The organism is Coprobacillus sp. (assembly GCF_984815275.1).
Genome location: NZ_CFJNYH010000017.1, coordinates 1 through 57,671, shown reverse-complemented (window position 1 = coordinate 57,671; position 57,671 = coordinate 1). Strand labels below are relative to the sequence as shown.

52 protein-coding genes and 2 other annotated features (1 of these 54 running past the window's edge) are annotated in these 57,671 nt (G+C 30.9%); of the genes, 39 read left to right on the top strand and 13 right to left on the bottom strand.

Features of this window, described 5'->3' with window-relative positions:
* The 4 genes in view from AC5M21_RS07705 to AC5M21_RS07690 are tightly spaced (at most 1 nt apart) and all read right to left on the bottom strand, a layout consistent with a single transcriptional unit that may run on beyond the window.
* Positions 1 to 248, bottom strand: the 5' portion of a protein-coding gene (locus tag AC5M21_RS07705) for an ABC transporter permease (protein WP_302280677.1). It extends 514 nt beyond the left edge of the window; 248 of the gene's 762 nt are visible here — the first part of the coding sequence; the start codon lies at positions 246 to 248; its stop codon lies beyond the left edge, outside the window.
* Positions 245 to 1,156: an ABC transporter ATP-binding protein gene (locus AC5M21_RS07700; RefSeq protein ID WP_054325458.1), complete on the bottom strand. Its 912-nt coding sequence runs from the start codon at positions 1,154 to 1,156 to the stop codon at positions 245 to 247. The genes AC5M21_RS07705 and AC5M21_RS07700 overlap by 4 nt, the downstream gene beginning before the upstream one ends.
* A complete protein-coding gene (locus AC5M21_RS07695; protein WP_008789134.1) occupies positions 1,156 to 1,356 on the bottom strand; it encodes a PLDc N-terminal domain-containing protein in 201 nt (66 codons plus the stop codon). Before AC5M21_RS07695 ends, AC5M21_RS07700 begins: the two co-directional genes overlap by 1 nt.
* A gap of 1 nt (position 1,357) precedes the next feature.
* Entirely contained in the window at positions 1,358 to 2,458 is a 1,101-nt protein-coding gene (locus AC5M21_RS07690; protein WP_008789135.1) for a helix-turn-helix domain-containing protein, read from the bottom strand.
* 301 nt (positions 2,459 to 2,759) lie between these two features.
* Between AC5M21_RS07690 and AC5M21_RS07685 the strand changes: the two genes are divergently transcribed.
* On the top strand, positions 2,760 to 2,960 hold the full coding sequence (locus AC5M21_RS07685) for a cold-shock protein (RefSeq protein ID WP_008789137.1): 201 nt from the start codon (positions 2,760 to 2,762) through the stop codon (positions 2,958 to 2,960).
* Between the two features lie 498 nt (positions 2,961 to 3,458).
* On the opposite strand, the gene AC5M21_RS07680 is transcribed toward AC5M21_RS07685, so the two are convergent.
* Positions 3,459 to 4,340: a MurR/RpiR family transcriptional regulator gene (locus AC5M21_RS07680; RefSeq protein ID WP_054689402.1), complete on the bottom strand. Its 882-nt coding sequence runs from the start codon at positions 4,338 to 4,340 to the stop codon at positions 3,459 to 3,461.
* Between the two features lie 155 nt (positions 4,341 to 4,495).
* Here AC5M21_RS07680 and AC5M21_RS07675 point away from each other — a divergent pair, with 155 nt between their 5' ends.
* The 17 genes from AC5M21_RS07675 to trpA all read left to right on the top strand — a co-directional run bounded on the left by AC5M21_RS07675 (position 4,496) and on the right by trpA (position 22,980).
* Positions 4,496 to 5,680, top strand: coding sequence for an MFS transporter (locus AC5M21_RS07675; protein ID WP_117598879.1), 1,185 nt, complete (start codon positions 4,496 to 4,498; stop codon positions 5,678 to 5,680).
* 160 nt (positions 5,681 to 5,840) lie between these two features.
* Complete coding sequence (locus AC5M21_RS07670) at positions 5,841 to 7,796, top strand: BglG family transcription antiterminator (protein ID WP_008789140.1); 1,956 nt, start codon at positions 5,841 to 5,843, stop codon at positions 7,794 to 7,796.
* 82 nt (positions 7,797 to 7,878) lie between these two features.
* A complete protein-coding gene (locus AC5M21_RS07665; RefSeq protein ID WP_008789141.1) occupies positions 7,879 to 9,465 on the top strand; it encodes a PTS transporter subunit EIIC in 1,587 nt (528 codons plus the stop codon).
* Positions 9,466 to 9,484: 19 nt separating this feature from the next.
* The gene (locus AC5M21_RS07660; RefSeq protein WP_008789142.1) at positions 9,485 to 10,915 is read left to right on the top strand and encodes a glycoside hydrolase family 1 protein; all 1,431 of its coding nucleotides are present in this window, start codon (positions 9,485 to 9,487) and stop codon (positions 10,913 to 10,915) included.
* Positions 10,916 to 11,068: 153 nt separating this feature from the next.
* Positions 11,069 to 11,377, top strand: a complete 309-nt coding sequence (locus AC5M21_RS07655; protein WP_008789143.1) for a thioredoxin family protein — start codon at positions 11,069 to 11,071, stop codon at positions 11,375 to 11,377.
* Positions 11,378 to 11,393: 16 nt separating this feature from the next.
* Positions 11,394 to 12,311: a thioredoxin-disulfide reductase gene (gene trxB / locus AC5M21_RS07650; RefSeq protein ID WP_008789144.1), complete on the top strand. Its 918-nt coding sequence runs from the start codon at positions 11,394 to 11,396 to the stop codon at positions 12,309 to 12,311.
* An 11-nt stretch (positions 12,312 to 12,322) separates the two neighbouring features.
* Entirely contained in the window at positions 12,323 to 13,075 is a 753-nt protein-coding gene (locus AC5M21_RS07645; protein ID WP_044927317.1) for an SDR family NAD(P)-dependent oxidoreductase, read from the top strand.
* A gap of 38 nt (positions 13,076 to 13,113) precedes the next feature.
* Positions 13,114 to 14,667 (top strand): ABC transporter permease/substrate-binding protein, encoded by a 1,554-nt coding sequence (locus tag AC5M21_RS07640; protein ID WP_117769096.1) that lies wholly within the window; start codon positions 13,114 to 13,116, stop codon positions 14,665 to 14,667.
* Positions 14,660 to 15,382, top strand: a complete 723-nt coding sequence (locus AC5M21_RS07635; RefSeq protein WP_017144036.1) for an ATP-binding cassette domain-containing protein — start codon at positions 14,660 to 14,662, stop codon at positions 15,380 to 15,382. The genes AC5M21_RS07640 and AC5M21_RS07635 overlap by 8 nt, the downstream gene beginning before the upstream one ends.
* A 299-nt stretch (positions 15,383 to 15,681) precedes the next feature.
* The gene (locus AC5M21_RS07630) at positions 15,682 to 16,257 is read left to right on the top strand and encodes a lipoprotein 17-related variable surface protein (protein ID WP_008789148.1); all 576 of its coding nucleotides are present in this window, start codon (positions 15,682 to 15,684) and stop codon (positions 16,255 to 16,257) included.
* A 108-nt stretch (positions 16,258 to 16,365) separates the two neighbouring features.
* Positions 16,366 to 16,611 (top strand) — a binding site (T-box leader).
* Positions 16,612 to 16,659: 48 nt separating this feature from the next.
* On the top strand, positions 16,660 to 18,123 hold the full coding sequence (gene trpE / locus AC5M21_RS07625; RefSeq protein WP_008789149.1) for an anthranilate synthase component I: 1,464 nt from the start codon (positions 16,660 to 16,662) through the stop codon (positions 18,121 to 18,123).
* On the top strand, positions 18,120 to 18,686 hold the full coding sequence (locus tag AC5M21_RS07620; protein WP_008789150.1) for an anthranilate synthase component II: 567 nt from the start codon (positions 18,120 to 18,122) through the stop codon (positions 18,684 to 18,686). The genes trpE and AC5M21_RS07620 overlap by 4 nt, the downstream gene beginning before the upstream one ends.
* Positions 18,683 to 19,696 carry an anthranilate phosphoribosyltransferase gene (gene trpD / locus AC5M21_RS07615; protein WP_008789151.1) on the top strand — a complete coding sequence of 338 codons (1,014 nt, stop codon included), beginning with the start codon at positions 18,683 to 18,685 and terminating at the stop codon, positions 19,694 to 19,696. The genes AC5M21_RS07620 and trpD overlap by 4 nt, the downstream gene beginning before the upstream one ends.
* Entirely contained in the window at positions 19,693 to 20,481 is a 789-nt protein-coding gene (gene trpC / locus AC5M21_RS07610) for an indole-3-glycerol phosphate synthase TrpC (RefSeq protein ID WP_008789152.1), read from the top strand. Before trpD ends, trpC begins: the two co-directional genes overlap by 4 nt.
* A complete protein-coding gene (locus AC5M21_RS07605) occupies positions 20,471 to 21,055 on the top strand; it encodes a phosphoribosylanthranilate isomerase (protein WP_008789153.1) in 585 nt (194 codons plus the stop codon). The genes trpC and AC5M21_RS07605 overlap by 11 nt, the downstream gene beginning before the upstream one ends.
* Entirely contained in the window at positions 21,042 to 22,226 is a 1,185-nt protein-coding gene (gene trpB, locus AC5M21_RS07600) for a tryptophan synthase subunit beta (RefSeq protein WP_054325455.1), read from the top strand. Before AC5M21_RS07605 ends, trpB begins: the two co-directional genes overlap by 14 nt.
* Positions 22,219 to 22,980, top strand: coding sequence for a tryptophan synthase subunit alpha (gene trpA, locus AC5M21_RS07595; protein ID WP_302280676.1), 762 nt, complete (start codon positions 22,219 to 22,221; stop codon positions 22,978 to 22,980). The genes trpB and trpA overlap by 8 nt, the downstream gene beginning before the upstream one ends.
* A gap of 79 nt (positions 22,981 to 23,059) precedes the next feature.
* On the opposite strand, the gene AC5M21_RS07590 is transcribed toward trpA, so the two are convergent.
* The 4 genes from AC5M21_RS07590 to AC5M21_RS07575 all read right to left on the bottom strand — a co-directional run bounded on the left by AC5M21_RS07590 (position 23,060) and on the right by AC5M21_RS07575 (position 27,098).
* Complete coding sequence (locus AC5M21_RS07590) at positions 23,060 to 23,578, bottom strand: RDD family protein (protein WP_302280675.1); 519 nt, start codon at positions 23,576 to 23,578, stop codon at positions 23,060 to 23,062.
* Positions 23,568 to 24,848 carry a PTS sugar transporter subunit IIC gene (locus AC5M21_RS07585; RefSeq protein ID WP_008789157.1) on the bottom strand — a complete coding sequence of 427 codons (1,281 nt, stop codon included), beginning with the start codon at positions 24,846 to 24,848 and terminating at the stop codon, positions 23,568 to 23,570. The genes AC5M21_RS07590 and AC5M21_RS07585 overlap by 11 nt, the downstream gene beginning before the upstream one ends.
* 11 nt (positions 24,849 to 24,859) lie before the next feature.
* Entirely contained in the window at positions 24,860 to 26,257 is a 1,398-nt protein-coding gene (locus AC5M21_RS07580; RefSeq protein ID WP_302280674.1) for a family 4 glycosyl hydrolase, read from the bottom strand.
* A gap of 124 nt (positions 26,258 to 26,381) precedes the next feature.
* On the bottom strand, positions 26,382 to 27,098 hold the full coding sequence (locus AC5M21_RS07575; RefSeq protein ID WP_302280673.1) for a MurR/RpiR family transcriptional regulator: 717 nt from the start codon (positions 27,096 to 27,098) through the stop codon (positions 26,382 to 26,384).
* Positions 27,099 to 27,435: 337 nt separating this feature from the next.
* Between AC5M21_RS07575 and kdpA the strand changes: the two genes are divergently transcribed.
* The 5 genes from kdpA to AC5M21_RS07550 all read left to right on the top strand — a co-directional run bounded on the left by kdpA (position 27,436) and on the right by AC5M21_RS07550 (position 35,414).
* Positions 27,436 to 29,250, top strand: coding sequence for a potassium-transporting ATPase subunit KdpA (gene kdpA, locus AC5M21_RS07570; protein ID WP_008789160.1), 1,815 nt, complete (start codon positions 27,436 to 27,438; stop codon positions 29,248 to 29,250).
* A gap of 16 nt (positions 29,251 to 29,266) precedes the next feature.
* Positions 29,267 to 31,333, top strand: coding sequence for a potassium-transporting ATPase subunit KdpB (kdpB, locus tag AC5M21_RS07565; protein WP_008789161.1), 2,067 nt, complete (start codon positions 29,267 to 29,269; stop codon positions 31,331 to 31,333).
* A 12-nt stretch (positions 31,334 to 31,345) separates the two neighbouring features.
* The gene (gene kdpC, locus AC5M21_RS07560; RefSeq protein WP_117598883.1) at positions 31,346 to 31,951 is read left to right on the top strand and encodes a potassium-transporting ATPase subunit KdpC; all 606 of its coding nucleotides are present in this window, start codon (positions 31,346 to 31,348) and stop codon (positions 31,949 to 31,951) included.
* Positions 31,952 to 32,032: 81 nt separating this feature from the next.
* Positions 32,033 to 34,720 (top strand): ATP-binding protein, encoded by a 2,688-nt coding sequence (locus AC5M21_RS07555; RefSeq protein ID WP_029158229.1) that lies wholly within the window; start codon positions 32,033 to 32,035, stop codon positions 34,718 to 34,720.
* Positions 34,713 to 35,414: a response regulator gene (locus tag AC5M21_RS07550; protein WP_302280672.1), complete on the top strand. Its 702-nt coding sequence runs from the start codon at positions 34,713 to 34,715 to the stop codon at positions 35,412 to 35,414. The genes AC5M21_RS07555 and AC5M21_RS07550 overlap by 8 nt, the downstream gene beginning before the upstream one ends.
* A gap of 70 nt (positions 35,415 to 35,484) precedes the next feature.
* Here the strand turns inward: AC5M21_RS07550 and AC5M21_RS07545 are convergent, their stop codons facing one another.
* Positions 35,485 to 35,937, bottom strand: a complete 453-nt coding sequence (locus tag AC5M21_RS07545) for a pyridoxamine 5'-phosphate oxidase family protein (protein ID WP_302280671.1) — start codon at positions 35,935 to 35,937, stop codon at positions 35,485 to 35,487.
* Between the two features lie 10 nt (positions 35,938 to 35,947).
* A complete protein-coding gene (locus AC5M21_RS07540) occupies positions 35,948 to 36,610 on the bottom strand; it encodes a DUF5680 domain-containing protein (protein WP_008789166.1) in 663 nt (220 codons plus the stop codon).
* A gap of 294 nt (positions 36,611 to 36,904) precedes the next feature.
* Between AC5M21_RS07540 and AC5M21_RS07535 the strand changes: the two genes are divergently transcribed.
* From AC5M21_RS07535 to argF, 7 genes are all read left to right on the top strand, one after another.
* Complete coding sequence (locus AC5M21_RS07535; protein WP_282767815.1) at positions 36,905 to 37,276, top strand: hypothetical protein; 372 nt, start codon at positions 36,905 to 36,907, stop codon at positions 37,274 to 37,276.
* 175 nt (positions 37,277 to 37,451) lie between these two features.
* Positions 37,452 to 37,660: a binding site (T-box leader), on the top strand.
* A 107-nt stretch (positions 37,661 to 37,767) separates the two neighbouring features.
* Positions 37,768 to 38,988: an argininosuccinate synthase gene (locus AC5M21_RS07530; protein ID WP_008789168.1), complete on the top strand. Its 1,221-nt coding sequence runs from the start codon at positions 37,768 to 37,770 to the stop codon at positions 38,986 to 38,988.
* Between the two features lie 10 nt (positions 38,989 to 38,998).
* Entirely contained in the window at positions 38,999 to 40,381 is a 1,383-nt protein-coding gene (argH, locus tag AC5M21_RS07525) for an argininosuccinate lyase (RefSeq protein WP_008789169.1), read from the top strand.
* Positions 40,372 to 41,412: an N-acetyl-gamma-glutamyl-phosphate reductase gene (gene argC, locus AC5M21_RS07520; RefSeq protein ID WP_199805904.1), complete on the top strand. Its 1,041-nt coding sequence runs from the start codon at positions 40,372 to 40,374 to the stop codon at positions 41,410 to 41,412. The genes argH and argC overlap by 10 nt, the downstream gene beginning before the upstream one ends.
* 13 nt (positions 41,413 to 41,425) lie before the next feature.
* Positions 41,426 to 42,640, top strand: coding sequence for a bifunctional glutamate N-acetyltransferase/amino-acid acetyltransferase ArgJ (argJ, locus tag AC5M21_RS07515; RefSeq protein WP_008789171.1), 1,215 nt, complete (start codon positions 41,426 to 41,428; stop codon positions 42,638 to 42,640).
* Between the two features lie 12 nt (positions 42,641 to 42,652).
* A complete protein-coding gene (gene argB, locus AC5M21_RS07510; protein WP_008789172.1) occupies positions 42,653 to 43,513 on the top strand; it encodes an acetylglutamate kinase in 861 nt (286 codons plus the stop codon).
* 14 nt (positions 43,514 to 43,527) lie between these two features.
* Positions 43,528 to 44,529: an ornithine carbamoyltransferase gene (argF, locus tag AC5M21_RS07505; protein WP_008789173.1), complete on the top strand. Its 1,002-nt coding sequence runs from the start codon at positions 43,528 to 43,530 to the stop codon at positions 44,527 to 44,529.
* Positions 44,530 to 44,579: 50 nt separating this feature from the next.
* Here the strand turns inward: argF and AC5M21_RS07500 are convergent, their stop codons facing one another.
* Complete coding sequence (locus tag AC5M21_RS07500) at positions 44,580 to 46,475, bottom strand: BglG family transcription antiterminator (protein ID WP_117598884.1); 1,896 nt, start codon at positions 46,473 to 46,475, stop codon at positions 44,580 to 44,582.
* Between the two features lie 185 nt (positions 46,476 to 46,660).
* On the opposite strand from AC5M21_RS07500, the gene AC5M21_RS07495 reads away from it, so the two are divergent.
* Genes AC5M21_RS07495 through AC5M21_RS07480 form a run of 4 tightly spaced genes read left to right on the top strand, consistent with a single transcriptional unit; the run spans position 46,661 to position 50,103 of the window.
* Positions 46,661 to 46,981 carry a PTS sugar transporter subunit IIB gene (locus tag AC5M21_RS07495; protein ID WP_008789175.1) on the top strand — a complete coding sequence of 107 codons (321 nt, stop codon included), beginning with the start codon at positions 46,661 to 46,663 and terminating at the stop codon, positions 46,979 to 46,981.
* Between the two features lie 31 nt (positions 46,982 to 47,012).
* On the top strand, positions 47,013 to 48,257 hold the full coding sequence (locus AC5M21_RS07490) for a PTS sugar transporter subunit IIC (RefSeq protein WP_008789176.1): 1,245 nt from the start codon (positions 47,013 to 47,015) through the stop codon (positions 48,255 to 48,257).
* Positions 48,258 to 48,278: 21 nt separating this feature from the next.
* Entirely contained in the window at positions 48,279 to 48,659 is a 381-nt protein-coding gene (locus AC5M21_RS07485) for a PTS lactose/cellobiose transporter subunit IIA (RefSeq protein WP_008789177.1), read from the top strand.
* Complete coding sequence (locus AC5M21_RS07480; RefSeq protein WP_008789178.1) at positions 48,652 to 50,103, top strand: glycoside hydrolase family 1 protein; 1,452 nt, start codon at positions 48,652 to 48,654, stop codon at positions 50,101 to 50,103. Before AC5M21_RS07485 ends, AC5M21_RS07480 begins: the two co-directional genes overlap by 8 nt.
* Positions 50,104 to 50,192: 89 nt before the next feature.
* Here AC5M21_RS07480 and AC5M21_RS07475 read toward each other — a convergent pair whose 3' ends face one another.
* Entirely contained in the window at positions 50,193 to 51,020 is an 828-nt protein-coding gene (locus AC5M21_RS07475; RefSeq protein WP_008789179.1) for a class I SAM-dependent methyltransferase, read from the bottom strand.
* Positions 51,021 to 51,456: 436 nt separating this feature from the next.
* On the opposite strand from AC5M21_RS07475, the gene AC5M21_RS07470 reads away from it, so the two are divergent.
* The 5 genes from AC5M21_RS07470 to AC5M21_RS07450 all read left to right on the top strand — a co-directional run bounded on the left by AC5M21_RS07470 (position 51,457) and on the right by AC5M21_RS07450 (position 57,378).
* Positions 51,457 to 51,621, top strand: a complete 165-nt coding sequence (locus tag AC5M21_RS07470; RefSeq protein WP_008789180.1) for a hypothetical protein — start codon at positions 51,457 to 51,459, stop codon at positions 51,619 to 51,621.
* 11 nt (positions 51,622 to 51,632) lie between these two features.
* Positions 51,633 to 52,856, top strand: a complete 1,224-nt coding sequence (locus AC5M21_RS07465; protein ID WP_008789181.1) for a helix-turn-helix domain-containing protein — start codon at positions 51,633 to 51,635, stop codon at positions 52,854 to 52,856.
* Between the two features lie 121 nt (positions 52,857 to 52,977).
* A complete protein-coding gene (locus AC5M21_RS07460) occupies positions 52,978 to 53,406 on the top strand; it encodes a hypothetical protein (RefSeq protein ID WP_008789182.1) in 429 nt (142 codons plus the stop codon).
* A 173-nt stretch (positions 53,407 to 53,579) separates the two neighbouring features.
* Positions 53,580 to 55,568 (top strand): ATP-binding cassette domain-containing protein, encoded by a 1,989-nt coding sequence (locus AC5M21_RS07455; protein ID WP_017144039.1) that lies wholly within the window; start codon positions 53,580 to 53,582, stop codon positions 55,566 to 55,568.
* On the top strand, positions 55,540 to 57,378 hold the full coding sequence (locus tag AC5M21_RS07450; RefSeq protein WP_008789184.1) for an ATP-binding cassette domain-containing protein: 1,839 nt from the start codon (positions 55,540 to 55,542) through the stop codon (positions 57,376 to 57,378). Before AC5M21_RS07455 ends, AC5M21_RS07450 begins: the two co-directional genes overlap by 29 nt.
* The last annotated feature ends 293 nt before the right edge of the window (positions 57,379 to 57,671 follow it).

The following is a 57,671-nucleotide window of genomic DNA, read 5'->3' as shown; positions in this document are numbered from 1 at the left end:
ATTAAGAAAATAATTAATCCCATTTGCGGAACATTCTTGAAGAATTGAGTCCATGAATCAAGTACTGTAGGTGTAGGTATATTCATTACTCCTTCTGGCATTACTAATGATACGATTTCTGGCAGATATTTTGCAGAAATAGGATTTAAAAAGCCTAATATAAGAAAAATCATAATGCTGATAAAGAGTTTATAAGTTCTTAAATATTCAATAAATTCTTTTTTAGAAAATGCTATAAAAGATTTCATTTGACAACCTCCATAAAAAGATTTTCAAGAGTTGGTTCCTCAACAATTACTTTTTCTGCTTTGATATGATTTTGATATAAATAATGGAAAACTCTCATTTCTGTAGTATATATATCCTTTGAATGTATTGTAAGGCGATGATGTTCTTCTGGAATGATTTGAAGATCAGAAAAAGTATTCATAAAATCATCAATATGAAGATGGTCATAGAACTGAATAGATAAAGCATTTACTGAATGCTTAGCTTTTACATCTTCTAAAGATCCTTGAAAAACAATTTGACCTTCATTCAATATAGCAATCTCATCACAAACTCTTTCTACATCTGAAAGAATATGAGTTGAAAATATAATCGTTGTTTTATCTTTAACTTTTTGAAGAATATCCAATATATCTTTTCTACCAATTGGATCTAATGCTGAAGTTGGTTCATCACAAATAAGCAATTTAGGATTATTTAATAAAGCTTGAGCAATTCCTAATCTCTGTTTCATTCCTCTTGAGAAACCAGAAATTCGTTTTTTAGCATGTGCAGATAATCCTACTAATTCAATTAATTCTTGACTCTTAGTTAGAATATCATGTTTTGCCATATGAGTGACTTGTCCACATAGTTCTAGATATTCTAAAGGTGTCATAAAGCTATAGAACTCTGGAACATCTGGTAGATAACCAATATATTGATTGGTTTGATTGTTTCCATAGTTTATCTGTTCATTGCAGACAGTAATATTACCACCATCTATCTTCAATAAACCAAGAATGGCTTTCATTGTTGTTGTTTTTCCTGCACCATTTTGTCCAATAAAACCAAAAATAGTATGTTCTTTTACAGAAAAATGAACATCTTTTAAAACAGTTTGTTGTCCAAAACTTTTCTTTAAATGATTAATCTCAAGAATAGCCATTAGTCTTCACCTCTACCAAATATGAAATAAATAACTGGTCCAATAAATTGAATAAATAAAACAACTAAACTCCAAATGATTTTATTTCCAAATTTATAATGAGGATGACGCAATACATGTATAAATGAGAAAATAGCTAATGTTAACTCTATTACAATAACAGGTAATAGTACTGGTAAATATTTTATAATTGTATCCATATTAGTTCTCCTTTAATTTTTTTAATTGATGAAGACAAACTTGAAAACGTTTTTCATCTTTTAATGCTGTAAACATTGGTGAATTTAAAACATCAACAACAGACTCTTTAATTAATTGTGCTCCTCTGGGTGCATTTATTCCTAACATAAGATCATTTAACCAGGGAGTTATATCTGTAAAGAATTCATCACCATGTAAACTTAAAAAGTCGAGATCTGTTTTTAAAAGTAATGATGTATATTTTTCAATCATAAGTAAAGCTTGCTCATTGTTTTGACAGGTTGTATAAAAATGTGCGGCATTCAAATATACAATAGCTGTAATATTAAAGTGCAATTCTTCAATATGAAAAATATCAATGAGTTGAAAAATTCTATCTAATATTTTTTCACAATAGTCTTGTCGAGAAATATTTACATTTAATAATGATATAGAATTTTGAATAGTCATTAAAAGATGTTGATAGACATTTGATTGATAGATTTCATTTGCTTTCTCCAAATTCCCTAGCATTTGAAAAGCAGCTCCAATCATCTCACAATCTTGAGAGATAGGTCTTGCAGTTTCACCAAGAATATCTAATATTTCGTGTGGTTTTTGAATAACAGTGTATATTGTCAATTCTAATGAAACGGCATCTTTTACAAGTGTTGGCAAGTTACATTCAGTTTCAATACGTTTACAAAGTTGTAAACATTCCTCTATAATCTCATCTTTATTCTTAAAAAGAATATAATGATTAAGATAAAGAACGGCCATATAGTATAAGAGTTCAAAACATGAATAGTATTGCTTAATCAATTGTTGACACCGCTGGTATGTTTTGATTGGGTCTTTGGCCATATCTAGAGCAAGTTCGTTATAAAGTGACTTTATTCGCTCTTTTGAGAGTTGGGGAGAATATCCCATGAGTTCATCAACAGATATATTAAATAAAGCTGCCAATTGTGGCAATAGAATAATATCTGGAAATGTAAAATTATTCTCCCATTTAGAGACAGATGATTTTGAAACACCTATATATTCAGCTAATTGATCTTGTGTTAACCCGTTTTTTCTTCTGTAATAGACAATATTTTTACCTAAATTTAATTCATTCATTTTATCACTTCACTTTCTATACTCACATTATATGTTTTTAAAAATAAAATACAATGGATTTACTAGCAACACATTGAAGAAAAGTTTCCATTTAAGAAACTTTTTCAAATATAAAAAATTAAATTAAAGTGTAAATAAGTTTGACTTATAGAATGAGGCATGTTATGATGAGCAAGTAATAAAAGGCTACAAATTATAATTCACAATGGGGATTGTTATTGAGCACTTGATGTACAAATTCCTTCTGTGAATTTTTTATATCAATGCTTCCTTTTGTTAACACAAAAAAGGAGGTATTCAAATGAATACAGGTAAAGTAAAATGGTTTAATTCTGAAAAAGGTTTTGGTTTCATTACAGTTGATGGTGGTAAGGACATTTTTGTTCATTACACTTCAATTGCTGGACATGGATATAAATCTTTAGAAGAAGGACAAAATGTTAGTTTTGATGTCACTCAAGGTGATAGAGGAGATCAAGCATCTAACGTAACAGTATTATAATTCCAAAAACCCCAAGATATGTTCTTGGGGTTTTTTTGAAAACAATATCACGTCTTGTTTTATCGACATGGTTTTTAGTATGAGTGTAACGAGTTAAAATCACTTTATTAGATATAGTTTCCAAATGTGCAACCATATTGTGCCACATTTAAGGCATCATTTGAATATATGAAAAGTCATTAAGTTTCAAAGTGAGTACACTTGAAAGAAGATATCTGTAATTTTCTTATGCTATTATATTCTTATTATAATAAAAAGACTGTTGTTTAAATACTATGTCAACAGTCAGAGCCATACTTATAAAAAGCATGGCTTTTTATAAGTTATAATTTTTGTTGTATTCCCAAAGGAATATCTTTTTTAGGAAGTTCTCTTTTGATTTGTTCACTTTTATCAATCATTGACTCTTCCTTTTTCTTTTCTTTACTATCTTTCATTTTATCACCATCCTTACTTTATCTTAACCAAAATAAGGATATATTAAACAATATAGAGTCATCATTCATTTTCATTCAATGTATATGAAGTGGAATGCCTTGATATTTCTAATTGTTTTGTTATAGATATTTTAGTATCTAGGTTTTTTTGATAATTATGTAAAAATACGCAAGAATAAAGAGTATTGAGAATAAGTTCAATAGAATACTCAGTTGTAAAATTAGCAATTTTAGAATGTAATTTCTCACGCGTTGAAATAGTTAATACACATTGTGCATATTTTTTAAGGGAGTTATCACCTAAACTCGTTATAACGATGATTGGAATATGTCTTTCCTTTAACTGTTTAGCAATTCTTAAAAGGCTATTTGTTTCACCTGAATAAGATATAATAATAGCACAATCATGAGGAGATGATGAAAAAATAGTATACATTTGATTACCAAAAGTATTTTCTAGACTGACTTTCTTTTGTATACGTAACATTTTAAATTTAAAATTTTGAGCTATACAAAGATTATTTTCAATTGCAAACATATGAATATATTCAGCTTTTATTATAAGTTGTGTTGCTTTTTGTAAGGAGTCATGATGAATAAGATTGAGTGTGTCTTTTGAAGATTCATTCATTAAAGCACTCATAATTCCAGCAACCTCCATAATATTATTGTTCTCTGTAAAAGGAATATTAGAATCTATATCTATAAAATGAGCTTGGATATACTCTAATTCCTTAATATAATCTTCTTTTAATTCGTTGAATCCTTGATAACCGAGTTTCTTGGAAAAACGTACAATTGTTGCACTGGATGTAAATGTTTCTTTAGCGATATTACGTGTAGAAAGATCTCTAAGTTCATATTTATGAGCAATAATATAATCTCCGATATCCTTTTCACTAGAGGTGAGTTGAGCCTCATTTAATCTTTGTTCAAATAACATATATGTCCCTCCTTATATTTATTATATATGAAACACTGCTTCATATAAATGGGTAATTTATGAACCAATTATAAAGCGTTGTAACAACTTTGTGATAAAAGAATGCGATATATTGGGATTTGTAATATATTGTTGTTATTGAAAGGAGGTTATTTATGAAAAATAAATATATGTTAAAAATTTCATTATTATCTGTTTCGTTATTAATGGGAACAGCAGCAGCTATTAATGGTAATATACCTGCATTAGCAGATGCATTTATTAATATTCCATTATCATTAGTAGAGATGATTTCTACTTTGCCATCTCTTTTCTTAATGATTTCTGTGTTGATAAGTACAACAATTGCTAAAAAGATTGGATATAAAAGAACAATAGCTATAGGGATAGCCCTTGTTGCTGTAGCAGGATTTATTCCTGTTGTTGTTAATAACTTTTACATTATATTAGTATCTAGAGCAATTTTTGGTTTTGGTATCGGACTTTTTAATTCTTTAGTGGTTGCATTAGTAAACTATTTTTATGATAATGAACAAAGATCTAAGATGTTTGGTTTCCAAAGTGCTTTTGAAGGTATGGGAGGACTAGCTGTCACATTTATTTCTGGGCAATTACTAAATATAAGTTGGAATGCTTCGTTTCTTGCCTATATGATTGCTTTTCCAATCTTAGTCTTATTTATAACTTTTGTTCCAAAAGTATCAACAGATAAAATCACTGAAAAAAATAAATCTCAGATATTTCAAGAAAGACAAAATACAAAGGAAGATTTTCCTTTAATGGTTTTGGGGTATGTTGGAGCTATATTCTTCATTGCTATTTTCTTTATGTTAAGTGGAATAAAAGTAGCAGGAGTTATGCAGGCAGTTGGTTATGGAGAAACAAGTTCAGGCTCGTTTGTCATTATGATGATTGGTATAGGTGGAATGATAGGTGGGTTTCTATTTTCAAAGGTTTTACGATTCTGTAAAGAATATACAATAACACTAGGGTTAAGTTTACTTACAATAGCGATGTATATCATTGCTATTGCAACAAGTATTTTACCAACTTTATTTGCTGGAATACTCATTGGTATTGCTTTTCGATTTATTTTACCTTACTTTATTGATAAAATTAATAATAGTCAACTTAGTAATCCAGGTTTAGCAACATCTTTATTATTAGTAGGATATAACCTTGGTATAGCGATATCACCATATGGAGCCATATTCTTAGAAACAATTTGTATCTTTAGAGGTCCGAGTGCAATTTTTTATATGAATGCAATTGTTTTTTTAATTATGACTTGCATAAGTTTTTTTGTTATGTTAGTTTTTCATTCTCAAAAATGTGCATGAATACAAAGAAAAATAGACAGGTGTCATGAATAGACATATTAATAAAGAATTATGATTTCCTCTTTATAAGAGGAAATTTTTTGCTTGAAAATGGAAATTTTTGTGTAAGAAAGTATTGTATAATAGATTTGGTTATATTGAGAAAGGATATATAGGTTTTATGGAAAAGAAACGAATTATTAAATTATTAAAAATTTTAAGTCAAAGTCAATGTCCTATAAGTGGACCAGAACTTTGTACGAAGTTAGATATTACTGTAAGGACACTGAGGAATGATATTAAAGAATGCAAAAATGAATTTCTACAACATGGAATACAAATTATTTCTAAACATGCAGTTGGATATACATTACAAGTTATAAATGAAGAAAGTTATTATCATTATTTAGAAGATATGATGAAAGAAGAATCAGAGAATCAGATGCTTATACCTATTTATCCAGAAGAGCGAGTGAATTATTTAATTCGTATGTTTTTAACACAAAATGATTACATTAGGATAGAAGATATATGTGATATGATTTTTGTAAGCCGTTCTACATTAAGTAATGATTTAAAAGAAGTAAGAGAAAAATTAAATTATTTTCATTTAGAATTAGAGACCAAGCCAGCCTATGGCTTGAAAATTACAGGAAGCGAATTTCATAAACGTTCTTGTATATCACAATACTTTTATCATACCAATGGTAATGATGATATGTTTTTATCACAAACGAAATCTAGTCAGCAGCAAGAAGAAATATCAAAAATATTATATGAAACAATGGTTAATCAGAAATTTAAATTGACAGATATTGGATTTCACAACCTAGTTATTCATATCATGATAGCATTATTAAGACTGAAAGAAAAAGAACAACTCACTCACTATAAATATGATGAATCTATTAAGAATACTAAAGAATATGAAATTGCTATTCAATTATGTAGAGAAATTGAACACAGTTTTCATGTAATATTTCCTGATATAGAAATTTATTATATTGCTTTACATCTTTCAGGTAAAAAAGCAGTTCAATATAGTTCTAACTCTCTTTTTATGAATCATGAATATGAAATACTTATGACACAAATTATAAAAGAAATAAAAGATAAATATAATATTGATTTTACTGCTGATATGGATTTACAAACATCTTTATCATTGCATCTCCAACCAATGATGAATAGACTAAAATATGGTATGTATATTCAAAATCCATTATTAGAACAAATTAAAACAGAAAATCCACTAGCATTTGAAATTAGTGTACTCACAGCTAATATTATTGCAAAAAATTATCAGGTAGATGTCAGTGAGAATGAAATTGGTTATATTGCTCTACATTTTGCATTAGCTATTGAAAGATATCAAAAACAAGGCCCTAAGAAAAATATTATTATTATATGTGCAAGTGGGATGGGGAGTTCACAGATTCTTTTATATAAGATTAAACAAAAATTCAAGGAAAACATAAATAGTATCTATGTAACAGAACTATATGAACTCCCTAATATAGATCAAAGTTTATATGATTTTATATTAAGTACAGTCCCTATTCCTTTTCCAACACAAATTCCTGCAATACATGTACAATATTTTTTAGATAACCAAGATATGATCTCTTTAAGTGAGTTCTTTAAAAATCAAAATGAAATGTCATTTGTTGATCAGTATTTTCATGATAATCTTTTCTTTAATGATTTGAAAGGAAAAACAAAAGAAGAATTAATTCATGAAATGTGTACATATATTAAGCAAGTTAAAGATATTCCAAATGGATTTGAAGAAGAAATTTTCAAAAGAGAAAACTATTCTGTAACTGAATTTGGGAATATGATTGCCATGCCACATCCAATGGAACCAATGACCAATGAAACATTTATAACTGTAGGTATTTTAAAAAAACCAATAAAATGGAAACATCAACAAGTGAAGTATATCTTTTTATTAAGTATTCAAAAGAATTCAAAAGATGCATTAGGGTTACTCCATGAAACACTCTCTTCTCTTGTTTATGATAAAAAAGCTATGCAGGAGTTAGAGAAAGATTCGTCATTAACAAATCTTAAAAAGATTCTTAAGAGAATTGCAGAAGAGCAAAAGGAAAATGATATAGATACATTATTTGGTTAATAATTTCCTCTTTTATAAGGGAAATGAGTTCGATTTAAGTATTTTCTAATTTAATTATAATGAAAGTAGGTAGGCGAAAGCAATGAAAAGAATTCTATTATGTTGTGCTGCTGGGATGTCATCAAGCATTCTAGTCAAAAAGATGAGGCTGGCTGCAAAAGAACATGAAATAGATGTTGTAATAGCAGCAGTCAGTGGAAATCAAGTACCACTCTATGTAAGTAAAGTAGACGTCATATTAGTAGCACCAGCATTGGTTTATGAATTTGAAAGAATTAAAAAAATTGCTGCACCCTATAAAGTTCGTGTCTTTTTAATCGGCCGTGAAGACTACGGACAAATGAATGGAGAGATTATTCTTCTAAAACTTTTAAACAAAATCGAACAAATGAAACAGGAGGAAATCAAAATGGGTTCATTTACAAGTATCATTGAATCAAAGTTAATGCCAATAGCAGTCAAACTTGGATCAAATAGATTTTTAACAATCATTCGTAACTCAATGGTTGCATCAATGGCATTATTAATTATTGGAAGTATTGCAACGTTATTGGCTAATATTCCTTATGAACCAGTTGCTCATTTCTTAGCACCAGCCAACAACTTCTTTAATACAATTTCAAGTTGTACAACAGGAGTTATGGGTTTGTTTACAGCGGCATCAATGGGGTTCTATGCATCTGATGAATTAGGTACAAAACCATTCCAAACTGCTGTGACTACAGTTTCTGCATTCTTAATTACTCAGTATGATGCTGAAACAGGATTAAATGTAGCAGGGTTTGGTTCATCTGGATTATTTACTGCACTTGTTGTAGGTTTTACAGTCGTTTATACCTTGCATTTCTTTGAGGAAAAGAATATTGCGATTAAGATGCCTGAAGGTGTTCCACCAGCGGTCTCAGACTCATTCTCTGCATTATTACCTGCAACGGCAATCTTAAGTGTATGGACATTTATTTCAGTTGTCTTAGGATTTGATGTTAATGCACAGGTTCAGACATTAATGTCACCAGTTTCATCATTAATTGCTTCTCCATGGGGATATGGAATTTATCATATGTTATGTGGATTAGTATTCTTTTGTGGTATCAATAGTGCAGTTGTGTGTAATGTTGCTTATCCATTCATTGTTGCTAATGGTGCTGCAAATGAAGCTGCCGTATTAGCTGGAAATGCCCCAATCTTTGCAACAACTTATGGTACTGATACAATGATTTGGGCAGGAGGAACTGGTGCCACTATTGGTTTGGTTTTATTAATGACATTTATTGCGAAGAGTAAGTATTTTAAAACTTTAGGAAGAATGTCTGTTGGTCCTGGTATTTTCAATATTAATGAACCAGTTATTTTTGGTGCACCAATTGCATTTAACCCAATATTCTTTATTCCATTTGTATTCCTACCAGGTTTATTAGCAACGTCTACAGTATTATTGATGGAAGCTGGAATTATTGCAATGCCTACAATTGGTATGGTTCCTTGGACTTTACCACCAGGTTTAATTGGTTTCTTTATGACAGGTGGGGCTATCTCAACAACAGTTTGGTCAATATTAATTGTTGTTATTACAATTGTCGTTTACTATCCATTCTTTAGAGTGGCTGATAAACAACAATATGAAAAGGAATTACAAGAGTCAAAAGAATTAGATAATCAAACGATTTAATATAAAGGAGATGAATATTATGAATAAGTTTCCTAAAGATTTTTTCTGGGGAGGAAGTATCGCTGCTCATCAATGTGAAGGTGCTTGGCAAGAAGGTGGAAAAGGTCCAGGAATAATGGATTACTGTACTGCTGGAAGTTATGAGGTTCCAAGAAGATTTACCAAAGAACATGAAGAAGGCACATTATACCCAACTCATGAAGCCATAGACTTTTATCATAGATATAAAGAAGATATCAAGCTGTTTGCCAAAATGGGATTCACTGCGTTACGTATATCAATTGACTGGTCACGTATTTTTCCTAATGGAGATGATAATCAACCCAATCAAGAAGGATTAGATTATTATAAAGATGTTATCCAAACATTAATTGAATACAATATTGAACCAATTGTTACATTATTCCACTTTGAAATGCCTATTCATTTAGTAAGAAAATATAATTCATGGTTGAATAGAGATTTGATTAATTTCTATTTAAAGTATGTGAAGACAGTTGTTAGAGAATATAAAGGATTAGTAAAATATTGGGTGACTTTTAATGAAATGAATCATATTGATCCCCAAAGTGAAGCATCAGATTTCTTTGTCTATATGCTTGCTGGACTGACTTATGATGAGCTTCCAGGTGATAAGAGGGAATCATTAGCGACTATTGGCTACAATATGACATTAGCAGGAGTAAAGGCTACAAAGTTAATTAGAGAAATTGATAAAAATAATATTGTAGGATGTGTCTTTGGTATTCATCCAATTTACCCCAGAGATTGCAATCCTGTTAATGTTATGAATGCATTTAAGGAAATGGATAGGGACTATTATCAAATAGATGCTATGTGTAATGGAAAATTCCCAACATATAAAATGAAGGAATATGAAGATTTTGGTATTCACTTAGAAATAAATCATGAAGATGCACAAGCATTCGCTGAAGGGAAAATAGATTTTATTGGACTTAATTATTATCAGACGGGTGTATCAAAGACAGGTGAAGGTAATGAAAATGATGAAAAACTATTTGGTGGTGTTCAAAATCCATATTTAAAACAAAGTAAATGGGGTTGGGCTATTGATCCAGTTGGAATGAGATATTTATTAAATTATACTTATCGTAAATATGGCTTACCAATCATGATTACTGAAAATGGACTTGGAGCAGTAGATGAATTTATTGATGGCAGAATCAATGATGACTATCGTATTGATTATTTAAAACAGCATCTTCGTGAAATGAAAAAAGCAATTCTTGAAGATCATATTGAATGTATTGGTTATTTAATGTGGGGTCCTATTGATTTGGTGAGTGCCACAAATGGTGAGATGAAGAAAAGATATGGTTTCATCTATGTGAATAAATATGATGATGGTAGTGGGGATTTATCAAGAATTCCAAAAGATTCATTTTATTGGTATCAAAATATTATTCAAATACAGGGAGAGGAACTGTAAAAGGTTATTTGAAAATCACTTAAAATAAATTTGACGTTATTGAACCACTCTAGGTGGTTCTTTTTTTGTTTATCATATAATAAAGCAAGTTACTTGAATAAATAAAGTTACATGTTATAATATAAGTATAAAGTCATAAAGGAGGATATATATATGAGTTTAATAACAGTAACAAATAATAATTTAGAAGAATTAAAAAACAAAGAAGTCGTCGTTGTAGAATTTTGGGCACCATGGTGTGGATATTGTAAAAGATTAGCACCTGTTTTAAAAACAGTAGCAAAAGATATAGATATTATGCAAGTCAATATTGATGATTTTGAAGAATTGAGTGAGAGTTATAGAGTTGAGACAATTCCAACATTACTTGTTTTAAGAAATGGTATAGCTAGTGAACCTTTAATAGCTCCACAAGCAAAATCATTAATTACTGATTGGTTAAAAGATAATCAAGTCTTATAGAAGAGAGGAATATATAATGAAAACATATGATGTCGTTATTATTGGTGGTGGACCTGCTGGATACAGTGCAGCTTTATATAATGCAAGAAATGCAAGATCGGTTTTGGTTATTGAACAATTATCAGCTGGCGGACAGATGGCTACAACTGGTCAAGTAGACAATTATCCTGGATTTGATAAAGGTATTGATGGGTTTGATTTGGCAGAGAAAATGCAGAATCAGGCAGAAGGTTTTGGAGCAGAAACAATGTATGAAACAGTTACAGAACTGAAATTAGAAGAAAACCCTAAACAAGTTATAACAACAGGTGGTGTTATCTTAGCCAAAAGTGTTGTTATGGCAAGTGGTGCTCATCCAAGAGAACTAGGGATAGAAAATGAATCACAACTTAGAGGAAGAGGTGTTGCTTATTGTGCAACATGTGACGGAATGATGTTTAAAGATAAAGATGTTGTCATTGTTGGTGGAGGAAATAGTGCCATTGCAGATGCATTATATCTATCAAAAATATGTCATCATGTGACTTTGATTCACCGTCGTGATAGTTTACGCGCTTCTCGTGTTTATGAAGAGCAATTAAAAAAGAGTCATATACATTTCGTGTGGAATAGTCAAGTTGTAGAAATCTTGGCAGACAAGCATGTGACAGGTGTTAAAGTACAAAATGTAGTCACAAATGAAATGACCCAAATAGATTGTGATGGACTATTTGTTGCTATTGGAAGAATTCCTGATACAGAGATTGTGAAAGGTCAATTAGAATTAGATAAAAGTGGGTATATTATAGCTGATGAATCAACATGTACAAATATCCCTGGTGTTTTTGCAATCGGTGATGTCAGAACAAAAGCTTTAAGGCAGATTGTTACAGCAGCTAGTGATGGTGCAACATGTTCATATTATATAGAGCAGTATTTATTAGATAAGGAGTGATTTTCGTGAAAATGAAAGAAAAAGTTGTTATCATTACAGGTGGTGGCAAAGGGATTGGAAGAGGTGTTGCTGAAGCTTTTGGTGAAGAAGGTGCTAACCTTGTGATTACTGGTCGCCATCAGGAATCTCTTGATCAAGCAAAACAAGAACTAGAAAATGAATTTGGAATTCAAGTTCTTGCTATTCAAGCTGATGGGGCTGTTGAGAGTGATGTAAAAAAAGTTATTGAGCAAACAGTACAAGCTTTTGGACATATTGATGTTTTGATTAATAATGCAATGGCATCACGCTCAGGTAAATTATTAATTGAACATTCAAAAGAAGATTTTGCTTTATCAGTTGATACAGGCTTATATGCAACATTCTTCTATATGCGAGAAGCTCATCCATACTTAAAAGAAAGTCAAGGAGCGATTATTAATTTTGCTTCTGGTGCTGGATTTTCAGGACGTATTGGACAATCTTCATATGCGGCTGCTAAAGAAGGTATTCGAGGATTAAGCAGAGTTGCAGCAACTGAGTGGGGAGCAGATGGTATTAATGTTAATATCATTTGTCCTTTAGTTGAGACAAAACAAATGTTACAATGGAAGAAGGAACATCCAGACCACTATGAGCAGACAATTAAAGGTATCCCATTGGGTCGTTTTGGTGATGCTAAAAAAGATGTTGGTAGAACTTGTGTATTCTTAGCAAGTGATGATGCAAGTTTTATTAGCGGTGAGACAATTGTTTTACAAGGAGGTAGTGGTCTTAGAGCATAATAAAGAAAGAACATATGATATGTTAGAGGTAGATATTTATGATTCAAGAGTTAATGAAGTTTTATAGTGAACGTTCTGATTTTCTTCTCCCTTTAATATTAGAACATTTACAAATATCAATTATTGCTATTATTATAGCAACAATGATTGGTATTGCTTTAGGTATATTTATAGCAGAAAACAAGAAAACGTCTCCGATTGTATTAGGGATTGTGAGTTTTTTATACACAATCCCTTCTATCTCTATGTTAGGTTTTTTAATACCAGTAACTGGAATTGGAAATAAGAGTGCAATTATAGCTTTGAGTCTATATGCTTTGTTACCCATTATCAGAAACACATATACAGGTATTCAAGGTGTTGATAAAGATATATTAGAAGCCGCAAAAGGAATGGGAAGTACTAGAAAACAGATTCTTTTTCAAATTAAACTCCCTTTAGCTTTTCCTGTTATATTATCTGGTTTTAAAAATATGACTGTGATGACAATTGCCTTAGCAGGTATTGCTTCTTTTATTGGAGCTGGTGGTTTAGGGGTTGCTATTTATCGTGGTATTACAACAAATAATATAACAATGACTTTAGCTGGCAGTTTAACTGTGGCTATTTTAGCGTTTTTAGCAGACTTCTTAATTGCCTTGTTTGAACGTTATATTCAAAATCGTCGTCACAGTAAGAAGAAAAAACAAAAAGTCGTCATTGTAGTATTGAGTGCTATGATTGTTTTTGCAGCAAGTTTGTTTTATGTACCCCATAAAGATAAAACAATCCATATTGCTACAAAACCTATGACTGAGGAATTTGTCATTGGTGAAATGCTGAAAATGCTGATTGAACAAAGAACAGATATTGATGTAGAACTTACAAAAGGTGTTGGAGGAGGGACAAGTAATATTCATCCTGCTATGTTAAGTGGTGAATTTGATATTTATCCTGAATATACTGGAACAGCATGGAATTTTGTGCTTAAAGAAACAGCTTTTCCGGATGAAGAAACATTGTATAAACAGTTGGTAGAAAAGTATCAAGTTCAATATCAATTAGATTGGGTTGGATTATATGGTTTTAATAATACATATGGTTTAGCAGTCACAAAAGAATTGGCTAATCGTTATAACTTAAAATCGTATTCAGATTTAGCAGCTATTTCAAGTCAATTGATATTTGGTAGTGAGTATGATTTCTATGAGCGTGATGATGGCTATAAAGCTATGAGTGAAGCTAATGACTTCCATTTTAAAAAGACAGTAGATTTAGATATTGGATTAAAATATGATGCTTTACGTAAAAATCAAGTTGATGTTATTATTGCCTTTACAACAGATGGGCAATTAAGTGATTCAGAAATTGTTTTATTAGAAGATGATCAGCATTATTTTGAAACATATTATGCTGGAAGCGTTGTGAGACAAACTGTTTTAGAAGAATATCCTGAATTAAAATCAGTTCTTATGTTAATGGATGGATTGATTAGTGAAAAAGAAATGGCAACAATGAATTATCAAGTAGAACAAGAAAAGAAAAATGATAAGGATGTTGCAAAAGCATTCCTTCAAAGCAAAGGATTATGGGAGGAGTCAAAAGATGAGTAGTATACGTTTGGAACATATTGATAAAGCATATGATGATAATCAAATTTTAAAAGATTTCTCAGTTGAGATTGACTCCCATGAAATGATTAGTGTTATTGGAGGAAGTGGTAGTGGAAAAACGACAATGTTAAAGCTCATTAATGGTTTGTTACTGCCTGATCAGGGACACGTTTATATTGATGGTATTGATATTCAAACAATCAATCAAAATGAATTAAGAAGACATATTGGTTATGTTATTCAAAATATAGGACTTTTCCCACATATGAACATTGAAGACAATATTTCTTATGTATTAAGACTTCAAAAAACAGATCCTCAAATGATTAAAGAAAGAGTTCATGAACTGATAGTTATGATGGATTTGGATCAAGATATCTTAAAAAGGTATCCTGATGAACTAAGTGGTGGACAAAAACAACGTATTGGTATTGCAAGAGCTTTAGCAGCTAATCCTCAGATTATTCTGATGGATGAAGCTTTTGGAGCTGTTGATGAAATTACCAGACATGGCTTACAAGATGAACTTTTACGTATTCATCAAAAAGTTCCATTTACACTTGTTTTTGTTACTCATAACATACAGGAAGCTCTTCGCTTAGGAGATCGTGTTATGATTATGAAAGATGGTCATATTGAGCAATTTGATACAAGCCAAAATATTTTAGATCATCCTCAAACTGACTTTGTCAAACAATTATTATCATATTTATAGAAACAAAGGTCCAATAGCCTTTGTTTTTTCTGTTATTTAACCTTATATTCTTTAATTATTATTTTTTCTACTGAATATCTTGGTTGGATATTCAATATATAGTATAATAAGTATAGATATGAATGCTTTACAATCATAAAATGAGGTAGAAAATCTCTAATGAGTAAGAGGATATTGGAAGAGGAGTATATGGCGCCATGCTGATGGCTGACTCTTTATGTGATTAGAGATTATTTCTAACCCAATATTAATCTATGCAAACTTTAAAAATATGTGAGTCATAATAAGAGGGTGAAAAAATGAAGAAACTTATTTATGGAATAGGATTTGCAATAGCTATTATCATTATAGCTATTTATATGATGATACGAATACCAAAAAACACTGAGATGAACTGGTATTCATCAGTTAAAAACTTTCAATCAAGTCTAGGAGATGACTTTTATGATTTCTATCATCCTAAGTCATATTTTGATAGTTCTGTGCTAAAGAAAACATTATCTGAGATTGATAATATAAGATTTTATGGTACATTTAAGGGTCAAGATCATTCATATTATTTTTGGTTTGATGAGAATAATGATCAATTTGGAACTCTTAAAGTGAAGTATACTGTTTCTAAGAATCATAAAGGTTATACACACCCACAAAGAAGTGATTATCAATTAATAGATAAAGAGTCAGGAATTTATTATACTACTCAAGGAGAATCAGATATAGAACTTTTACATCGTTATAATTCTAAACACTTTATAGAAGTTGCTATTGATTTTGAAAATAAGCAAAATAATGATATGAAATCCTTAAAAGATATTGCACTTGATATGATGAAAGATAGTATTCAATTAAATAAAAATAATGAACATATTGATTAAGTTTTGCATATATTTTAATAACTTCTTTTCTATAATGAGTGATAAATAATAAATTAATAAAATATTTTTTTATTGACAATTTGTTTTATCTCATTTATAGTAGTAAAAAATAAACCATTGATGTGGAGATAAAAATAGATCGTGCACTACTAGAGAGCTTGGATGGTGGAAACAAGCAGAACGCAGCCTATTAAATGGACCACTGAGGGCAAAATGAAAAGCAAATGCTGAGTATCTTTTGACGTAAAGACTTACGTTAGTAGTCAGGAATGTGATAGCATTCTATATAAAGAGTATGCTTTTTTAGCATAAAACAAGGTGGTACCGCGGGTTTATATATTGTCCGTCCTTGACAGAATTTTTCTGTCGGGACGGATTTTTTGTTTTATAAGGAGGAAGAAAATGAGTTATTCAATATTATCAGAAATTCAAAGTTATCTTGAAAAAGGTGATTATGATATCGTACCAATCTACAAAAAGTTTCCTGCAAAGGATTTAACGCCAATGAATATTCTTAAAGAACTCAAGGGAAACAATCAAGAATGTTATTTATTAGAAAGTGCTGATCATCAAAAACGTTGGAGTCGATATTCTTTCTTAGGCTATAACCCAGTTATGTCAATAGCTTGTTATGATCATCAAATCATTGTTGGTCAGGAAAAATATAGAGTTGATCACCCACATGATTATCTCCGAAATCTTTTATCCCATTATAAAACTCCATTTATCCCATCATTGCCACCTTTTACAGGGGGACTGGTTGGCTTCTTTGGGTATGAGTATTTTCATTATAATGAGCCGACATTAAAGAGGGATAAAGATGATAATGAAAAGATTCCTGATATGTATTTAATGTTATTTGATACAGTCATTTGTTTTGATCATCAGGAACATATGATTCAATTGGTCACTCATGTTCCCATTCAGAATCTAGAAGTTGAATATCAAAAAGGAATGCAAAAACTTGAAGAACTTCATTGTATGATTCAACAAAATCAAAAATCATTGATTCCAGCACTACAAATAAAAGAACCATGTCTATCCTTATTTTCAAAAGAGAAATACTGTGAAATCGTTGAACAAGCAAAAAAGCATATTTATGAAGGTGATATCTTTCAAATTGTTCTTTCTAATCGATGGGAGATTGAAGCAAAAGGAAGTCTCATTCAAATCTATGAGAACTTGAGAGAAACAAATCCATCACCCTATATGTTTTATCTTTCTACTGAGGATTTAGAGATAGTTGGTGCTTCTCCAGAAACATTAGTAAAATTAGACGATAACAAATTATATACGTATCCACTAGCAGGTACAAGACCTAGAGGTAAAACGATAGAGGAAGATAAACAAAATGAAACAGATCTATTAAATGACCAAAAAGAGTTGGCAGAACACAATATGCTTGTTGATTTAGGAAGAAATGATATAGGGAAAATCAGTCAGTTTAAGAGTGTTCGAGTTGAAGAGTATCTGAGTATTCTCAAATATTCTCATGTTATGCATATTGGTTCGACAGTGAGTGGTAAAATTTTACCAGATAAAGATGCAATAGATGCGATCGATGCATTATTACCAGCTGGAACTTTATCAGGAGCACCAAAAATCAAAGCCAGTTCTCTGATTTATGAATTAGAAGGCCATAAACGCTACCTCTATGGTGGGGCTATAGGATATATCGGCTTTTCTGGGCAAATGGATACATGTATTGCCATTAGATTTGCTTATAAAACGAAAAACAAAGTATATGTAAGCAGTGGAGCAGGCATTGTTGCTGATAGCCAGCCAGAGAAAGAATTCCAAGAGTGCTGTCAAAAAGCAGCAGCTATTATGGATGCTTTAAAGTGTTCTCAAGGAGGGAAATTATGATTTTACTGATTGATAATTATGATAGTTTTTCTTATAACCTATATCAGCTTATAGGAACTATTGAGTCAGATATTCAAGTTGTTAGAAATGATGAATTATCTCTAGAAGATATTCATAAATTGAATCCTCAAGCTATTGTGCTTTCACCAGGTCCAGGACATCCACATGAAGCAGGTATTATAGAAAGTGTTATTAAACAATTTTATCGTTCTGTACCAATATTAGGAATTTGTTTAGGTCATCAGGCAATTTGTGAAGTCTTCCAAAGTGAGATTACCTATGCAAAAGAATTAATGCATGGGAAAACATCACTCATTTATTTACAAGATGATGTTCTATTTCAGGGCTTAGAGAAATCCATTCAAGTCGCAAGATATCACTCTTTAATAGTCAAGAATATATCAAAAGATTTGAAAGTTATAGCGAAAACAAGTCAAGGTGAGATTATGGCAGTGAAGCATAATCTTTATCCTGTTTATGGATTGCAGTTTCATCCAGAATCTATTTTAACAAATGATGGATTAAGAATTATACAAAATTTTATAGGGGGAATGAAAAAATGATTAAAGAAGCGATTCAGTTATTAGCACAAGGAAATAATTTATCAAAACAACAGGCATATGAATGCATGAATGAAATTATGGCAGGTGAGGCATCACAGATACAAATGGCAAGTTATTTAACAGCACTAAGTTTAAAAGGTGAAACAATTGATGAAATCACAGGAAGTGCAGGAGGAATGCGTGAACATTGTATTAAAATATTAAACGATGAAGATGTATTAGAGATTGTTGGAACAGGTGGAGACCATTCAAATTCATTTAATATTTCTACAACGTCTTCACTTGTTATTGCAGCAAGTGGTATCAAAGTTGCAAAACATGGTAATCGGGCAGCAAGTTCAAAGTGTGGTGCAGCAGATGTATTAGAAGCATTGGGAGTAAAAATTGATATATCACCAAAACAGAGCGCAGATCTTTTGAAACAAATAGATATATGTTTTCTCTTTGCTCAAAACTATCATATTGCAATGAAATATGTTGCCCCTGTCAGAAAAGAATTGGGAATCAGAACAGTTTTTAATATTCTCGGGCCATTAACGAATCCAGCAGGAGCATCAATGCAAATCATGGGAGTCTATGATGAGACATTAGTTGAACCCCTCGCAAGAGTGCTTAATAATTTAGGAGTCAAACGTGCAATGGTTGTTTATGGAGAAGATGGCTTAGATGAGATTTCTTTATCTTCTTCAACACAAATCTGTGAGATTCATGATGGACACTATACATGTTATAAAATAACACCTGAACAATTTGGGTTTGAGCGTTGTTTAAAAGAAGAACTGGTAGGAGGGACTCCACAAGAAAATGCAAAAATCACATTAGATATATTAAAAGGACAAAAAGGTCCTAAACGAGATGCTGTTTTAATGAATGCAGGAGCAGCAATTTATATAGGCGGTAAGGCCCAGGACCTACAGGAAGGGATTGCAATAGCAAGACAAATGATTGATGAGGGGAAAGCTTTGAAGAAATTAGAGGATTTTATTCAAGCTTCACAGGTAGAAGTATGATTCTTGAGCAGATAGTCGAAAAAACGAAAATAAGATTACAAAGACAAAAGGAATTGCTTTCACTTGATATTTTAAAACAACAAGTCGAGGCTTTGGAAGTGACTCAACAATATTTATTTTATAAAGCACTACAAAGCAAAGATATGTCATTTATTCTAGAAGTGAAGAAGGCTTCGCCTTCTAAGGGATTAATCGCAAAAGAGTTTGACTATATAGAGATTGCTAAAGAGTATGAAAGAATTGGAGCAAGTGCTATTTCAGTATTAACTGAACCAACTTTCTTTCAAGGAGATAACCAATATTTAAAAGAAATTAAAGAATATGTTCATATTCCAGTTCTTCGTAAAGATTTTATTATTGATGAATATATGATTTATGAAGCAAAACAAATTGGAGCAGATGCTATTTTATTAATCTGTGCAATTCTTAATGATGAACAATTAAATTCCTATATTCAATTAGCAGAAGTCTTAGGGTTAAGTGTTCTTGTCGAGACACACAATAAACATGAGATAGAAAGAGCTATCAAAGCAAACGCCAAAATCATTGGTGTTAATAACCGCAATCTTAAAGATTTTACAGTTGATTTTCATAACAGTATAGAACTGCGAAGACATGTTCCTGAACATATCCTCTTTGTATCAGAAAGTGGTATTCATACACATGAGGATATAAAACTCTTAAAACAAAATCATGTGGATGCAGTTTTGATTGGCGAGGCTATTATGAAAGCTGAAAATAAAGAAATTGCATTTCAGCAATTAAGAGGTCAATATGAAAATTAAAATATGTGGTCTTTTTAGAAATGAAGATATTGATGCAGTCAATGAGGCTATGCCTGATTATATTGGATTTGTTTTTGCTAAAAGTCGTCGTCAAGTCACGAAAGCAGAAGCAATGAATTTAAGTCAAAGACTTCATCCTAAAATTAAAAAAGTAGGAGTTTTTGTAGATAGTGATATTCATGATATTGTAATGCTTGTACAGGAAAATATTATAGATATGGTTCAACTTCATGGACATGAGGATCAAAGTTATATCTCGAATCTTAGAAAAAATATAAATATACCTATTATAAAAGCAGTCAATGTTGATAATTTTAACTTATACACAGATATTGATTATTATCTCTTTGATTCAATAATTGCAGGAAGTGGACAATGTTTTGATTGGAGAAAGATTCCTCAAATGAAATTACCTTTCTTTTTAGCAGGTGGAATTGATTTGAATAATATTGATGATGCATTAAAGGTAGATTGTTTAGGATTGGATATAAGTAGTGGTGTAGAAACGAATGGATATAAAGATAAAGAAAAAATAAAAAGAATAGTGAGGAAAGTGAAATATGGAAACAGGTAGATATGGAATACATGGTGGACAATATATTCCAGAAACACTTATGAATGAGATTCATAAAGTAGAAGAAGCATATGAATTTTATAAAAATGATAAAGCCTTTCAAGAAGAATTAACTTTTTTGTTAAATGAATATGCAGGAAGACCTTCTTTATTATATTATGCTCAAAAAATGACAGTTGATTTAGATGGCGCAAAAGTCTATTTAAAACGTGAAGATTTAAATCATACAGGTTCACATAAAATTAATAATGTATTAGGGCAAGTATTGATGGCGAAGAAGATGGGAAAAACAAGAGTTATTGCTGAAACAGGTGCTGGACAACATGGGGTTGCGACTGCGACCGCTGCAGCGTTGCTTGGTTTGGAATGTGATATCTTTATGGGAAAAGAGGATACAGATAGGCAATCACTTAATGTCTATCGTATGGAGTTATTAGGAGCAAGGGTGCATAGTGTAACAACAGGAACAATGACATTAAAAGATGCAGTGAATGAGGCTATGCGTGAATGGACAAAGCGAGTCGATGATACACTTTATGTTTTAGGGTCTGTCATGGGACCACACCCTTTTCCAATGATAGTTCGAGACTTCCAAAGTGTTATTTCTCAGGAGGCTAAGGCTCAAATATTAGAGAAAGAAGGAAAATTACCAACTGTTGTTATGGCATGTGTTGGTGGAGGAAGCAATGCTATGGGAATGTTTGCTCATTTTATTGATGAGCCAGATGTACAATTGATTGGTTGTGAAGCGGCTGGTAAAGGCGTTGATACAGCATTAACTGCAGCAACTATAAATACTGGAACATTAGGGGTGTTTCATGGTATGAAATCATACTTTTGCCAAGATGAATATGGTCAAATTGCTCCAGTTTACTCAATATCTGCAGGATTGGATTATCCAGGTATAGGACCAGAACATGCTCATTTACATGACATCCATCGTGCTCAATATGTACCTGTAACTGATGATGAAGCCGTTGAAGCCTTTGAATATCTAGCAAAGACAGAAGGAATTATTTGTGCAATTGAGAGTGCTCATGCAGTTGCATATGCAAGGAAAATTGTCCCAACTCTTGCAAAGGATGATATAGTTATGATTTGTTTGTCAGGTAGAGGAGATAAAGATGTTGCTGCCATAGCAAAGTATAGGGGGATTGAGATCAATGAATAGAATAAAAAATGCATTTCAGGATCAAAAAGCATTTATTGCTTTTTTAACAGCTGGGGATCCAACTCAGGAAAAAACAGTGGAGTATATTTTAGAAATGGAAAAAGCTGGAGCTTCACTGATTGAAATTGGAATACCTTTTAGTGATCCCGTAGCTGAAGGTCCAGTCATTCAAGCGGCAAATATTCGTTCTTTAAAGAATAAAATGACAACGCACCAAGTATTTGATATTGTTATAAATGTCCGTCAATATTCACAAATTCCCATTTGTCTCATGACATATTTAAATCCTGTCTTTCACTATCAATATGATAAGTTCTTTCAAAAGTGTCAAGAAGTAGGAGTAGATGGTATCATTATTCCTGACTGTCCTTATGAAGAGTGCCAAGAAGTTAAAAAGGTTGCAAAAGTATATGGTATTACAGTCATTTCCATGATTGCTCCAACATCTCAAGATAGAATTAAAATGATTGCCAAAGAAGCAGAAGGATTCATTTATTTAGTTTCATCAATGGGAGTCACTGGTGTACGTCAAGATATTCATACTGATGTATCAAAGATTGTTCATGATATTAAAACTGTTACTGATATCCCTGTTGCTATTGGATTTGGCATTCACAGTCCTGATCAGGCTCAGGAAATGAGAAAATATGCTGATGGTGTCATTGTTGGAAGTGCTATAGTGAAAATCATTGCTCAGTATGGTGAACATGCTCATAATGCATTATATGAATATGTCAGAAGTATGCTTATTTAAAATAAAAAAGGATTCACTCCAGTATATAGGAATGAATCTTTTTTTGATGATAAAGTTTGTATTATAACAGTTTCTGTATTTATGTCTTCATAGTCACATTGCTGTGAGATGTATAGTCATGTATAAATTTGTTTGTGAGAAGATATATAAATACAGATATTAAAGATGTAATTACAGATATTTTATATAATATAGCAACGATGTCTGCATTAAAATGACATTCCATAAATTGAAGAATAACAAATGTAGGATAAAAGAGAAAGCCTTCTCCTAATAGCATTGTTATAAATTTAAGGGAAAAAGGAACGTATTGGTATTTTGTATCATATTTATGAAAAACTTCTAAATGACAAACTTTCTTACCAGGTGTTTGACCATTGTTATAAATTGGGATCATTGCATAATATATAAAATAGACAAATAAACATAGACTTATAATCAAAATTCCTTGATAAAAAGAGACTTGATAAAAGTCAATTCTTGTTGTTTTGGTTTGAGTTATCATTGAATAATAAAGTAAAGTTATAAAACTATATATAAGTGAAGAAATAAACCAATCTATAAGATAAGCAGTTAATCTTTTGACTTTATACTTCATTTGATTCTTCCAAAATATATTTCTTATCCAATGATTTAATAAATGGATAGTATATCAATCCTGAAACTATCAAAACAACAACTTGTAAGACACCGCCACGCCAATCATTACACATTAACCAGCCAGATATAGGGGCAGGTGTTGTCCAAGGAATTGTGACACCAGTTGGATAAGGAACGAGACCAGCATACATTGAAAGATAGGCAATAAGAACAGAGCATGTTGGGGCAAGAACAAATGGAACTAACATCATTGGATTTAAAACAATTGGCATCCCAAATATAACAGGTTCATTAACATTAAATAATCCTGGTAAAATAGATAATTTTCCAATTTGTTTTATACGTTTTGATTTACATTTGTAAGCCATAATAATTGTTAAAGGTAATGTAATACCAGAACCAGTTAAAAAGACAAAGAAATTAATAAAGTCCATTGTAACTATATAGGGTCTTGCTGCTGTTACAGCAGTTTGATAAATAGCTAGATTTTCAGCTCTTGTTGCATACCAAATCGGATCCATAAAAGAATCAACTACAGATGAACCATGAATTCCAAAGAACCATATAAATGAATTCAAGAAAGAAGCAAACAATGTTCCAACTAATGATGTTGTTATACTAGCCAGTGGCATCTGTAGAACTTGAATAATAAAGTTTGTCACTGTATCATAAGGTGTTAATGAAACAACAAGACGAATGATTAAGAAAATGGGTAAAACAACAGCAGCTGGTATTAAAGCATTAAATGATCTTGAAACAAAACTTGGAACACTTTCAGGCATTTTAATAATCCAATTTTTATGAACAGTATAACTATAAATTGAAGTTGCTATTAAAGCTGTTATCATAGCTGTAAACAAGCCTTGAGCTTCAAAATTAGAAACAGCAAAACCACCATCTTCCATCTGTGCCAATAAGATAAAGTAAGCAGAAACAGAAATACCTACAGCAGATAAAGGTTCAACTTTATTTTTAAGAGCTAAACTGTTAGCAATTCCAATAATAGATAACAATGATACCAATCCAGTTGTTGCAGGAACCATAATATCCCAACACCATTGACTCCAAATATCTCCTAGTAATGATGTCATTGTTTCTTGAAAAATAGGTAATGGAAAATCTCCTATAATAATACAAACAGACCCAACGATTAATATAGGCATAGAAAACATTAAACCATCTTGTAAAGCAGCTAAATATTTATTATTAGATAATTTGTTAGATATTGGCATTAATGTTTTATCTAACAAATGTGTTAATTTATCCATAAATTCACCTCCTATTTAAATTTAGGAAAATAGTCTTTATTCACAGAAATATAATCATCTAAAATCTTTCTTGCTAAATCTGTATCAACAACAGTTCTATTGACAACTAAAGCTTGTAAAGCTTTTTGATAAGAACCTTCTAAAGTAGCATCAACCGTTAATTTTTCATATGCATATTGCCCTTCTAGAAGACCTTTTTCAAAAGTTGGGACTTCTCCAACATGGAAAGGCTCAGCACCATGATTTCCAACTTGGCAGGCAACTTCTAACATCATACCATCATCCAAATTATTGACAATTCCATTGTTTTTTACCATTAATAAAAATGTATCTTTGCGATTATAAGCAATACTCATAGCAAGTTCAACAATATATGTCGCATGAGCATCATTATGAGCAACTGTAGCCTGTTCAATTCCATCATGAGATTCTTGAGCATATTTTTTATCTAAATCATATTGTGTTCCCCTTATTGCATGTAAGTCTATAATACTTTGACAGTATTCTTTCACTCGTTTTTCTCTACCATCTATAACTTCATTGGCTCGTGTATAATTTGGATCTATATGATTGACCATTGTATTTGGATATAGATAATATTGTAAGTATGTATTAGGCAATGAGTATGGGTAGTCTTGTACCATCTTCTCTAGGTGTTTAAATGTAAAGTTCCAATAATCATCATTTTTATCAGTATAATGTAATTCATCATCACAATGACCATTCTTTAATTTATCTAACAGAACTGGTAGAACATCTATTCCAGTTACTTTATTATATAAATGAGTAAACCAACCAAAATGATTTAATCCAAAATATCTGGGCTCAACATCAGTACGTTTTAAACCTGCTAAAGGTGCAAAGATATCCATAATAGAAATAGGCATATCACAAATATTAAGAATTCGATAATCATCTGGGAATATTCTCTTTGTAGCTTCAGCAACAATTGCAGCAGGGTTTGAATAATTCAAAATCCAAGCATCCTTTGAGTATTGTCGAATATCATGAATCAATTCAATCATTCCTAAAACACTTCTTACACCATAAGCAAACCCACCTGGACCACATGTTTCTTGACCGATAACACCATATTTTAATGGAATCTTCTCATCTAATTCTCTCAGTTCTAATCCACCCTGCCTAATCTGTACTAAAGCAAAATCAATATCAGTAAAAGCAGTTTCTTTATCACATGTAAAAATATATTCATCTAACTCTGAGTAATATTCTTGAAAAAGTATGGAACCAAATTCACCTATAGGTTTCTGTCTTTTTTCATCAATATCATATAAGACTATCTTACGTAAAGGAAATTCTTTCTTTACAAGACATAACATTTCCATCATATCAGGAGTATAAGTACTTCCCCCTCCAACAATACAAATAGAAAATCTCTTACTATTCATTTTTTTCTCCTCCATTTTCTCTCAAAAATCGGCCTCTCTTTGATAGTTTCATTGTAGCAAACAAAAAACTGGCTGACAATGCAACCAGTTGATTAAAAAATATGTTAAGTATGAAAAAAACATGTTAAGATGATTCTTTTTTTAGGACTTCCGTTAATATATTTTCTATAACAAAAATAGCAGTTCCTACATAATAATCAGGAGTTTCAAAAAATTTATTTTGCTGAAATTGTAATTGAATATGATAATCAGAAAGCTTAGCTATTGTAGATTTTTGTGTTGCTGTGATAGAATATATTTTATGTCCCATCTTCTTTGATAAATTAATAATTTGGATAATATCCTCTGTTTCTCCACTCTTTGAAAAAATAATAACAATAGAAGGTTTGCTTCGGGCATTTATACAATCAATAGGAGCACCTTCATATGCAAAAATATCGAACTCTGCTAATCTTTTAAGAAAATATCCTGTAATCATACCTGAAAAACCTATTCCTACAAGATATATTTTTTGATCTCTATATGTATGAATATCATTAATGAGTTGTTGCATAGTATCCATATCTTCTTTATGAATAAACTCCTCTAATGAGTGATTGTTATGGATAGAAACCTGTTTATGAATATTATCATTAAGTATATATATCATCTGGCTATAACCAATAAAGCCTAATTTTTTAGCAAGATTTATAATTGTTGTTGTGGAAACAAAAGTTTTACTTGCTAATTCTCTAATAGAAATACGTTCATTTCCTATTGCTAATTCATTCATAATTGTTTCTACAATATTTAATTCTGTATCATTCAAAACATATCGCTTGGCTATATCTCTTAAATTCATAAAATCACTCCTTGTGATATATTGTAAGCGACATTGTTTTTCTTGTAAACACAAAGGTATATATTTAACACAAGAATTAAAATTTTTCTAACTCACACGGAAAAGTAGATAAAGTATAGTCACTTCATGATATCCTTATAAAGGATTTTTCTTTATACAATCTTAATGTCATTATCTTTTTTATTAACACCATCTTAAAATCACTTCGCATATACTATGGATATCAAAAGAAAAAGGGGGAAAAGATGATGACAATCATGATTTCAATTATTGGTTTGATTGCTATGATTTTATTATTTTACTATGTGTATATCCTTATGAAGGGAGATCAACAAAAATGAAGTCAACTCTTATACAGTATGTCCTATATTTCATTGCTCTTATTATCTTAGCTATTCCAGTAGGAGCGTATATTAAAAAAGTCATGAATGGAGAAAAAACATTTTTATCTCGAATGTTAGTTCCTTGTGAAAAAGCAGTTTATAAGATCATGCATATTGACTCACAAGAGGAAATGACTTGGAAGAAATATACAGTCAGTGTGTTAGTATTTTCACTTATTGGTTTTGTTTTCTTATTCTTATTACAATTGTTACAGGGTTATTTGATGGGAAACCCACAAGGATTATCAGGTGTAAAGTGGGATTTATCATTAAATACAGCAGCCAGCTTTATTACCAATACAAATTGGCAAGCTTACAGTGGTGAGTCAACACTTAGCTATTTGACTCAGGCATTGGGACTTACAGTTCAAAATTTCGTTTCAGCAGCGACAGGAATTGCTGTGTTATTTGCACTGATTCGAGGGTTTATGAAAGTGGAGGCTAAAGGATTAGGAAGTTTTTGGGTCGATATAACAAGAACGATTATCCACGTTTTGATTCCATTGAACTTGGTTATCTCTGTTTTATTAGTTGCTGGTGGGGTTATTCAAAATCTTGAACCTGCACAGACTGTATCATTGGTAGAACCGATTGCAGTGAATGTTGATGGTGAAATTATAGAAAATGCGCAAATAGATATTGCATCAAAAACAGTAACAGTCAATGGACAAATGGTTCCACAAGCTAAAATAATCACTGAACAATTTGTACCTATGGGACCAGCTGCTAGTCAAGTTGCGATTAAGCAAACGGGAACAAATGGTGGTGGATATATGGGTGTGAATTCAGCTCATCCATTAGAAAATCCCAACGCATATACGAACTTTATTGAAATGACATCTATATTATTAATTCCAGCAGCTTTATGTTTTGCATTTGGTTCAATGATTAAAAATAAAAAACAAGGAATGGCAATCTTTTCAGCTATGGCTATTTGCCTTGTTCTAGCAATGGGCTCTATAGCGGTAAGTGAGCAATATGCAACACCACAGTTGGCTCAAAATGGTAATGTTGATATTGGTATGGTAGAACAGTCAGGTGGAAATATGGAAGGAAAAGAGTCACGTTTTGGAATTGCCACTTCAGCAACTTGGGCAGCTTATACAACAGCCGCTTCCAATGGATCTGTGAATTCTATGCATGATAGTTATACACCTATAGGTGGAATGGTGACAATGCTATTGATGCAACTGGGTGAGGTCGTGTTTGGCGGTGTTGGTTGTGGTTTATATGGCATGTTGGCATTTGCAATACTGACTGTCTTTATTGCCGGATTAATGGTTGGACGAACTCCAGAATTCTTAGGTAAAAAAATTGAGCCATATGAAATGAAATGGGCAGTTGTTGTCTGTCTTGCAACACCAGTTGCCATATTGGTTGGGAGTGGTATAGCGGCTGCTTTACCAAGTACTGTTGATAGTCTCAACAATACTGGAGCTCATGGATTATCAGAAGTTCTTTATACGTATTCATCATGTGGTGGAAACAATGGTTCAGCTTTTGCAGGATTCAATGCGAATACAGTCTTCTTTAATGTTTCTTTAGCACTTGTGATGCTTTTTGCAAGATTTGTACCTATTATAGGAACACTTGCTATTGCAGGACATTTGGTAGAAAAAAAGAAAATCGCTGTAACAGCAGGAACACTTTCAACGACCAATGGAATGTTTGTCTTCTTATTAATTTTTATTGTTTTATTGGTAGGTGCATTGAGTTTCTTTCCAGCGTTAGCTTTAGGACCACTTGCTGAATTCTTTGGTATGTTATAGAGGGGGAAGAATTATTATGGAAAACAAAAAGAGAGCAATTGCTGATAAATCAATGATTATGCGTGCTATTAAAGATTCATTCACTAAACTGAGTCCAAAAACACAAGCTGAAAATCCAGTTATGCTTTTGGTATATATATCAGCTATATTAACAACTTTGTTGTGGCTTGTTTCTTATACTGGTTATAAAGATGCTGCATCAAGTTTTACATTTGCTATTGCACTTATCTTATGGTTAACAGTTTTATTTGCCAATTTTGCTGAAGCGATTGCTGAAGGGCGTGGAAAAGCCCAAGCAGATTCTCTAAGAGCTGCCAAGAAAGATGTAGAAGCACATAAAATTGAATCTTTATCAAATAAAGAAGAATTTGTTGATATTCCTTCAACATCTCTTGGTAAAGGTGATTTTGTTATTGTCAGAGCTGGTGAGCAAATTCCAGCAGATGGTGAAGTTATTGAAGGGGCTGCATCAGTAGATGAAAGTGCCATTACTGGTGAATCTGCACCAGTTATTCGAGAGAGTGGTGGAGACAGAAGTGCGGTCACAGGTGGAACAACAGTTTTATCTGATTGGATTGTTGTGGAGGTCACTCATGATCCAGGAGATAGTTTTTTAGACAAGATGATTGCTATGGTCGAAGGTGCAGCGAGAAAGAAAACACCTAATGAATTAGCCTTACAGATCTTTTTAATCGCACTATCTATTATCTTTATATTGGTCACTGTTTCTCTTTACACATACTCATCTTTTTCAGCAGCCCAAGTTGGGATTGATAATCCAACATCTGTTACAACGCTAGTTGCCTTATTGGTATGCTTAGCACCAACAACAATCGGAGCCTTGTTATCCGCTATTGGAATTGCTGGTATGAGTCGATTAAATCAAGCCAATGTTTTAGCAATGAGTGGACGTGCTATTGAAGCAGCAGGAGATGTTGATATCTTAATGCTTGATAAAACAGGGACAATCACTTTAGGAAATCGACAAGCTTATGAATTGATTCCAGTAGATGGTTGTCATCCTCATGACTTAGCAGATGCTGCTCAGCTTTGTTCATTAGCAGATGAAACGCCAGAAGGACGAAGTGTTGTTGTTCTTGCAAAAGAAAAGTTTAATATTCGAGCAAGACGTTTAGAAGATAAAAATATGAAGTTTATTCCCTTTACTGCAAAAACAAGAATGAGTGGTGTTGATTTTGCTGGTCATGAAATTCGTAAAGGTGCAGCAGATTCAATCAAGGAATATGTATTGGGTTATGGTGGAACATATAGTCATGAATGTGAACAGGCAGTCAACATGATAGCTAATCAGGGAGGAACTCCTTTGGTTGTTGCTAAAGATCATAAAATCATGGGTGTTATTCATTTGAAGGATATTATTAAAAGTGGAGTTCAGGAAAAGTTCTCGGATTTAAGAAAAATGGGAATTAAGACAATTATGATTACGGGTGATAACCCACTTACTGCTGCAGCAATTGCAGCAGAGGCAGGCGTTGATGACTTTTTAGCAGAAGCGACTCCTGAAGGTAAATTAGAAATGATTCGTGATTTCCAAGCCAAAGGGCATTTGGTTGCGATGACAGGTGATGGAACAAATGATGCTCCTGCTCTCGCTCAGGCTGATGTTGCTGTTGCCATGAATAGTGGAACGCAGGCAGCCAAAGAGGCAGGGAACATGGTGGATCTAGATTCTTCTCCAACGAAATTAATTGATATTGTGCGTATTGGTAAGCAATTATTAATGACACGTGGAAGTTTAACAACTTTTTCAATAGCCAATGATGTGGCAAAATACTTTGCGATTATTCCAGCCTTGTTTATTGGCTTATATCCTGAATTACAAGCATTAAATGTCATGTCTTTGCATTCTTCTCAAAGTGCTATTCTATCAGCAATTATTTATAATGCATTGATTATAGTAGCTTTAATTCCTTTGGCGTTAAAAGGTGTGAAATATCGTGAAGTATCAGCCAGTAAGTTGTTATCAAGAAATTTATTAGTATATGGGATTGGTGGAATTATCACTCCGTTTATATGTATTAAGGTCATTGATATGCTACTAGTTGTATGCCATTTGGTATAGGAGGGTTATAGAATGAAAATGGTTAAGAATGTATTTCCCAAAGCAGTTCTTATTTTTGTTATCTTTACAGTGTTATGTGGTATTATTTATACAGGTGTTATTACAGGCATTGCACAAGTCTTTTTTCCAGAACAGGCAAATGGCAGCATTATAGAAATCAATGGAAAAAAATATGGAAGCGAGTTATTAGGTCAGCAATATACTGATATTAAGCACATGTGGGGTCGTATCATGAACATAGATGTAACAACATATGTTGATGATAAAGGACAACCTGTTATGTATGCCTCACCATCAAATTTAAGTCCAGCAAGTGAACAATATCAAGAAATTGTAGCTGAACGTGTTGAAAAAATACGTGCTTCACATCCTAATCAGGGGAATATGCCTATACCTGAAGATTTGGTAACATGTTCAGGGAGTGGGTTAGATCCTCATATCTCTGTAGCCGCAGCAAAATATCAAATTCAACGTATTGCAAAAGCACAGGATATGACAGATTCACAAGTTCAAGAGATTGTTGATAAATGTACTGATGGACGTTTCTTAGGCATATTTGGTGAGGAGACTGTTAATGTTTTAAAAGTGAATCTAATGCTTGATGGTATTTTAAAATAGAACCTATTATGAGGTTCTTTATCTTTAAAATCTTTATACTATTTTAATAGGAAGAATGCTAGAATGATGATGGGGTGATAGATGATGTTTCAAAGAACTGAACCAGATGAAATTTTAAAAAAAATTCATGATGAAGAAAGAAAACAAGGACGTGGATATTTAAAAATATTTTTTGGTTATGCTGCGGGAGTTGGAAAGACATATACAATGCTAGAAGCTGCTCATACAGCAAAAAGCCGTGGTGTAGATGTCGTTGTCGGATACGTAGAACCACATGCCAGACCAGAAACAACAAGACTGGTTCAAGGATTAGAAAGCTTATCTCCAAGAATTATTGAACATAATCACATTCAACTCAAGGAATTTGATTTAGATGCAGCACTTGCAAGAAAACCAGAGTTAATTCTTGTTGATGAATTGGCTCATACAAACGCAACTGGTTTAAGACATCATAAGCGTTATCAGGATATTAGAGAATTATTAGCAGCTGGAATTAATGTTTATACCACTGTAAATGTTCAACATATTGAAAGTTTAAATGATATGGTTGCATCTATTACTGGTGTTTTGGTTAGAGAACGTATTCCTGATTATGTTTTTGATGATGCAGATCAAGTTGAATTGGTAGATATAGAACCTAATGATTTGATTGAAAGATTAGAAGCAGGTAAAGTCTATCAACCAAATCAAGCCAAAAAAGCTTTATCAAATTTTTTTAATAGAGATAATCTCATTGCATTAAGAGAAATAGCGTTAAGAAGATGTGCCGATCGTATTAATAAAATGACTGAACTTGCAAAAGCAGATAAGGGGATAGATTATTTTACTGGGGAACATATATTGGTATGTATTTCATCTTCTCCAACCAATGCGAAAGTTATTCGTACAGCTGCACGTATGGCAGCTGCTTTCAAAGGGCGTTTAACTGCATTATATATTGAAACTTCAGATTACATCCGTATGGATCAAAAAAGTTTAAATACATTAAGTGAAAATATGCATTTGGCACAACAATTTGGTGCACGAGTTGAGGCAGTATGTGGTGATGATATTGCTTATCAGATTTCAGAGTATGCACGTTTATCTAATGTTTCAAAGATAGTCTTGGGAAGAAGTCAAACAAAAAAGCATCTTTTTTCAAAGCCATCACTCGTTGAACAACTCACTTTTGCAGCTCCTAATTTAGATATTTATATTATTCCAGTCAAAGGAACATCGGTTTATCGTTATCAAAAATATAAAGAAAAACCTCAATTTGTATTGAAAGATTTCCTGATTTGTATTTGTGTGATTATAGCTATTACTTTCATAGGATACTTATTTCAAAATTTTGGATTTAGTGAAGCTAATATTATAACTGTTTATATATTAGGTGTTTTAATGATTTCAATTATGACATCCCAAAGAATTTATAGTATTGTTTCTTCATTTTTAAGTGTACTGGTTTTTAATTTCTTTTTTACAAATCCTTATTTTACATTTCAGGCATATGATTCTGGTTATCCAGTAACTTTTGTGATTATGTTTTTAGCGGCTTTTATTACAAGTGGTTTAGCAGTTCAAATGAAAAACAGTGCGAAACGTGCCGCACAAACAGCATATCGCACAAAAATACTCTTAGATACAAATCAATTAGTACAAAAGGAAAAAAATAAAAAAGGAATTATTGATGTCACATGTCATCAATTGATGAAACTACTCAATAAAGATATTATTTTCTATCCAGTTGATGAACTCAATCTTCAAAATCCCATTGTGTTTTCAATAGATGACTCAAAAGATATTGAAAAATGTATCAATAATAATGAAACTGCAGTTGCAACCTGGGTTTATAAAAATAATAAACATGCAGGAGCAACAACACATACATTAGGAAATGCAAAGTGTTTATACTTGGCTTTGCGTGTGAATGAGAATGTTTATGGTGTTGTAGGGATTAGAATTAAAAATAAACCTTTAGATCCATTTGAACATAGTATAGTCTTGTCAATTCTAGGGGATGCGGCTATGGCTCTAGAAAAGGAGCAGGTCATAAGAGAAAAGTCTAAAGCTGATTTAATAGCTAAGAATGAGCAGTTACGTGCAAATTTACTACGTTCAATTTCACATGATTTAAGAACACCATTAACATCTATATCTGGCAGTGCAGGGATACTTTTATCGAGTAGTGATACACTAGATGAAAAAAATAAAAAACAATTATATACTGATATTTATGATGATTCTTTGTGGCTTATCAATCTTGTTGAGAATCTCTTATCAGTAACACGTATCGAAGATGGAACGATGCAATTAAATATGACAACTGAATTAATTGAAGAAGTTGTTCATGAGGCATTACAGCATATTAGTCGTCAAGGAAGGGAACATCATATTCAGGTTCAACAAGATAATGAATTCATTCTTGTAAAAATGGATACAAGACTTATGATACAAGTGATTATTAATTTAATAGATAATGCTATTAAATATACACCAAAAGGTTCGCATATTCTGATTCATGTTTTTAAGCAGAAACAAGAGGTATGTATTGATGTTCAAGATGATGGACCAGGTATTACTGATGAGATGAAACCACATATCTTTGATATGTTTTATACAGGTAATATGAAAGTCGCAGATAGTCGAAGAAGTTTAGGACTAGGATTGGCTTTGTGTAAATCTATTGTGAATGCTCATCATGGTACAATGAGTGTTCTTGATAATCAACCAAAAGGTGCTATACTTAGAGTCATATTACCAGTAGAGGAGGTCATATTGCATGAATAAAACATCAACAATTCTTGTAGTTGAAGATGATAGTGCAGTACGCAACTTAATTTCAACAACCTTACAAGCTCATAATTATAAGTATTTATTAGCATCAAATGGTGAAACAGCTATTTTAGAAGCATCTTCACACAATCCAGATATTATTTTGTTGGATCTTGGCTTGCCAGATATAGATGGCATTGAGATTATTAAAAAGGTCAGAAGCTGGTCAAATATGCCAATTATTGTGATTAGTGCACGTAGTGAAGATAGTGATAAAATAGAAGCACTTGATGCAGGTGCTGATGATTATTTAACAAAACCTTTTTCTGTTGAAGAACTTCTTGCAAGATTACGTGTAACTTTAAGACGATTAAGTTATATTGAGAACACAAATGTACATTCATCCACTTTTTTGAATGGTGGATTAAAGATTGATTATAGTGCTGGATGTGCATATTTAAATGATGAGGAATTACATTTGACACCAATAGAATATAAATTGTTATGTGTGCTTTCAAAAAATATGGGGAAAGTTCTGACTCATACTTATATAACTCATGAAATATGGGGAAGTTCTTGGGAAAGTGATGTTGCTTCATTGCGAGTCTTTATGGCTACATTAAGAAAGAAAATAGAGAAAGAACCATCTTCTCCACAATATATCCAAACTCATGTTGGCGTTGGATATAGGATGTTAAAGGTTGAGTGAACTCCTTTAGACATCTATTATTCATTCTAATAAAAAAATGGCTTATAAGAATAAAGCCATTTCATATATGTTATTGATAATCTTTTTCAATACATTCCTTCTGATGAATATAAATTTGTTCAATGATTGGTTTTCCTTCAATATAGTTCCATCTTTGTATAAAAGTTGGTTCAACCATGAACAATCTTTCATTTTCTAAATGAGAATATGATTGAAAAGATGATAAGAAATACTTTTGAAAATATTTACAGAAATCTTGATGATCTAAAGGATGTCCTATCTCTTTACAGATACCTTCAATTTGAATATTATCAAGACATAATGCAACATTTTCATTGTCTTGAATATCTTGGTATTTTCTAAAAGTCTTATCAGTTTGAAAATAAAAAATACCATTCATAATTAAAAAACTCATTTTTCTAGCAGTGACTCTATCTTGATGAGAAGTTGCTAAAACTATTTTCGCATGATCTCCTATTTGCTGAAATATGTTATTGTATTTATTTATATAGTTACTGTTCATTCTCTTCTCCTTATTTTATCATTCCACCATGAAACAATGCTTCATATATTTTATGAGAGCGATAATATATATCTTCACTCCCTTGAAATGTAGAAAAGTCCCCTATGATTTTAGATATATAAGTATACTCACCTCTAGTATAAATCTCAGGCCCTCTAAAGGGTCTTTGTTCATTAACCAAAGCTAAAGCCTCTTTTAAAAATTCACTATTAAAATCTTCACTTAAAACTTTTCCATAATAATTCATAGACCAGCATACATGAACATCATCATAAATAATTTCTTGTCCAGAAAAAAATGAAGCACCAAAGAATGAATCATAATATTGATATTTTCCATTATGATAACTATAATCATGAGAATCCTTTCTTAATGAATTCATTTTGTTTTTATGAGATGCGTATGTTGATTTTTTAGCTTCAACAAGAAAGGAAACAAGCTGATTTGTATTGGTAACTTGCGGTGTATCACTTCTACAATCATCATCTTTAATGAAGTGATCAATAGTTATTCCAAAAATATGTGATAAGTCAATGAGATATTCTAAACTAGGTGTAATGACACCATTCTCCCATTTGGTAATTGTTTGTCTAGATACACAAAGCTTTTCAGCTAATTCTTCTTGTGTGAGCATATTCTTTTTTCGATAATAAATCATTTTATCATGTAACATATATAGCCTCCTTGTCTATCAACAGTATAACATGAAGAATTTTCATACACTAGCAAGCAGAGTTTACATTTTTGCTACTTTGTTATCTTTAATGTTTTTGTTTCAGGAGATACTTTTTCTATAACTTGTTTGATTTTTACGGATGACTATGCTACATGTTAAATATTATAGAAATTATTGTTGTGTATATCCTGAAATTATCACTTTTAATGTTATCTTAATAGACTCGTTTTTTTTATTAACACTATCTTGATAGATTATTCTCTATAATATAATTGTAGGGAGGGGAGACATATGAAGAAACAACAAGATTTAGATGAATATTTAATATTAGAGGAATTTAGCCAGGAGATGAAAGAACTCTTTGCATATTGCCCACAAAAATGTGAAGAAAAAATATTAGAAGTTTTAAGTCGCTATCCAGATGCACCACAACCCCAAAATTTATTAGGTATTCTAGCGGAATATAAGAATAATAAGACTCTAGCTATGAAACACTATCGAGCTGCTTGGGCACTGGCTGCTGATTATTCTCCATCGAGTGCAAACATCTCCAGACTAGCAGAATTTGATTATCAAAGACAATACTATTTTCATGTTAAAGATGTTCAGCAAAAAGATGAAGAACAAAATACTTATCAATTTTTAAGAAGAGTATTGGGATAAAAACTATCATTTTTTATCTTTCTTAACATATACTTTATAAAGAGGGTTTTATTATTTTGATTATATAATTCATGATTTAGGTAAAAATAATGTTATTATTTTGCTTTTTTCAAAAAATGAAAGAAAAAGTGTTGACAAAAGAACATTGTCAATGTATTATAAACGCAAGTTAAAAGTGAAATCGAGGATCAGGAAGAGTAATTTGTTGAACGCTTCAAGCGAGGTAACATAGAGTGGAAGGTTACTAAGTAGAAACGAATGAAACGCACCTGTGAGAGTCCATTGGAAAGATAGTATAATGGAACGTCACCTGCGTTAAAGGCAAGAGTGGTTAGAAAATTTTCTAACAACGAGAGTGGTACCGCGTATATATACGTCTCTGGAGTTTTTCCAGAGGCGTTTTTGTTTTAGGAGGGTGATGATTATGCGGCGATTAGGGAGATATGAATTTTAATAAACAAAAATATAAAGGAAGAGGAGAAAAAAATATTATGGAAAAGAAACAATATAAAAAAGTTGTATTAGCATATTCAGGGGGATTAGATACTTCAATTATTATCTCTTGGTTAAAAGAAAATTATGGTTGTGAAGTGATTGCTGTAGCAGGAGATGTTGGTCAGGCAGATGAACTTGAAGGATTAGAAGCAAAAGCTTTAGCTACTGGAGCATCAAAATATTATGTTGCGGATTGTAAAGAAGAATTTGTGAATGATTTTATTTTTCCAGCAGTGAAAGCCAATGCTATGTATGAAGGAAAATATTTACTTGGAACATCACTTGCAAGACCAATTATTGCGAAGAAGTTAGTTGATATCGCAAAAGCTGAAGGTGCCGATGCAATTTGTCATGGATGTACGGGTAAAGGTAATGATCAAGTCAGATTTGAATTAACAATTAAGGCTTTTGCACCAGATATGGATATTATTGCACCTTGGAGAACATGGGAATTAAAAAGCAGAGAAGATGAAATCGAATACGCAGAGGCAAGAAATATTCCTTTAAAGATTAATAAAGAAACAAATTATTCAAAGGATAAGAACTTATGGCATTTGTCTCATGAAGGATTAGATCTTGAAGATCCACAAAATGAACCAATGTATGATAAGATTTTAGAAATGGGTGTCACACCAGAACAAGCACCTGATACACCAACATATATGACATTAACATTTGAAAAAGGTGAACCAGTTGCGTTAAATGGTGAGAAAATGAATGGTGTTGATTTAATTTTGAAATTAAATGAACTTGGTGGAGCCAATGGAATTGGAATTATTGACATGGTAGAAAACAGATTGGTTGGTATGAAATCAAGAGGTGTTTATGAAACACCTGGAGGAACAATTCTTTATAAAGCACATGGAGATTTAGAAGAAATTACACTAGATAAAGAAACACAGCACTTTAAACAACAGGTATCATTGAAATTAGCAGATATCTTATATAATGGTCAATGGTATACACCACTTACAAAAGCTTTATTGGCATTTATTGATGAAACTCAAAAAACAGTAAATGGTGAAATTAAATTAAAATTATACAAAGGAAATATTACAAATGCAGGGATGAGTTCACCTGATACATTATATAGTGAACAAACTGCTTCATTTGGAGAAGATGAAGATTATAATCAAATGGATTCACAAGGATTCATTAACTTATATGGTTTACCAATTAAGGTGAAAGCATTATTAGATCAACAAAGAAATAAATAGGGGAGTGAATATGATGGCATTATGGGCAGGTAGATTTAAGAAGGAAATTGATGAGAATGTGAATGCTTTTAATTCATCTCTTTCATTTGATGCAAGAATGTATAAACAAGATATTATGGGTAGTCAAGCACATGCTAAGATGTTAGAAAAACAAGGTATTATCAGTGCATCAAACTTAAAAGAAATTTTAGATGGATTAGATAAAATCTTACATGATCTAGAGAATGGTGATTTGTTATTTGATCCTACAGCAGAAGATATTCATATGTTTATTGAAAGTGAATTAACAAAACTCTATCCAGAAAGTGGCAAAAAGCTTCACACAGCAAGATCAAGAAATGATCAAGTTGCTTTAGATTTACGTTTATATACACGTGATGAAATGTTAGCAATAAAGCAGATGTTAATCAATATTATTGAAGTTATTATTGAACAGGCCTCTCATCATACAGAAACAATCATGTGTGGATATACACATTTACAACGTGCCCAACCTATAACATTTGCTCATCATCTTATGGCTTATGCGGAGATGTTCTATAGAGATATCACAAGAATAGATGATTGTTATGAAAGAATGAATGTTTCACCATTAGGGAGTGGTGCTCTAGCAACAACAACCTATTCAATTGATAGAAACTTTGTTGCTGAACAATTAGCAATGAAAGATATTACTTATAATTCAATGGATGGAGTGAGTGATAGAGATTACGCTATTGAATTTGCATCTGCTTTAGCATTAATTATGATGCATTTATCAAGATTCAGTGAAGAGATGATACTTTGGTGTTCGTGGGAATTTAAATATATTGAATTAGATGATGCTTATGCAACAGGTTCAAGTATTATGCCACAAAAAAAGAACCCTGATATTGCGGAATTAGTCAGAGGGAAAAGTGCTAGAGTGATTGGCGATGTTTCAACATTACTCACAATGATGAAAGGTTTACCTTTAGCCTATAATAAAGATATGCAAGAAGATAAAGAAGCTTTGTTTGATGCGATTGATACTGTTAAACTTTGTTTACCTGTCTTTACAGATATGTTGAAGACAATGAAAGTCAATACTGAGAAAATGAGGGAATTTGCAGCCAAAGGTTTTATTAACGCAACAGATTGTGCTGATTACTTAGTTAAACATGGAAAAGCCTTCAGAGATGCTTATAAAACAACGGGAGAATTGGTAGCTTATTGTATTGATCATGACCTTGTTTTAGAAACATTACCACTAGATATTTATCAACAACACGATCAAGCATTTGAAGAATCTATTTATGAAGCTATTTCATTGGATACATGTGTTATGAATAGGAAAGTTGATGGGGGACCATCACCTGTTGCTGTTCTTAAAAGTATTCAAATTATGAAAGAAAAGGTAGGTGCATTGTCTTGATAAAAGTAGGAATTATTGGTGTCAGTGGTTATGCAGGTGTAGAATTGTTAAGATTGTTATTAAATCATGATGATGTGGAAATTGTTTCCATAGGGGCAAGAAGTTATCAAGGACAACCTATCTCTGAAATGTATCCATCATTCTATGGAATATGTGATATGATTTGTGAATCAGATGATGATGTCTTAAAGAAAGCAGATATGATATTTGCATCTTTACCACATGGATTAAGTGAAAAATATGCAAAGTATTGTAATGACCATCAAAAGAAGTTTATTGATTTGGGAGCAGATTTTAGATTAGATAAGGAACAGGATTATCAAGAATGGTATAATCTTGATTACAATGAAAAAGAACTTCATCATAAACAGGTTTATGGTTTATGTGAAGTCAATAGAGATAAAATCAAGGAGGCAACAATAATAGGGAATCCAGGTTGTTATCCAACTTCAATAACATTAGGGTTATATCCTTTATTAAAAGAAGGTATGAATAAAAATAATCATTTCATTATTGATTCTAAATCAGGAACAACTGGAGCTGGAAAATCATTAAGTGAAGATACCCATTTTCCTAGATGTAATGAATCTTTCCATCCTTATAAATTAGCAACGCATCGACATACACCTGAGATTGAACAAGAGTTATCAAAAATGGCTCATGATGATATTCATGTGACTTTTGTTCCTCATTTATTACCAGTTAATAGGGGAATTGTATCAACAATCTATGTTGATTTAAAAGATGATATTCAATTTTCTGATATTATCAAAATATATCATGATTATTATGATCAAGAATATTTTATAAGAGTTTTAAAGACTGGAAAAGTCGCTGATTTAAAGTTTGTTAAATATTCTAATTTTTGTGATATATCATTACATTATGATAAGAGATATCATAAACTTATTATTGTTTCAACTATTGATAATATGGTGAAAGGTGCTGCAGGACAAGCTATCCAAAATATGAATATCATGTATGACATAGAAGAAACAAAAGGATTAAAGATGGTTTCACCATCTTTCTAGAGGGGGAAATAATATGAAGGAAGTAAAAGGTGGAGTTTGTGCTCCTTTAGGATTTCAAGCTACTGGAATACATTGTGGTATAAGAAAGAATAAAACCAAAAAGGATTTATCACTGATTGTGAGTGATGTCATGTGTCATGCGGCAAGCACATATACATTAAATAAAGTGAAAGGTGCACCTATTGTTGTTACGAAACAACATTTGTTAAATGGTGAAGCAAAAGCTATTATTTGTAATAGTGGTAATGCAAATACTTGTAATCCAAATGGTGAAGATATAGCTAATCAAGTCTGTGAGTTGTGTGCAGATGCATTAAATATCAAAGCAGATGATATTATTGTTGCATCCACAGGAGTTATTGGTCAGCCATTAGATATTACACCATTTCAAACACATATGGATAAACTTGTTTCATCTTTAAATAACAATGGAAGTGAAGCAGCATGTGAAGGAATTATGACAACAGATACTGTGAAAAAAGAATATGCTGTTGAATTTGAATTAAGTGGACAGACATGTCATATTGGTGCAATAGCTAAGGGAAGTGGTATGATTCATCCTAATATGGCAACAATGCTTGCTTTTGTGACAACTGATGTAGCCATTTCAAAAGAGATGTTAAATACTGTGATTCAAGAAGTTGTTGCAGATACATTCAATATGGTCAGCGTTGATGGTGATACATCAACAAATGATATGTTGAGTGTTATGGCTAATGGACTTGCTAAAAATAATATCATTATTGATAAAGATGCTGATTATGAAGTTTTTAAAGAAGCTCTTATGTATATTTGTATCTGTTTATCAAAAGGAATTGCTAAAGATGGTGAAGGTGCAACAAAACTACTCACTTGTACTGTCTCTCATGCTTGTTCTGTGCAAGATGCCAAAACTGTTGCTAAATCAGTGATTACGAGTTCATTATTCAAGGCTGCAATGTTTGGAAAAGATGCCAATTGGGGACGTATCTTGTGTGCTATTGGATATTGTGATGCATCTTATGATGTGGATAAGATTGAAGTGCATTTAGCGAGTCAAGCTGGTCAAATACTGGTCTGTCAAAATGGTAGGGGATATCCATTTGATGAAGATGAGGCATTAAAAGTATTGAGCGAAGATGAGATAGATGTTTTGATTAATTTACATGATGGATCACATCATGCAACTGCATGGGGTTGTGATCTCACTTATGATTATGTCAAGATTAATGGGGATTATAGAACTTAGAGGGGTTTATATATGGATAAAAATTCAATTGTAAAGGCAGAAGTCTTGTCACAGGCTTTGCCTTATATACAAAAATATAATAGTAAGATTGTTGTCATTAAATATGGTGGAAATGCTATGATTAATGAAGAACTGAAAATGAATGTCATTAAAGATGTTGTTTTATTATCAGAAATTGGTGTCAAGGTCATTCTTGTTCATGGTGGTGGTCCAGAAATTAATAGAACATTAGATAAAATGGGTAAAGAAACACAGTTTATTAATGGCTTGAGATATACTGATGAAGAGACAATTGATGTTGTTCAAATGGTTTTGGCAGGTAAAACAAATAAAGATCTTGTTAAACTCATTATGCAAAAAGGTGGAAATGCTGTTGGGATTAGTGGTGTTGATAACCAATTAATTATTGCAAAGAAGCATGAGTCAGAAGATGATTTAGGATATGTTGGAGATGTTGACAAAATCAATCCAAATATTATTATTGATATGTTAGATAAAGGTTATATTCCAGTCATTGCAAGTGTAGGCACTGATGAAGAAGGCCATACCTACAATATTAACGCTGATACTGCTGCTGCTGAAATAGCTGGGGCATTAGGAGCAGAGAATATGATTCTCGTGAGTGATATTCCAGGCTTATTAGCTGATAAAGATGATGAAGGGACATTGATTCCTTTGGTTCATGTATATGAAGTTAACAGTCTTATTGAAAAGGGGATTATTGGTGGTGGCATGATTCCTAAAGTCGACTGTTGTGTGAGAGCTATTCGCCAAGATGTAAAAAAAGCTGTTATTATTGATGGAAGAATACCACATTCTATTTTAATTGAAATGCTTTCTAAAGAAGGCATTGGAACAATGTTTAAAAGATAAACAAGGAGAGATATATGGTTAATTTAAAACAAAGAAGTTTTTTAACTTTAAAAGATTATTCTCAAGAAGAAATTAGATACTTGTTAGATTTAGCACATAAACTTAAAAAATCAAAAAAAGAAGGAAGAATTGGAAAAACATTAGAAGGAAAGAATATCGTTCTCCTTTTTGAAAAAACATCAACACGTACACGCTGTGCTTTTGAAGTTGCAGCTTTAGATGAAGGTGCTCATGTCACATTCTTAAGTAACTCACAAATGGGTAAGAAAGAATCAATAGAAGATACTGCAAAAGTATTAGGAAGAATGTATGATGGAATTGAGTTTAGAGGATTTCAACAGAAAACTGTTGAAGATTTAATGAAATATTCAGGAGTTCCTGTATGGAATGGTTTAACTGATGTTGATCATCCAACACAAACTTTAGCTGATTTTCTTACGATTGAAGAACATCTCAGCAAACCTTTAAATGAAGTTAAATTTGTTTTTACTGGAGACATTAGAAATAACGTTTGTTATGGTTTAATGTATGGAGCAGCAAAAATGGGTATGCATTTTGTATGTTTAGGACCAAAGAGTCTAGATATAAATCCAGAAGTTTTACAGTATTGCCAAACAGAAGCAGAAAAATCTGGTGGAAAATTAGAAGTTTTAGATAATGTTGAGGAAGCTGTTCAAGATGCAGATGTTATTTATACAGATATCTGGGTAAGCATGGGTGAAGATGAAGCTTTATACAAACCAAGAGTAGAAATGCTATCTCCATACAAAGTTACAAGTGAAATGATGCAGAAAACAGGTAAAGATTCAACAATCTTTATGCATTGCTTACCATCATTTCATGATTTTGAAACTGAAGTTGCAAAAGCAAAATATGAACAAGGAATTGATATTAGAGAAGTCGAAGATGAAGTCTTTAGATCATCACAATCTGTGGTTTTTGATGAAGCAGAAAATAGAATGCATACTATTAAAGCTGTCATGGTAGCAACAATTGGAGAGAATTTAGATTTATAAAAGTGAAAAGATTCAAATCTATAATATATAGACGTGAATCTTTTTTTTATTTATAAATAATGTAGAACAATATCTTTAAATTCTAATAGATTTTTAGTGTTTTTCATGATATTTAAGATATCCTGATTTTCAAATAATGAGAGTATAGATTCATTAATTGTTAAAAAGATTTGTTTATCAAGTTTGTTAATAGCAATGACCAATACTACATTGACATTATTATTTCCCCATATTATTCCTTTTTTACTCATAACAATACCAATCTTTGTTTGAAAAGCATCCATATGTACAGAATGAGGAATGGCAATATTGCCAAAAGAAGTAGAAGAGGCTTTCTCTCTTTCAAAAACATATTCCTTAAAAGAAGATGAGACAAAACCTAATGTTCTCATTTGATCACATACAATTTGAATAGTTTCTTCTCGAGATACATTTTCTAATGTAAAGAACAAATCTTTATGAAAGTATTGATCAAAATTATTAAAAATAAGTTCTTTTTTCTTTGATTGTTGAATTTCATAGATTTTCTCATGTATAGCTCGTTTTTGTTTATCTAAACGAAACGGTGAAATCAAAATGAATGAATAATGATAGTTTCTTTCATCTTTTATAAGAGTAATCAATAAATCAAAAGAATAAGACTCTAATTCTTCATAATCAGATACAATAGCATCTATAATTATATCATCAGAGAAATCCTTTAGTAATTGATTATATATCTTTTTTTTAATATTAAGATAGTGAGAACATAAAAGTACACACTTCAATTTATCTTTTGAAGTATTTTGTCTATCAATCTCATTTCCAATATGTAGAAAGATAAAAGCAACTTCATCTTCTGCTATTTCAATTTGATAAATATCTGATAACTTTAATGATATAAAAATGGCTATATCGTAGATAATTGGCCAATCTTTCTTGATTTGTTCTGATAAAGGATTCTTATTATATTTATTGAGTGAAGCTCTTGTAATTAATGATTGAATATGTAAAGCAAACGGAATAATAAAACTCTCATGACTTAAATTAATAGAATACAGTTCTGAAACTTCATTAATAATTTTATCAACTGTGTTCATATAATCAGACCTAATCACTTTTTTAATAACATCATAATTACCGTCAATAAAATAATTCACATTTGTTTTAAAAAGAATATATATTTCATTCTTTTCGTAAGCATTCAATGTTAATGAAAAGTCTTTTTCTATTCTTGAAGATAAAGCTTTAAGTAATTCTGAATCTTGAGAACTCTTTGTGATTACTTCTCTAATCTCTGAAAGATAATGCCCTTTTTTTACTCTTTCAATGAGAATAGAGAAGTGCAATAATAAATTCATATAAGAAAAATCATTTAAATTATATGCTCCTTTTCTAAAAAAATCATTTATAATATTTGTTATTTTTTCAATATCTTGATTATTAAATGATTGTTTTAATTTTTTTAAATCAAGGACACTATTCTTTGTTTCTTGAAGTATAATATGTGACAATAATGAACGCTTATCTTTCTCAGAACCTTTTATTTGTATAATGTCATTGTGTGTAACAAAATGAATACGAAATGTTTGGAACAGTGTGTTCATTTTTGTAAGATCACTTTTAAGAGTAGAATAACTCATAAAAAGTTCATCACAAAGATCAAAGATATTAAGTGTTTGATGTTCAATTAGTATCTTTTTTATAATATAATATGCTCTTTCAGAATAATTTTGAGGTAAAGATAATTGTTCTTCTAAAAAAGAAAGGTTGTTTTGTTTTATGATAGTATACCCTTGATGAGAAGAAAAGATGATTTTTTGATTTGTCATTGAATTGATATCTTTGACATATATTTTAACGGTTCTTATAGAAATATTGAGAAATTTGGCTAACTGTATGGCTGTACAGGGGGCGTTTTTTTCCATAAGATAAAGAATTAATTTTTTCTTTTTATTTGTTAACATTTTATCACCCTCATTTTGATTTTATTATAATGTAATCAAAATATGAAATCAACTAATGAAGTTCACTATACAGTGCAACTTTTTATTTTTGTGCTTTATTATGCACGAGGGTGTGCAAAAGTGAAGTTGAGACATCTTTTATATTAAACTATAATGAAATTACCATAGAGGAAGGAGAGAGAAAAATGGAAAATATAAAAGTTTTATTATGTTGTGGAGCAGGTTTATCAAGTGGTTTTTTAGCACAAAGAGCAAGAAAATCGGCTAAAAAAAGAAATCTGGATATAAAGATAGAGGCTAAAAGTGAGACTGAGGCTATATTACATTTAAAAAAAATCGATATCTTATTATTGGCACCTCATTATGAAAATTTTAAAGACAAATTCACAGAGTTAGCAAAACCATTAGATGTCGCAGTAGGGGTAATTCCACAAAATGTTTATGGAACTTTGGATGGTGATAAACTCATTGAGTATGCATTAGAACTTTATAAAAATAAAGAATAGATAAAAATAGAGGAAAGTGGAGGATGAAAATATGAATCGTTTTATGGATTGGTTAAGCAATTCTTTTACACCAACAATGAATAAGTTTGCACAAAGACCTTGGGTAGCTGCCTTATCAAGTTCCATGCAGAAAATTATTCCATTTATTTTAACAGGATCAATTATTCATTTATATAATGTTTTACGATCTTACATAACAACTTTACCAAATTTAGTGAGAATCATTAATTTCTCGTTTGGAATGTTAGGGCTATTAACTGCATTTATGGTTGCTAATCAAGTGATGGAGAAATTAGGACATACCAAATATACCATTAATGCAGGTTTAACTGCTATTTCAGTATTTTTAATGTTTATTAAACCAATTATTAATGACAATGGAGTTCTAACTGTTGAATTCGCACGTTTTGGACCTACTGGTATTATTGTTGGAATTGTTGCAGGGTATTTAGTATCTATTATATTTCATTTCATTGGGAAGAGAGATTTATTAAGTGAATCAAGTTTACCAGACTTTGTTATTGGCTGGGTTCAAAATATTATTCCAATTTTTACATCAATTGCTGTAGCAGTATTATTAACTTTCAAGTTTGATATAGATTTATTTGCACTTATATTAAAAGTGTTTTCTCCAATTCAAGGATTTGGGCAAACTTTACCTGGTTTTGTTTTACTCATTTTCTTAATGACATTCTTTTATACATTAGGAATATCTCATTGGTTATGGAATGGAATTAAAACACCTATTTTTATGGCTGGCATTGCAGCAAATATTGCAGCTGTAGAGCAAGGCTTATCTGCAACTAATATAGCAACGAATGAAGCTGTTTTTACTGCTGGTTTGATTACAATGGGAGGTATGGGAGCAACATTGACATTAAATTTGTTAATGTGTTTCTCTAAATCAAAAAGTTTAAAGACAGTAGGAAGACTCTCAATTTTACCATCTATTTTCAATATTAATGAACCCATTATGTATAGTGCACCAATTGTTATGAACCCATTATTAATGGTACCAATGTGGATTAACGCTATCACAGGGCCGTTAGTTATTTGGTTTACAATGAGAAGTGGATTCTTGAATATTCCATCTAAAATGATTCAAGTAGGACAAATTCCTGCACCATTATCTAGTGTTATGATTACAGAAGATTTACGTGCAATTATTGTCTATATTCTTTTGTTTATCATATATCTTGCAACATGGTACCCATTCTTTAAAGTCTATGAAAAACAAAGAATAACGGAAGAGGAATTTGAAGCAACAAGTAAATAAAATAGAAGGGAATAAGAAACAATGATATATGCAGATGAAGAATTATTAGAGCAAGAAAATGAATTAAATACAGTTGCTATGGAGATTATTTTACATGCTGGTCATGCTAAAACATTGGCTGATGAAGCTTTTCAACTTGCAAAAGAGGAAAAATTTAAAAAAGCATATGAAAGAATAGAAGAAGCTACAACTTATGGTATTTTAAAAGCACATCAATCTCAAGTGCAAGTTATTCAAGATGAAGCACAAGGAATTATTCATAAACCTTCTTTGCTATTCAATCATGCTCAAGATCATTTAATGACAATAATGTCAGAGGTTCAGACAACAAAGAAACTGATTGAATTATATGAACTAATAGTTAATAGATATGGCTCAATAGGAGGTTCGCTCAATGGATAATAACACGTTTGCTTTCCCTTCTCATTTCTTATGGGGTGGAGCAACAGCAGCATGTCAAATTGAAGGTGCTTACAATGTTGATGGGAGAGGACTTTCTACATCTGACATTCATAAATATGATACTGGTTTGGATAGGAAAAAGTATCGACATAAATTAGTGGAAAATGAACATACAAGTGCAACTTTGTCTGCTGCGATAGCTGATAAAGAAGGGTATTATCCCAAAAGATTTGGAAATGGGTTTTATTATCGATATAAAGAAGACATTGCTTTAATGAAAGAATTGGGATTGAATAGTTTTCGTTTTTCAATCTCATGGTCACGAATTTTCCCTAAAGGTGATGAGTTAGAGCCAAATCAAAAAGGACTTGAATTCTATGATAGAGTGATTAATGAGGTTATTAATGCAGGGATGGAACCAATTGTTACGATGTTCCATTATGATATACCACTTCATCTTTTAACACAATATGGTGGTTTTAAAAATCCTAAATTGATAGAGTTTATGACAAGGTATGCAAGAGTTCTTTTAAATAGATATGGTGATAGAGTGAAGTATTGGATTCCGTTCAACCAAACAAATTTAATTCAATATTGTTCTTTTAAGTCTTTAGGAATTTTAAGGGATCAAACAGATAATCTTGTGGAAGATCAATATCGTGCTATCCATAATCAATTTCTTATTAATGCAAAAATAAAAAAATATGCGAAGTCATTAAATTCTCATATAGAAATTGGCATCATGTTAGCAGATTGCACATATTATCCACGTACTTGTAAGCCGCAAGATATTGTTTTTGCTATGAAAAGAATTCGTATGCAATACTTTTATGCTGATGTTCCTTTAAGAGGAGAATATCCTGGTCATATGTTAAGGTACTTCAATGAAAATAATATTCGAATTGATATAAGCGAAGAAGATAAAAGTCTTCTTAAAGAGAATACTTTAGACTTTTTAGCATTCTCTTATTACTATTCAAGGACACTTGATTCTCAAAAGAATACAATGGATCCAGCCACTATTAGTGAGAATCCTTATTTAAAAAGTAATGATTGGGGATGGACGATTGATCCATTAGGGTTATATAATGCTATAAGTCAATATTGGGATCGTTATCAAAAACCAATAATGATTGCTGAAAATGGTTTTGGTTATGAAGATGTATTTGAAGATGGAGTGGTTCATGATGATTATAGAATAGATTATTTAAGACAACATATTTTAGTTGTTGGTGAAGCGATTAAAGATGGTGTAAATGTCTTTGCCTACTTACCATGGGGGCCAATTGATTTAGTTAGTTCAGGAACTGCTGAGATGAGCAAGAGATACGGTTTTGTTTATGTTGATTTAGATGACTATGGAAGAGGAACAGGTGAGCGGTTTAAAAAAGATTCTTTTTATTGGTATCAAAAGGTTATTGCTAGTCATGGTACAATTTTATAATATATAATTATTTAATATTAAAAGGGGAGATAATCAGTTTTTCTGATTATCTCCTTATAAATTAAGTATTTTGAGATCTTTATTTAAACTTATTTTCTGGCAACTACACAAATTGTATTTTCTTGACAATTATTTTCACCAGCAACATTCCCATAAAAAGAAATATCTTGAAAACCAACAGCTTCCAAATCATTTTTTAATTCTTGAACAGTAAAAGCATGTTCCCAAACATTATAATGACAAATCTCATCTTCCGTGATGACAACATATTGATTTAAGTAAGTATTCTGCTCACTATAACAATAAAAGGAATGGAGAAGGAGATGAGGAGAACTACTCCAAAATCCATTGTCTTGTGCCTCCCAACTACGCTCTTCTTTACAACCATAATATTTAGCTGGAGTAAAAACATCAAATATGAAAACGCCCTGTTGTGATAAGACATGATAAACTTTCTTAAGAAGAGTATGTCTTTCTTGAGGAGATAAAACTCCATAATCACAATATATAAGTGTTACCAAATCAAATGTTTTTTGAAATTCATACTCAATATAACTATTTAATATATAATCTATATTCATATTATTTTTCATAGCGGATTGTTTGGCATACATAATAGATCTTTTAGAAATATCTATTCCAGTCACATAATATCCTCTATTATAAAAACGTTCAGTATAAATTCCAGGTCCACATCCTAAATCTAAAAGATTATGATATTTTGTTGGAGGGAAAAGTTCAGATATCCAATTTACAGATTTATTCACGAACTTAATATTTCGTGATGCAGAGTCTAAACTTTCATCTAAATGTGCTTGAAGCATACCTTTTGAAACATAATCATTATCCCATATATTATATTGTGTTTTTTCATATAATTTTGGTTTAACTTGTAAAAAACTTAATAATTTATCCATATTTTCTATCCTTTCAATTATTTAACGGTAACTATATAAATAAAAAAACTGTGGCATTTCCACAGTCAAAATTTCTTAAACATATGTGGAAAATTTAAATAATCATTTATGCACAATGAAAATAACCTGTTTTTAACAGGAGTATTTAACTCTGTGATTGTGATTATTTTTGTTTCCACGTTTCACTTATGTTACTGATTTTGCAACATCAAGTGCGCCGGATAGAATCATCTCCCTATATAGTTACCGTGCATCTATTATATAATGAATGATTTATAAAAGCAATAATGTTTTTTGATTCAATTGACCATAGTATGCTTTATCTTTAATAAGTATCAAATTTCTATTCAAATCAACAAAATTGTGCAACTATTTACAATTGATTATATGCTATAATTTGGTAAAATAAATATGTAAAAAAAGGGAGGAAAGAAAAATGAAAAAATTGTTAAGTGTTTTATGTATCTCATTGTTGTTATTAGGGGCTATGCCTGTTATTCATGTACATGATGATAAATGTGGATATGATCCTAAGACACAAACAGGTTGTACATTTGAATATGGTATTGCACCATGTGAAGATAGACTTCCTGGAGCTTAAAAGGAGGGAACATGATAAATAATTTTGGTGGGATTATTAAGCTTAATAGAATTCAGCAAGGACTGACGTTGGATTATATTAGTTATAAAACGGGAATCTCAAAGAGTCAAATAAGTAGAATAGAAAGAAATAAAGAACAGATTACATTTGAAAATGTTGTTAAAATTTTCTCTGTTATGAATATTGAAGTGAGTAATGAAAATTTTGAAACACAATTTGAAAAAGATTTTCAGACTTTTTATAGTGATGTTGTATATGTTAAAGATATTGAGAACTCATATAAAGTAATTAGAAGTTATAGTGATAAAATCAAATCTTCATTATCATATATTAAATATTTATTATGTGAATTAATTTATATGGTAATGAAAGGATATTCACAAAAGATTGAGACTTATCTATTTATTGAAAAATACTTTGAGTATCTTGAGTCTTATCAAATTCAATTGTTTTATGATTATCTTGGAGTTATTTCATATGGAAATAAATTATATAAAGAAAGTTATAATTATTATAATCAAGCGTTTTCGTATAGGGGTAATGATTATTCTAATGCAATGGTTTATTTTCATAGAAGTATTCCATTAACAATCTTTGGAGAGTTAAGTGATGCCTTAGAATGTGCTATTCAGGCAAGGGATATATTTACAAAAACAGTCAATATAAAAAGATTAACTTCAGTTAATTTTCAAATTGCAGTGATATATTCAATGAATGGTCATTTTAAACAATCAGAAAAATTGAATCTTGCATGTATTGAAGCCTTCAATAATTTGGGGATGGTTAAGGAAGTTGAAGATACATATAATAATTTAATATGGGGTTATGTGCGTTCAAGAGAGTTTGATAAAATTATTGATTTAGAAAATAAGGCTCTAGATATTATGCATCACGATCATTGTATCTGTTTTTATCTATCTTATGCTTATTATAAACTTCAAAACAAAAAGAAGGCATCTGAGTATATTAGAAAAGCTAAAGTTCAAATGAATAATCCAACTGAATATATGAAAGCAATGATTAATGCATTCCAAGTTTATTTATCAAAATCCAGTGATGAAAGAAAAGAGAAACAGTTATTAAAGGTTCATCAAATTACTAAAGAAACAAGACAATATGATTTGGAAGTATTTACAATGGAATTGTTAAGGGAATTTTATCAATCTGTTCATAATACTGAAAAAGAATATGAATGCATGGAGAAACTTATTCAGTATTATAAAAAAAGAAGATAATGTTGAAGGAAATCTCACTATTGTAGTGGGATTTTTGAGTTTTTCATGGATTTTTTGTGCAACTTTTAATTATTGACTGATGTAAATCGTTTTAGTATCTTAAAGATAAGGAGATGATAGTATGAAAAAATATTTAAAATTAATTGCAATTTTATCTGTTACATTTTGTACTTTCTTATCTACAAGCAGTGTTGTAAAGGTTATGGCATTAGAAGGTATTAGTACATATGATTCGGTGACAGAAGGGGGATCTGGTACTTGTTATTTTTCATCTGGATCACAAACCTATTCGAGTACAAAAAAAGGTTCAAAAACTTTTGAGTTAACCTCAGTATCAGATTACACAAAATATATTAATGTAGAGATAACAATTACAAATGGGTACATTAAGGATGAATTAAATGGTGGAAAAACAGTTCTTTCTTCATCAACAGGTGGTAGTAAAACAGGAACATTAAAAACTTCTGGAAAAAAAGCTAGATATACATTTGTTTCATATAATGGAAATGTAAATGGTTATAAAATTACAAGATACTATGCATATGCATAATATTCTCTTGAGATAGATAAATAAGATTGGCAGTCATGTCAATCTTATTTATCTATCTATAACTAGTCTTCGTTTGATTATGTTTCAATTTAAAAAATTATTTGTTAAATAATTATAAAAGAAAAGTATGAAATATGTTTAGATATAATCAAGTTAGAAAGGAAAAGCAGTTTATGAAAATTAATAATATTACGAAAATATATCATAATAAATATAATATTATAGAGGCAATAAGTGATATTACATTAGAATTTAATCTTTGTGGACTGATAAGTATTTTAGGACCAAGTGGATCTGGAAAAACAACTTTATTAAATATAATATCTGGTAAGGATAAAAATTATACAGGTGAAATAATAGATAATAATAATATAGAAATTATTGAGCAAGAATTCATGTTATTTGAATCACTAAGCGTATTTGATAATTTAACACTAGTAGCAAGCACCAATAAAGTCATTCACATATTAAAAGAATTCCAAATGCTGAATTATAAAGATAAAATTGTAAAACAACTTTCTAATGGACAAAAGAAAAGAGTTCAAATTATGAGATCATTACTTGTTGAACCAGATATTCTTTTGTGTGATGAACCAACAGCCGCTTTAGACTATGAGAATAGTCAATTTGTATTAGAGATGCTTTCAGTTATAAGTCAAAAAAAATGTGTGATTATGGTGACGCATGAAGTTGCTCTTGCAGAAATGTACAGTACTCGAATAATTAAGATTGATAAAGGGAAGATTCAAGAAGATAAACTTGTTAAGGAAACGACCCCCTTACATACACAGCTTCATTCTCATTCTAGAAAAAGTTTTATGGAACATGTGAAATTTGTCTTGAGAAATATAAAGTCAAGATGGATGTTATCACTGTTAAGTTTGTTTGTTTTGTTTGTTTCAGTGATTGGTGTTTATGCATCATTAAATATGTATAGTACAGTGGAGGAAACTTCAAAAAATGATTTAACGAACTATTATGGTAAAAATATTATTGCTTTAACCCCACATCAAAAGAAAGTGGACTCAAAAGACTTTTGGACACATTTTGATAATATAACTTATCAAGATATAAACAAAATACTATCAGAGATTCCAGAAATACAAGCCTATACTTGTGGAATTGACAGAGCAAATTACGCCTACATTGCTGGAGAAAAAGAATCCCCTTATCAGAAAATATTTGAAGAAAAAAATGATGATGGACTATATTATACATGGATGCCAATAGTGCCTTATGTTATTTTAAACAGGCAAGATTCGCAAGATACAGGAAGAGTTTATCAATTGAAAGAGGGAGCCAATCTCAATGTTTCTTATGGAAAACAGTGTCAAAAAAAAGATGAGGCTATGCTTAGTTATCAAACAGCATTATATTATGCAAAGATATATGGATATGATGATGTAGAAAAATTATTAAATCAAGAAATTTCTTTTTATCAGACTATTGATAACGGAATCATTATTGACTCACCATATAGATTGAAAGTGACAGGTATTTTGACAGAGTCAAATCGCTACGAATATCAAATATTTACAGCTAATGGAGTATTTGATAATCTTCAGTCTGAAGTTTTTAATGTTCCAATTGAGAAATGGGTTTATGATTATGTTGATTTTATGGTTGATCCACAATCCTCTATAGGTGAAGTTATTGAGAAAATAAACACTATTTATCAAGGAAAACAAAGCAATTTTGATAGAAAGGCATATGGTGAAATAAGCAGTTTTGATTTACGTCTTGCAGGGGCAGTAAGTCCTAATACCTTACCTGAAATTGATGTGATTTCATTAGTCAAAGTAAGTCTTATAGTTATTATCATGACAATCGTCATTTATGCAATTATAGAGTCTTTCTTTTTAACAAGAAGAAAAAAGGAAAATGACATTCTTAAAAGGTATCAATATAACGTTATTATTGTAACATGTGTTAAGAACTTTATCTTTTTGTTAATGATAGGGTTGATTTTCGTAATATTTGGTCGTTATATTTGTGAGGCAATAAACTCAATTGTCAATGTGATTTTTAGATCTTACAATACTAAAAATACGATTGTAATTTTGGATTATATGAGTTTGACTGCATCACTAGGAATATGTTTTACCTTAATATTCATAGAGGAGGTTATCTTTAATGGTATTAGTACTAGAAAACATAACTAAGAAATATAATAATCAAATATTGTTTGATAATGTAAATTTAGATATTCAAAAATATGGTTTATATTATATTAATGGAGAAAGTGGAAGCGGAAAAACAACCCTTTTATCTATTATTGGTGGATATGAAGGATTTGAAGAAGGTAAGAGAAGAGTTGATAATTCTCTTTCTTTTGCGTATATATTTCAAAACTTTGAACTCATTCAACAATTAACAATATCAGAAAATATTTCTTTATACCAAAAATTAAGCAATGATGAAAATCCTAATAAAGATGTAATTATAGAACAATTAGGATTAAATGAACTTCTTGACCATTTTCCACATGAACTTTCTCATGGACAACAACAGAGGGTTGCTATTGCAAGAGCACTTATGCAAAATACTGATGTTATACTATGTGATGAGCCCACTGAATCTTTAGATAATGATAATAAAGAAATTGTTATGAAACTTTTAAAAAAACTTTCAATAAATCATATTGTAATTGTTGTATCACATGATCAAGAACTCATGAAAAACTATTATGATTGCCAATATCAAATTATGAATCATGTCTTAAAACTTGTAGAAGATAAAAATGTTTGTGAGTATTTTACATATCCATTAAAAATATCAGAACGTATCAATAACAAATATCTTTTAAAGGTAATTAATAAAATCACATTAAAAAGAAATTGTTTTTATTATGGTCTCATATTATTTTTTACATTATTTATTTTTATAAGTATGAGAGCGAATTTACAACTTCTGGATAAAACAAATATAGATATAAAATCTTTAAATGATCATACGATTTATGTTACAGAAACAAGTTTAAATGGTGCACAAAGATATATTCAAGAAGCAGATGATTATCGCAAGGTTTATGCATTTGAAAATCAAGTTGCATTTGAAGAAAAAACTATCAATTTAAAAATACATTCACTTCCTAAGGAGTATCATAAGTTGAATTTCATTGCAGGTGATGATTCTCAAGAGCAGGGTATTATTATTAATCAATTTGCTGCTCAAAAAATTCAAGAAGCAACAAGTATGAGTTTTCAAGATATGATAGGAAAAACAATAACGTTAAAACTTGGAGTAAATTATACTGTTAAAGAATTTAATTTTCCCATATCTGGAATTGTAGAAGAATACAGTGAACTATATACGACCCAGTTATATTATCCTTACGAGACAGTTGTAAATGAACTTAAACACACATATATTAATGAATCAAATAGTGATTTATATACTTATTATCATACTCAATATAATCAAGGATATGAATTGTTTTATGATCTAGATAAGAATACTCAAGATATATATCAACAGTTACAAAAAAGTTATGGGATTATTTGTATGAATGATTTATTAGAAATTACGAATATCCAAAATCATTACGCAGATCTCATCCAATTCATATTTCAGGGTATTATTTATTTACTTATTGGGGTTATTATTGTCTTTATAAGTTTTTTTGCATTCCAGGATTATAGGAAGCAAGCTGGTAATTTTGCCATTATAAATGCTCTTAATATTTCATTAGCAAAAATTGAAAGAAATTATGTTTATATGAACAGGTTACTATTTATAATAACAATGACAGTAGCTATATTATTAGTACAACCATTATATTCCATTTTTTTATTTATTTTAACTATGTTTGTAAACCTAGAAATATATAACCAGACACAAAGTTTTATTTTAAATGAAGTGATTATGAGTATTGTGTTTTTTGTGATTTACACTTGCATGTTATATATGAGTATCAGGAGATATCATCATAAAAGTATGTCAGCAATCATGAAGGAAAATAAGGATATGTAAATTATTGGAATATATTTAATTATTTATCTGTAACCATATTTCAATTAAAATACGAATCACAATTAATCTTTTTGTTAAATTTTAAACTTCTTCATTGTCTTAACAAGGAATGTTATAATATAAGTAGCTTTTTAAAATTAATGGTTATATATCAAATGGACTTACTAAAAGGAAATGAGTAAGAAAGAACAAATATTTATGAAAATGAATAGAATTCATTTTTTGTATACTTGTTTAGAAAGTCATTCGGTAAAATGTCAAGAAAATAAATAAAATCTTTTTTAGATAAATCA

Excerpts from the sequence above, each read along its gene's own strand:
- AC5M21_RS07590 (WP_302280675.1), bottom strand. The coding sequence starts at position 23,578 with ATGAAGTATAAAGTCAAAAGATTAACTGCTTATCTTATAGATTGGTTT.
- AC5M21_RS07635 (WP_017144036.1), top strand. The coding sequence starts at position 14,660 with ATGAGTAGTATACGTTTGGAACATATTGATAAAGCATATGATGATAAT.
- AC5M21_RS07460 (WP_008789182.1), top strand. The coding sequence starts at position 52,978 with ATGAAAAAATATTTAAAATTAATTGCAATTTTATCTGTTACATTTTGT.
- AC5M21_RS07665 (WP_008789141.1), top strand. The coding sequence starts at position 7,879 with ATGAAAAGAATTCTATTATGTTGTGCTGCTGGGATGTCATCAAGCATT.
- kdpA (WP_008789160.1), top strand. The coding sequence starts at position 27,436 with ATGAAGTCAACTCTTATACAGTATGTCCTATATTTCATTGCTCTTATT.
- AC5M21_RS07555 (WP_029158229.1), top strand. The coding sequence starts at position 32,033 with ATGATGTTTCAAAGAACTGAACCAGATGAAATTTTAAAAAAAATTCAT.
- AC5M21_RS07655 (WP_008789143.1), top strand. The coding sequence starts at position 11,069 with ATGAGTTTAATAACAGTAACAAATAATAATTTAGAAGAATTAAAAAAC.
- AC5M21_RS07640 (WP_117769096.1), top strand. The coding sequence starts at position 13,114 with ATGATTCAAGAGTTAATGAAGTTTTATAGTGAACGTTCTGATTTTCTT.
- AC5M21_RS07660 (WP_008789142.1), top strand. The coding sequence starts at position 9,485 with ATGAATAAGTTTCCTAAAGATTTTTTCTGGGGAGGAAGTATCGCTGCT.
- AC5M21_RS07465 (WP_008789181.1), top strand. The coding sequence starts at position 51,633 with ATGATAAATAATTTTGGTGGGATTATTAAGCTTAATAGAATTCAGCAA.
- AC5M21_RS07695 (WP_008789134.1), bottom strand. The coding sequence starts at position 1,356 with ATGGATACAATTATAAAATATTTACCAGTACTATTACCTGTTATTGTA.
- AC5M21_RS07675 (WP_117598879.1), top strand. The coding sequence starts at position 4,496 with ATGAAAAATAAATATATGTTAAAAATTTCATTATTATCTGTTTCGTTA.
- trpE (WP_008789149.1), top strand. The coding sequence starts at position 16,660 with ATGAGTTATTCAATATTATCAGAAATTCAAAGTTATCTTGAAAAAGGT.
- AC5M21_RS07450 (WP_008789184.1), top strand. The coding sequence starts at position 55,540 with ATGGTATTAGTACTAGAAAACATAACTAAGAAATATAATAATCAAATA.
- AC5M21_RS07630 (WP_008789148.1), top strand. The coding sequence starts at position 15,682 with ATGAAGAAACTTATTTATGGAATAGGATTTGCAATAGCTATTATCATT.
- AC5M21_RS07545 (WP_302280671.1), bottom strand. The coding sequence starts at position 35,937 with ATGAACAGTAACTATATAAATAAATACAATAACATATTTCAGCAAATA.
- AC5M21_RS07620 (WP_008789150.1), top strand. The coding sequence starts at position 18,120 with ATGATTTTACTGATTGATAATTATGATAGTTTTTCTTATAACCTATAT.
- argB (WP_008789172.1), top strand. The coding sequence starts at position 42,653 with ATGGATAAAAATTCAATTGTAAAGGCAGAAGTCTTGTCACAGGCTTTG.
- AC5M21_RS07540 (WP_008789166.1), bottom strand. The coding sequence starts at position 36,610 with ATGTTACATGATAAAATGATTTATTATCGAAAAAAGAATATGCTCACA.
- AC5M21_RS07475 (WP_008789179.1), bottom strand. The coding sequence starts at position 51,020 with ATGGATAAATTATTAAGTTTTTTACAAGTTAAACCAAAATTATATGAA.
- AC5M21_RS07585 (WP_008789157.1), bottom strand. The coding sequence starts at position 24,848 with ATGGATAAATTAACACATTTGTTAGATAAAACATTAATGCCAATATCT.
- trpD (WP_008789151.1), top strand. The coding sequence starts at position 18,683 with ATGATTAAAGAAGCGATTCAGTTATTAGCACAAGGAAATAATTTATCA.
- AC5M21_RS07670 (WP_008789140.1), top strand. The coding sequence starts at position 5,841 with ATGGAAAAGAAACGAATTATTAAATTATTAAAAATTTTAAGTCAAAGT.
- argF (WP_008789173.1), top strand. The coding sequence starts at position 43,528 with ATGGTTAATTTAAAACAAAGAAGTTTTTTAACTTTAAAAGATTATTCT.
- trxB (WP_008789144.1), top strand. The coding sequence starts at position 11,394 with ATGAAAACATATGATGTCGTTATTATTGGTGGTGGACCTGCTGGATAC.
- AC5M21_RS07530 (WP_008789168.1), top strand. The coding sequence starts at position 37,768 with ATGGAAAAGAAACAATATAAAAAAGTTGTATTAGCATATTCAGGGGGA.
- AC5M21_RS07480 (WP_008789178.1), top strand. The coding sequence starts at position 48,652 with ATGGATAATAACACGTTTGCTTTCCCTTCTCATTTCTTATGGGGTGGA.
- AC5M21_RS07470 (WP_008789180.1), top strand. The coding sequence starts at position 51,457 with ATGAAAAAATTGTTAAGTGTTTTATGTATCTCATTGTTGTTATTAGGG.
- AC5M21_RS07680 (WP_054689402.1), bottom strand. The coding sequence starts at position 4,340 with ATGTTATTTGAACAAAGATTAAATGAGGCTCAACTCACCTCTAGTGAA.
- trpA (WP_302280676.1), top strand. The coding sequence starts at position 22,219 with ATGAATAGAATAAAAAATGCATTTCAGGATCAAAAAGCATTTATTGCT.
- AC5M21_RS07700 (WP_054325458.1), bottom strand. The coding sequence starts at position 1,156 with ATGGCTATTCTTGAGATTAATCATTTAAAGAAAAGTTTTGGACAACAA.
- AC5M21_RS07495 (WP_008789175.1), top strand. The coding sequence starts at position 46,661 with ATGGAAAATATAAAAGTTTTATTATGTTGTGGAGCAGGTTTATCAAGT.
- AC5M21_RS07645 (WP_044927317.1), top strand. The coding sequence starts at position 12,323 with ATGAAAGAAAAAGTTGTTATCATTACAGGTGGTGGCAAAGGGATTGGA.
- kdpB (WP_008789161.1), top strand. The coding sequence starts at position 29,267 with ATGGAAAACAAAAAGAGAGCAATTGCTGATAAATCAATGATTATGCGT.
- AC5M21_RS07580 (WP_302280674.1), bottom strand. The coding sequence starts at position 26,257 with ATGAATAGTAAGAGATTTTCTATTTGTATTGTTGGAGGGGGAAGTACT.
- AC5M21_RS07455 (WP_017144039.1), top strand. The coding sequence starts at position 53,580 with ATGAAAATTAATAATATTACGAAAATATATCATAATAAATATAATATT.
- AC5M21_RS07685 (WP_008789137.1), top strand. The coding sequence starts at position 2,760 with ATGAATACAGGTAAAGTAAAATGGTTTAATTCTGAAAAAGGTTTTGGT.
- AC5M21_RS07485 (WP_008789177.1), top strand. The coding sequence starts at position 48,279 with ATGATATATGCAGATGAAGAATTATTAGAGCAAGAAAATGAATTAAAT.
- AC5M21_RS07500 (WP_117598884.1), bottom strand. The coding sequence starts at position 46,475 with ATGTTAACAAATAAAAAGAAAAAATTAATTCTTTATCTTATGGAAAAA.
- argH (WP_008789169.1), top strand. The coding sequence starts at position 38,999 with ATGATGGCATTATGGGCAGGTAGATTTAAGAAGGAAATTGATGAGAAT.
- AC5M21_RS07490 (WP_008789176.1), top strand. The coding sequence starts at position 47,013 with ATGAATCGTTTTATGGATTGGTTAAGCAATTCTTTTACACCAACAATG.
- AC5M21_RS07575 (WP_302280673.1), bottom strand. The coding sequence starts at position 27,098 with ATGAATTTAAGAGATATAGCCAAGCGATATGTTTTGAATGATACAGAA.
- kdpC (WP_117598883.1), top strand. The coding sequence starts at position 31,346 with ATGAAAATGGTTAAGAATGTATTTCCCAAAGCAGTTCTTATTTTTGTT.
- AC5M21_RS07535 (WP_282767815.1), top strand. The coding sequence starts at position 36,905 with ATGAAGAAACAACAAGATTTAGATGAATATTTAATATTAGAGGAATTT.
- AC5M21_RS07690 (WP_008789135.1), bottom strand. The coding sequence starts at position 2,458 with ATGAATGAATTAAATTTAGGTAAAAATATTGTCTATTACAGAAGAAAA.
- argJ (WP_008789171.1), top strand. The coding sequence starts at position 41,426 with ATGAAGGAAGTAAAAGGTGGAGTTTGTGCTCCTTTAGGATTTCAAGCT.
- trpB (WP_054325455.1), top strand. The coding sequence starts at position 21,042 with ATGGAAACAGGTAGATATGGAATACATGGTGGACAATATATTCCAGAA.
- AC5M21_RS07550 (WP_302280672.1), top strand. The coding sequence starts at position 34,713 with ATGAATAAAACATCAACAATTCTTGTAGTTGAAGATGATAGTGCAGTA.
- AC5M21_RS07605 (WP_008789153.1), top strand. The coding sequence starts at position 20,471 with ATGAAAATTAAAATATGTGGTCTTTTTAGAAATGAAGATATTGATGCA.
- trpC (WP_008789152.1), top strand. The coding sequence starts at position 19,693 with ATGATTCTTGAGCAGATAGTCGAAAAAACGAAAATAAGATTACAAAGA.